The organism is Rhodopseudomonas palustris (assembly GCF_003591005.1).
Lineage (GTDB): Bacteria > Pseudomonadota > Alphaproteobacteria > Rhizobiales > Xanthobacteraceae > Rhodopseudomonas > Rhodopseudomonas palustris_K.
This window is the reverse complement of record NZ_QYYD01000012.1, coordinates 57,672-114,845: the sequence shown is the minus strand read 5'-3', so window position 1 is coordinate 114,845 and position 57,174 is coordinate 57,672. Positions and strand designations below refer to the sequence as shown.

51 protein-coding genes and 2 riboswitches (2 of these 53 running past the window's edge) are annotated in these 57,174 nt (G+C 66.4%); of the genes, 32 read left to right on the top strand and 19 right to left on the bottom strand.

Annotated elements, in window-relative coordinates; all coding sequences use genetic code 11:
* Nucleotides 1-734, bottom strand: the 5' portion of a protein-coding gene (locus D4Q52_RS13405; RefSeq protein ID WP_119857125.1) for an MFS transporter. 589 nt of this gene lie to the left of the window's left edge; only the first 734 of its 1,323 coding nucleotides appear in the window; the start codon lies at nt 732-734; its stop codon lies beyond the left edge, outside the window.
* Nucleotides 735-920: 186 nt separating this feature from the next.
* Here D4Q52_RS13405 and cyoA point away from each other — a divergent pair, with 186 nt between their 5' ends.
* The 13 genes from cyoA (at nt 921) to D4Q52_RS13340 (ending at nt 16,631) form a co-directional block, all read left to right on the top strand.
* Nucleotides 921-2,075 (top strand): ubiquinol oxidase subunit II, encoded by a 1,155-nt coding sequence (gene cyoA / locus D4Q52_RS13400; RefSeq protein WP_119857066.1) that lies wholly within the window; start codon nt 921-923, stop codon nt 2,073-2,075.
* An 8-nt stretch (nt 2,076-2,083) separates the two neighbouring features.
* Nucleotides 2,084-4,090 (top strand): cytochrome o ubiquinol oxidase subunit I, encoded by a 2,007-nt coding sequence (gene cyoB, locus D4Q52_RS13395; protein ID WP_119857065.1) that lies wholly within the window; start codon nt 2,084-2,086, stop codon nt 4,088-4,090.
* On the top strand, nt 4,090-4,719 hold the full coding sequence (gene cyoC / locus D4Q52_RS13390; RefSeq protein WP_119857064.1) for a cytochrome o ubiquinol oxidase subunit III: 630 nt from the start codon (nt 4,090-4,092) through the stop codon (nt 4,717-4,719). Before cyoB ends, cyoC begins: the two co-directional genes overlap by 1 nt.
* Nucleotides 4,716-5,105: a cytochrome o ubiquinol oxidase subunit IV gene (gene cyoD / locus D4Q52_RS13385; RefSeq protein ID WP_119857063.1), complete on the top strand. Its 390-nt coding sequence runs from the start codon at nt 4,716-4,718 to the stop codon at nt 5,103-5,105. Before cyoC ends, cyoD begins: the two co-directional genes overlap by 4 nt.
* Nucleotides 5,102-5,953: an SURF1 family protein gene (locus D4Q52_RS13380; RefSeq protein ID WP_234831190.1), complete on the top strand. Its 852-nt coding sequence runs from the start codon at nt 5,102-5,104 to the stop codon at nt 5,951-5,953. Before cyoD ends, D4Q52_RS13380 begins: the two co-directional genes overlap by 4 nt.
* Nucleotides 5,925-7,319, top strand: a complete 1,395-nt coding sequence (locus D4Q52_RS13375) for an ATP-binding protein (RefSeq protein ID WP_119857062.1) — start codon at nt 5,925-5,927, stop codon at nt 7,317-7,319. The genes D4Q52_RS13380 and D4Q52_RS13375 overlap by 29 nt, the downstream gene beginning before the upstream one ends.
* Nucleotides 7,312-7,881: a response regulator transcription factor gene (locus tag D4Q52_RS13370; RefSeq protein WP_119857061.1), complete on the top strand. Its 570-nt coding sequence runs from the start codon at nt 7,312-7,314 to the stop codon at nt 7,879-7,881. Before D4Q52_RS13375 ends, D4Q52_RS13370 begins: the two co-directional genes overlap by 8 nt.
* Before the next feature lie 320 nt (nt 7,882-8,201).
* The gene (locus D4Q52_RS13365; RefSeq protein ID WP_119857060.1) at nt 8,202-9,563 is read left to right on the top strand and encodes a S41 family peptidase; all 1,362 of its coding nucleotides are present in this window, start codon (nt 8,202-8,204) and stop codon (nt 9,561-9,563) included.
* 320 nt (nt 9,564-9,883) lie between these two features.
* Nucleotides 9,884-10,777, top strand: a complete 894-nt coding sequence (locus D4Q52_RS13360) for an ABC transporter substrate-binding protein (RefSeq protein WP_119857059.1) — start codon at nt 9,884-9,886, stop codon at nt 10,775-10,777.
* Nucleotides 10,778-10,904: 127 nt separating this feature from the next.
* On the top strand, nt 10,905-12,512 hold the full coding sequence (locus D4Q52_RS13355; protein WP_119857058.1) for an amino acid ABC transporter permease/ATP-binding protein: 1,608 nt from the start codon (nt 10,905-10,907) through the stop codon (nt 12,510-12,512).
* A 43-nt stretch (nt 12,513-12,555) separates the two neighbouring features.
* On the top strand, nt 12,556-13,797 hold the full coding sequence (locus D4Q52_RS13350) for an acetamidase/formamidase family protein (RefSeq protein ID WP_119857057.1): 1,242 nt from the start codon (nt 12,556-12,558) through the stop codon (nt 13,795-13,797).
* 92 nt (nt 13,798-13,889) lie between these two features.
* Nucleotides 13,890-16,220: an acetamidase/formamidase family protein gene (locus D4Q52_RS13345; protein ID WP_119857056.1), complete on the top strand. Its 2,331-nt coding sequence runs from the start codon at nt 13,890-13,892 to the stop codon at nt 16,218-16,220.
* A 24-nt stretch (nt 16,221-16,244) separates the two neighbouring features.
* Complete coding sequence (locus D4Q52_RS13340; protein ID WP_119857055.1) at nt 16,245-16,631, top strand: RidA family protein; 387 nt, start codon at nt 16,245-16,247, stop codon at nt 16,629-16,631.
* Nucleotides 16,632-16,634: 3 nt separating this feature from the next.
* Here the strand turns inward: D4Q52_RS13340 and D4Q52_RS13335 are convergent, their stop codons facing one another.
* Entirely contained in the window at nt 16,635-17,423 is a 789-nt protein-coding gene (locus D4Q52_RS13335; RefSeq protein ID WP_119857054.1) for a GntR family transcriptional regulator, read from the bottom strand.
* A 301-nt stretch (nt 17,424-17,724) separates the two neighbouring features.
* Here D4Q52_RS13335 and D4Q52_RS13330 point away from each other — a divergent pair, with 301 nt between their 5' ends.
* The 9 genes from D4Q52_RS13330 to D4Q52_RS13285 all read left to right on the top strand — a co-directional run bounded on the left by D4Q52_RS13330 (nt 17,725) and on the right by D4Q52_RS13285 (nt 30,978).
* Nucleotides 17,725-18,780 carry an ABC transporter ATP-binding protein gene (locus D4Q52_RS13330; protein ID WP_234831189.1) on the top strand — a complete coding sequence of 352 codons (1,056 nt, stop codon included), beginning with the start codon at nt 17,725-17,727 and terminating at the stop codon, nt 18,778-18,780.
* On the top strand, nt 18,780-19,808 hold the full coding sequence (locus D4Q52_RS13325) for an ABC transporter ATP-binding protein (protein WP_119857053.1): 1,029 nt from the start codon (nt 18,780-18,782) through the stop codon (nt 19,806-19,808). The genes D4Q52_RS13330 and D4Q52_RS13325 overlap by 1 nt, the downstream gene beginning before the upstream one ends.
* A gap of 20 nt (nt 19,809-19,828) precedes the next feature.
* Nucleotides 19,829-21,382 carry an ABC transporter substrate-binding protein gene (locus D4Q52_RS13320; RefSeq protein ID WP_119857052.1) on the top strand — a complete coding sequence of 518 codons (1,554 nt, stop codon included), beginning with the start codon at nt 19,829-19,831 and terminating at the stop codon, nt 21,380-21,382.
* Between the two features lie 46 nt (nt 21,383-21,428).
* Nucleotides 21,429-22,385: an ABC transporter permease gene (locus tag D4Q52_RS13315; RefSeq protein WP_119857051.1), complete on the top strand. Its 957-nt coding sequence runs from the start codon at nt 21,429-21,431 to the stop codon at nt 22,383-22,385.
* On the top strand, nt 22,382-23,257 hold the full coding sequence (locus D4Q52_RS13310; protein WP_119857050.1) for an ABC transporter permease: 876 nt from the start codon (nt 22,382-22,384) through the stop codon (nt 23,255-23,257). Before D4Q52_RS13315 ends, D4Q52_RS13310 begins: the two co-directional genes overlap by 4 nt.
* Nucleotides 23,258-23,285: 28 nt before the next feature.
* Complete coding sequence (locus tag D4Q52_RS13305) at nt 23,286-24,998, top strand: AMP-binding protein (RefSeq protein WP_119857049.1); 1,713 nt, start codon at nt 23,286-23,288, stop codon at nt 24,996-24,998.
* Nucleotides 24,999-25,038: 40 nt separating this feature from the next.
* Complete coding sequence (locus tag D4Q52_RS13300; RefSeq protein WP_119857048.1) at nt 25,039-28,347, top strand: acetyl-CoA carboxylase family protein; 3,309 nt, start codon at nt 25,039-25,041, stop codon at nt 28,345-28,347.
* Nucleotides 28,348-28,358: 11 nt separating this feature from the next.
* Nucleotides 28,359-29,306 (top strand): hypothetical protein, encoded by a 948-nt coding sequence (locus D4Q52_RS13295; protein ID WP_119857122.1) that lies wholly within the window; start codon nt 28,359-28,361, stop codon nt 29,304-29,306.
* A 646-nt stretch (nt 29,307-29,952) separates the two neighbouring features.
* On the top strand, nt 29,953-30,978 hold the full coding sequence (locus D4Q52_RS13285) for an acyltransferase family protein (RefSeq protein ID WP_119857046.1): 1,026 nt from the start codon (nt 29,953-29,955) through the stop codon (nt 30,976-30,978).
* Between the two features lie 137 nt (nt 30,979-31,115).
* Here the strand turns inward: D4Q52_RS13285 and D4Q52_RS13280 are convergent, their stop codons facing one another.
* From D4Q52_RS13280 to D4Q52_RS13240, 9 genes are all read right to left on the bottom strand, one after another.
* Nucleotides 31,116-32,159: a 5-methyltetrahydropteroyltriglutamate--homocysteine methyltransferase gene (locus D4Q52_RS13280; RefSeq protein ID WP_210210139.1), complete on the bottom strand. Its 1,044-nt coding sequence runs from the start codon at nt 32,157-32,159 to the stop codon at nt 31,116-31,118.
* 34 nt (nt 32,160-32,193) lie between these two features.
* Nucleotides 32,194-33,063, bottom strand: a complete 870-nt coding sequence (locus D4Q52_RS13275) for a fumarylacetoacetate hydrolase family protein (RefSeq protein ID WP_119857044.1) — start codon at nt 33,061-33,063, stop codon at nt 32,194-32,196.
* Complete coding sequence (locus D4Q52_RS13270) at nt 33,060-33,764, bottom strand: polysaccharide deacetylase family protein (RefSeq protein ID WP_234831188.1); 705 nt, start codon at nt 33,762-33,764, stop codon at nt 33,060-33,062. The genes D4Q52_RS13275 and D4Q52_RS13270 overlap by 4 nt, the downstream gene beginning before the upstream one ends.
* Nucleotides 33,765-33,869: 105 nt before the next feature.
* Entirely contained in the window at nt 33,870-34,673 is an 804-nt protein-coding gene (locus D4Q52_RS13265; RefSeq protein ID WP_119857043.1) for an ABC transporter permease, read from the bottom strand.
* A gap of 3 nt (nt 34,674-34,676) precedes the next feature.
* A complete protein-coding gene (locus D4Q52_RS13260) occupies nt 34,677-35,483 on the bottom strand; it encodes an ABC transporter ATP-binding protein (protein WP_234831187.1) in 807 nt (268 codons plus the stop codon).
* Nucleotides 35,462-36,217, bottom strand: a complete 756-nt coding sequence (locus tag D4Q52_RS13255; RefSeq protein WP_119857041.1) for an ABC transporter permease — start codon at nt 36,215-36,217, stop codon at nt 35,462-35,464. Before D4Q52_RS13255 ends, D4Q52_RS13260 begins: the two co-directional genes overlap by 22 nt.
* 1 nt (nt 36,218) lies before the next feature.
* Nucleotides 36,219-37,184, bottom strand: a complete 966-nt coding sequence (locus D4Q52_RS13250) for an ABC transporter substrate-binding protein (protein WP_119857040.1) — start codon at nt 37,182-37,184, stop codon at nt 36,219-36,221.
* 47 nt (nt 37,185-37,231) lie between these two features.
* Entirely contained in the window at nt 37,232-37,948 is a 717-nt protein-coding gene (locus D4Q52_RS13245) for a GntR family transcriptional regulator (RefSeq protein WP_234831186.1), read from the bottom strand.
* Nucleotides 37,949-38,217: 269 nt separating this feature from the next.
* Complete coding sequence (locus tag D4Q52_RS13240; protein WP_119857038.1) at nt 38,218-39,441, bottom strand: DUF3419 family protein; 1,224 nt, start codon at nt 39,439-39,441, stop codon at nt 38,218-38,220.
* 143 nt (nt 39,442-39,584) lie between these two features.
* Between D4Q52_RS13240 and D4Q52_RS13235 the strand changes: the two genes are divergently transcribed.
* The 7 genes from D4Q52_RS13235 (at nt 39,585) to cbiB (ending at nt 45,628) form a co-directional block, all read left to right on the top strand.
* Nucleotides 39,585-40,286, top strand: a complete 702-nt coding sequence (locus tag D4Q52_RS13235; RefSeq protein ID WP_119857120.1) for a class I SAM-dependent methyltransferase — start codon at nt 39,585-39,587, stop codon at nt 40,284-40,286.
* Entirely contained in the window at nt 40,283-40,606 is a 324-nt protein-coding gene (locus tag D4Q52_RS13230; RefSeq protein WP_119857037.1) for a DMT family transporter, read from the top strand. Before D4Q52_RS13235 ends, D4Q52_RS13230 begins: the two co-directional genes overlap by 4 nt.
* 50 nt (nt 40,607-40,656) lie before the next feature.
* A riboswitch (cobalamin riboswitch) is annotated at nt 40,657-40,862 on the top strand.
* A 74-nt stretch (nt 40,863-40,936) separates the two neighbouring features.
* A complete protein-coding gene (locus D4Q52_RS13225) occupies nt 40,937-42,010 on the top strand; it encodes a HoxN/HupN/NixA family nickel/cobalt transporter (protein ID WP_119857036.1) in 1,074 nt (357 codons plus the stop codon).
* 4 nt (nt 42,011-42,014) lie between these two features.
* A complete protein-coding gene (locus D4Q52_RS13220) occupies nt 42,015-43,043 on the top strand; it encodes a FecCD family ABC transporter permease (RefSeq protein ID WP_119857035.1) in 1,029 nt (342 codons plus the stop codon).
* Nucleotides 43,040-43,816, top strand: a complete 777-nt coding sequence (locus D4Q52_RS13215) for an ABC transporter ATP-binding protein (RefSeq protein WP_119857034.1) — start codon at nt 43,040-43,042, stop codon at nt 43,814-43,816. The genes D4Q52_RS13220 and D4Q52_RS13215 overlap by 4 nt, the downstream gene beginning before the upstream one ends.
* A gap of 2 nt (nt 43,817-43,818) precedes the next feature.
* On the top strand, nt 43,819-44,655 hold the full coding sequence (locus tag D4Q52_RS13210) for an ABC transporter substrate-binding protein (RefSeq protein ID WP_119857033.1): 837 nt from the start codon (nt 43,819-43,821) through the stop codon (nt 44,653-44,655).
* 1 nt (nt 44,656) lies between these two features.
* Nucleotides 44,657-45,628, top strand: a complete 972-nt coding sequence (gene cbiB, locus D4Q52_RS13205) for an adenosylcobinamide-phosphate synthase CbiB (RefSeq protein ID WP_119857032.1) — start codon at nt 44,657-44,659, stop codon at nt 45,626-45,628.
* On the opposite strand, the gene D4Q52_RS13200 is transcribed toward cbiB, so the two are convergent.
* From D4Q52_RS13200 to D4Q52_RS13175, 6 genes are all read right to left on the bottom strand, one after another.
* Nucleotides 45,601-47,088 (bottom strand): cobyric acid synthase, encoded by a 1,488-nt coding sequence (locus tag D4Q52_RS13200; RefSeq protein ID WP_119857031.1) that lies wholly within the window; start codon nt 47,086-47,088, stop codon nt 45,601-45,603. The two genes, cbiB and D4Q52_RS13200, sit on opposite strands and share 28 nt — an antisense overlap.
* Before the next feature lie 316 nt (nt 47,089-47,404).
* A complete protein-coding gene (gene cobO / locus D4Q52_RS13195) occupies nt 47,405-48,028 on the bottom strand; it encodes a cob(I)yrinic acid a,c-diamide adenosyltransferase (RefSeq protein WP_119857030.1) in 624 nt (207 codons plus the stop codon).
* A complete protein-coding gene (gene cobN / locus D4Q52_RS13190) occupies nt 48,025-51,780 on the bottom strand; it encodes a cobaltochelatase subunit CobN (RefSeq protein WP_119857029.1) in 3,756 nt (1,251 codons plus the stop codon). Before cobN ends, cobO begins: the two co-directional genes overlap by 4 nt.
* A gap of 135 nt (nt 51,781-51,915) precedes the next feature.
* The gene (cobW, locus tag D4Q52_RS13185; RefSeq protein ID WP_119857028.1) at nt 51,916-52,920 is read right to left on the bottom strand and encodes a cobalamin biosynthesis protein CobW; all 1,005 of its coding nucleotides are present in this window, start codon (nt 52,918-52,920) and stop codon (nt 51,916-51,918) included.
* A gap of 7 nt (nt 52,921-52,927) precedes the next feature.
* The gene (gene cobU / locus D4Q52_RS13180) at nt 52,928-53,461 is read right to left on the bottom strand and encodes a bifunctional adenosylcobinamide kinase/adenosylcobinamide-phosphate guanylyltransferase (RefSeq protein ID WP_119857027.1); all 534 of its coding nucleotides are present in this window, start codon (nt 53,459-53,461) and stop codon (nt 52,928-52,930) included.
* On the bottom strand, nt 53,458-53,907 hold the full coding sequence (locus D4Q52_RS13175; protein ID WP_119857026.1) for a DUF1636 family protein: 450 nt from the start codon (nt 53,905-53,907) through the stop codon (nt 53,458-53,460). The genes cobU and D4Q52_RS13175 overlap by 4 nt, the downstream gene beginning before the upstream one ends.
* A 123-nt stretch (nt 53,908-54,030) precedes the next feature.
* Nucleotides 54,031-54,242, bottom strand: a riboswitch (cobalamin riboswitch).
* A gap of 96 nt (nt 54,243-54,338) precedes the next feature.
* Here D4Q52_RS13175 and cobT point away from each other — a divergent pair.
* The 3 genes from cobT (at nt 54,339) to D4Q52_RS13160 (ending at nt 56,509) form a co-directional block, all read left to right on the top strand.
* Entirely contained in the window at nt 54,339-55,394 is a 1,056-nt protein-coding gene (gene cobT, locus D4Q52_RS13170; RefSeq protein ID WP_119857119.1) for a nicotinate-nucleotide--dimethylbenzimidazole phosphoribosyltransferase, read from the top strand.
* 18 nt (nt 55,395-55,412) lie between these two features.
* Entirely contained in the window at nt 55,413-56,084 is a 672-nt protein-coding gene (gene bluB / locus D4Q52_RS13165; protein WP_119857025.1) for a 5,6-dimethylbenzimidazole synthase, read from the top strand.
* Between the two features lie 179 nt (nt 56,085-56,263).
* On the top strand, nt 56,264-56,509 hold the full coding sequence (locus D4Q52_RS13160) for a hypothetical protein (protein ID WP_119857024.1): 246 nt from the start codon (nt 56,264-56,266) through the stop codon (nt 56,507-56,509).
* A gap of 79 nt (nt 56,510-56,588) precedes the next feature.
* Here the strand turns inward: D4Q52_RS13160 and D4Q52_RS13155 are convergent, their stop codons facing one another.
* Nucleotides 56,589-57,080: a hypothetical protein gene (locus D4Q52_RS13155; protein WP_119857023.1), complete on the bottom strand. Its 492-nt coding sequence runs from the start codon at nt 57,078-57,080 to the stop codon at nt 56,589-56,591.
* Between the two features lie 92 nt (nt 57,081-57,172).
* Nucleotides 57,173-57,174: a 2-nt sliver of an FmdB family zinc ribbon protein gene (locus tag D4Q52_RS13150; protein WP_119857022.1), read on the bottom strand. The gene runs 208 nt beyond the window's last position; a 2-nt sliver of its 210-nt coding sequence is all that appears in the window; its start codon lies beyond the right edge, outside the window; its stop codon straddles the right edge of the window (only 2 of its three bases are visible, at nt 57,173-57,174).

Genomic DNA, 57,174 nt, shown 5'->3' with positions numbered 1-57,174 from the left:
CTGACGCGGCCGGGCTGCAACTCGCGGCTTTCGAACAGCGAGGAATATTCCGGCGTCACCACCATGCGCAGCCGGGCGAACAGCGCCACCACGTTGATGGCGAAGGCGACGAAGAACGGGTAGCGCCAGCCCCAGCCGAAGAAGTCCTCGGACGACAGGTGCCCGGCGAAATAGGCGAACAGCGCCGAAGCGACGATCAGGCCGAGCGGCGCGCCGAGCTGCGGGATCATGGCGTACCAGCCGCGCTGCTCTTTTGGGGCATTCAGCGCCAGCAGCGAGGCGAGGCCGTCCCAGGCGCCGCCCCAGGCCAGACCCTGCGCGGCGCGGGCCAGCGCCAGCAGCCAGATCGAAGCCGCGCCGATCTCGTAATAGCCGGGCAGGAACGCGATCGCCACGGTGGCGGTGCCGAGCAGCAGCATCGCGCTGATCAGCTTGGCGCTTTTGCCGTAGGTGCGGTCGATTGCCATGAAGATCACCGAGCCGAACGGCCGGGCGATGAAGGCGATCGCGAAGATCGCGAACGAATACAGGGTGCCGTTCAGCTCGCTAGCGAACGGGAATACCAGACGCGGGAACACGATCACCGACGCGATGGCATACACGAAGAAGTCGAAGAACTCGGCCGTCCGGCCGATGATGACGCCGATGGCGATATCGTTCGGGTTGGCATGCTTGTGTGCCGGATCCGAGCCAAGCCCCGCCGTCGTGGTTCCCGCTGTGGTGGTGTCCGTCATCGCCTCTGCCATTGAAATGTCGAAGGAAAATGTTGCTAGCGCTTCTCACTTTTAAAAGCGATCGCAGCCTTGTTTGATTGCTGATCCCGCACCGCAACATTGGACAAATTGTCCAATGTCCGGATTGTTGCGCCGCAGCTAGCTCGTGTCCCTGCGAGATATTCTCATTCTCAAAGGGCGGATCGCGTGTCACGACTAAAGTTCCTGCTGCTTCTACCCCTGGCCGTACTCTTGAGCGGCTGCAACTTTGTGGTGATGGCGCCGGCCGGCGATGTGGCGGCCCAGCAGCGCGATCTGATCATCGTGTCGACCGTCCTGATGCTGCTGATCGTGCTGCCGGTGATGGCGCTGACGGTGTGGTTTGCCTGGCGCTATCGACATAACAACGACGCCGCCAAATACGATCCGGACTGGGATCATTCGACCGGCCTCGAGCTGGTGATCTGGTCGGCACCGCTGCTGATCATCATCTGCCTCGGCGCGATCACCTGGATGGGCACCCATCTGCTCGATCCCTATCGGTCGCTCGACCGGATCGCCGCCAACCGCCCGATCGATCGCGACAAGGCGCCGCTCGAGGTCAACGTCGTGGCGCTCGATTGGAAGTGGCTGTTCATCTATCCGGAATACGGCATCGCCTCGCTCAACGAGATGGCCGCGCCGGTCGATCGGCCGATCAATTTCCGCATCACCTCGTCCTCGGTGATGAACTCGTTCTACGTCCCGGCGCTCGCCGGCATGATCTACGCCATGCCCGGCATGGAGACCAAGCTGCACGCGGTGATCAACCACGCCGGCAACTATCGCGGCCTGTCGGCGAACTACAGCGGCGCCGGCTTCTCCGGCATGCACTTCGCCTTCCATGGCCTCGATGACGCCGGCTTCGACCAGTGGATCGCCCGCGCCAAGGCCAGCCCGGACAAGCTTGGCCGCCCGGAATATCTGCAGCTCGAGCGTCCGAGCAGCAACGAGAAGCCGCGGATGTTCGGCACCGTCGACGGCGACCTGTTCCGCGCCATCCTCAATATGTGCGTCGACACCGGCAAGATGTGCATGAGCGAGATGATGGCGATCGACGCCCGCGGCGGCTCCGGCATGGCCGGCCTCAACAACACCCTGCCGCTGGCTTACGACAAATACGCCCGCCGCGGCACGACGCTCGGGCCGCAGCCGTCCTTCGTGGCCGGCATCTGCACCCCGGAAGAACCGCAAGGCCGCGCCACTGCTCAGGTCCGTGAATCCACGCCGCTGCTCGGCGCCGGACTGAAGCGGCCGTCGCTGGCGCCGCTCGGCTCCTCTACCTCGCTCCTGTTCGGCTCCACGTCGAAGTCCCAATCCTGAGGGATCGCATGTTCTCCAATTTCGATATCGTCAAAGCGATCTTTGGCCGGCTGTCGCTGGATTCGCTGCCTCTCCACGAACCGATCGTCGTGCTCACCTTCGTGGCCGTCGCCTGCGGCGGCGCCGCGCTGGTTGCCGGCCTCACCTATTTCAAGCTGTGGGGCTATCTGTGGCGCGAGTGGTTCACCACCGTGGACCACAAGCGCATCGGCATCATGTACATGATCCTCGGCATCGTCATGCTGCTGCGCGGCTTCGCCGACGCCATCATGATGCGGCTGCAGCAAGCGATGGCGTTCGGCGGCTCCGAGGGCTATCTCAACGCGCATCACTACGATCAGGTGTTCACCGCCCACGGCGTGATCATGATCTTCTTCGTGGCGATGCCGCTGGTCACCGGCCTGATGAACTACGTCGTGCCGCTGCAGATCGGCGCCCGCGACGTGTCGTTCCCGTTCCTCAACAATTTCAGCTTCTGGATGACGGTCGGCGGCGCCGTGCTGGTGATGATCTCGCTGTTTGTCGGCGAGTTCGCCCGCACCGGCTGGCTGGCCTATCCGCCGCTGTCGAATATCGGGTACAGCCCAGATGTCGGGGTCGATTACTACATATGGGCCCTGCAGGTCGCCGGCGTCGGCACGACGTTATCGGGCGTCAACCTGATCTGCACCATCGTCAAGATGCGGGCGCCCGGCATGACGATGATGCGCATGCCGATCTTCACCTGGACATCGCTGTGCACCAACGTGCTGATCGTCGCGTCCTTCCCGGTGCTGACCGTGGTGCTGGCGCTGCTGTCGCTCGACCGCTATGTCGGCACCAACTTCTTCACGAACGACTTCGGCGGCAACCCGATGATGTACGTGAACCTGATCTGGATCTGGGGCCATCCTGAAGTCTACATCCTGATCCTGCCGGCGTTCGGCATCTTCTCGGAAGTCACCGCGACGTTCTCGGGCAAGCGGCTGTTCGGCTACACCTCGATGGTCTACGCCACGGTCGTCATCACCATCCTGTCGTATCTGGTGTGGCTGCACCACTTCTTCACGATGGGCTCGGGCGCCAGCGTCAACTCGTTCTTCGGCATCACCACGATGATCATCTCGATCCCGACGGGCGCGAAGATGTTCAACTGGCTGTTCACGATGTATCGCGGCCGCATCCGGTTCGAACTGCCGATGATGTGGACCATCGCCTTCATGCTGACCTTCGTGATCGGCGGCATGACCGGCGTGCTACTGGCGGTGCCGCCGGCCGACTTCGTGCTGCACAACAGCCTGTTTCTGGTCGCGCACTTCCACAACGTGATCATCGGCGGCGTGGTGTTCGGCGCGTTCGCCGGCATCGTCTACTGGTTCCCCAAGGCGTTCGGCTTCAAGCTCGATCCATTCTGGGGCAAGATCTCGTTCTGGAGCTGGGTGGTCGGCTTCTATCTCGCCTTCATGCCGCTCTACGTGCTCGGCCTGATGGGCGTGACCCGCCGGCTGCGCGTGTTCGACGATCAGAGCCTGCAGATCTGGTTCGTCCTGGCCGCGATCGGCGCCGGCCTGATCGCGATCGGCATCGCGGCCTTCCTGATCCAGATCGCCGTCAGCGTGCTGCGCCGCGAGCAACTGCGGGACGTCACCGGCGATCCGTGGAACGCCCGCACCCTGGAGTGGGCGACGTCGTCGCCGCCGCCGGACTACAACTTCGCCTTCACCCCGATGGTGCACAACACCGACGCGTGGTGGGAGATGAAGCGCGCCGGCTACAAGCGCCCGCTCAGCGGCTTCAAGCCGATCCATATGCCGAGCAACACCGGCACCGGCATCATCCTCGCGGGTCTTGCCACCGTCGTCGGGTTCGGCCTGATCTGGTACATCTGGTGGCTGGCGGCGCTGGCGTTCATCGCGCTGCTGGCGGTCGCGATCGGCCACACCTTCAACTATCACCGCGACTACCACATCCCGGTTGAGGACGTGGTGCGGGTCGAAGAAGAGCGGACCCGTCTGCTCGCTGCGGGAGCCAAGTGATGAGTGTCGCCGTCGCCAATCCAAAGGACGCCGATCTGGTCTTCCACGTCGTCGACGAACACGCCCATCCGGAAGGCTCGAGCACCATGCTCGGGTTCTGGCTGTACCTGATGAGCGACTGCCTGATCTTCGCGATCCTGTTCGCCACCTATGGCGTGCTCGGCAGCAACTACGCGGCCGGCCCGGCGCCGAAGGATCTGTTCGACCTCAAGCTGGTCGCGCTCAACACCGCGATGCTGCTGCTGTCGTCGATCACCTACGGCTTCGCCATGCTGACCATGGAGAAGCGCCAGGTCGGCGCCACCCAGATGTGGCTGGCGATCACCGGCCTGTTCGGCCTCGCCTTCCTCAGCATCGAACTCTACGAGTTCCATCACATGATCCATGAAGGCGCGACGCCGCAGCGCAGCGCCTTCCTGTCGTCATTCTTCACGCTGGTCGGCACCCACGGTCTGCACGTCACCTTCGGCATCATCTGGCTGGTGACGTTGATGACCCAGGTCGCCCGCAAGGGGCTGATCGAGGCCAATCGCCGCCGCCTGATGTGCCTCAGCATGTTCTGGCACTTCCTCGACGTGGTCTGGATCGGCGTCTTCACCTTCGTGTATCTCTTGGGAGTGCTGCGATGAGCATCAACAATCCGCCCGTCGACGCCCACGGCGAGGACCACCACGGCCATCCCGACGCGCATGCGCACGGCTCGCTGAAGAGCTATCTGATCGGCTTCGGCCTGTCGGTGGTGCTGACCGCGATTCCATTTTGGCTGGTGATGAGCGGCGCGATCGCCGACAAGTCGATCACCGGCCTCATCATCATGGCATTCGCGGCGGTGCAGATCGTCGTGCACATGATCTACTTCCTGCACATGAACACCTCGTCCGAGCAGGGCTGGACCATGATGGCGCTGATCTTCACCATCGTCATGGTGGTGATCGCGCTCGCCGGATCGCTGTGGGTGATGCACCACCTCGTCACCAACATGATGCCGGTGCACAACATGGTGCCGCCGAAGTGACGGAGCCGGGGATCGCAAGCCCCGGCGATGCGCCCGCGCGGGGCAATGATCCTGCGCGCCGCCCGTCGCTATGGCTGACGATCCCGGCGCTGCTCGGCGTCGTCCTGCTGATCGCCCTCGGCGTCTGGCAGATCGAGCGGCGGGCCTGGAAGCTGGCGCTGATCGACCGCGTCGACGCCCGCATCCACGCCGCGCCCGCGCCGCTGCCGGCCGAAGCGGCTTGGCCGACGCTCACGGCCGCCAACGACGAATATCGCCGCGTCACCGCGACCGGCCAGTTCCAGCTCGATCGCGAAACGCTGACGACGGCCGTCACTGAAGCCGGCGGCGGCTTCTGGGTCATCACGCCGCTCCTGCTCGCGGATGGCCGCACAGTCTTGGTCAACCGCGGCTTCATCCCGCCCGAGCGGCGCGACCGCGCATCGCGCCGGGCCGGCGAGCCGGATGAGCCGGTGACGGTGACCGGCCTGCTGCGCATCAGCGAACCGCGCGGCGGCTTCCTGCGACACAATGATCCAGCCGAGGATCGCTGGTACTCGCGGGACGTGCAGGCGATTGCGGCTGCGCGCGGCCTCGGTGATGCCGCGCCCTTCTTTGTCGATGCCGATGCCTCGCTCAATGTAGCCGGTCAGCCAATCGGCGGCCTGACGGTGGTGCAGTTCCCCAACAACCATCTGACCTATGCGCTCACGTGGTTTTGCCTGGCCTTTATGCTGGCCGGCTGGCTTGTTGTGGGCTTTGCGGGCGAATATCTGCGAGGGGCACGCGCCAGGCGCCAATCCGGCGTCGGGGCGCGATCCGCCCTTTCGACAGGATCAAATGCTGGACCGATCGCCGAGCATCGCTGACGACAAGACAGGTTGGCGGACCCGGGCCGACGATCCGTCCGCGTCGATCACAGCACGGTCCAGCGACGAAGCCCTGGCCCCGCTCGGCACCTCGACACCCGACGACGAAACCGACCGCAAGAACATGTCGCTGCTGATCCAGCTGCGCTGGACCGCGGTGGTCGGTCAGATCGTCACCATTGCGGCGGTGCATCTGTGGCTGGGTGCGCCGCTGCCGGTGGCGCCGATGGGGCTCGTCATCCTCGGGCTGATCGCGCTCAACATCGCCAGCCTGATGTGGATGCGCTACCGTTTCGCGATCAGCAACCACGACCTGCTGATCGCGCTGATCCTCGACGTGATCGCGCTGACCGCGCAGCTGTATCTCAGCGGCGGCGTCACCAATCCATTTACCTCGCTGTATCTGCTGCAGGTGACGCTCGGCGCCGTGCTGCTCGACAGCCGCTCGAGCTGGTCTCTGGTCGCCGTGGTGTTCACCGCGATCATCTGGCTGACCGAAGCGTCGCGGCCGCTGGCGCTGCCGGAATGGGCCGGCGACCCGGTGAACCTGCGGGTCGGCGGCATGCTGCTCGGATTCGCGCTGAACGCGGTGCTGCTGGTGGTGCTCGTCACCCGCATTCATCGCAACCTACGCGACCGCGACGCGCATCTCGCCTCGCTGCGCCAGCACGCCGCCGAGCAGGACCACATCGTCCGCATGGGCCTCTTGGCGTCAGGCGCCGCGCATGAACTCGGCACGCCGCTGGCGTCGGTCTCGGTGATCCTCAGCGACTGGCGCCGGATGCCGGCGCTGACCAGTAATCGCGAGCTGGCTGAAGATCTCGCCGAGATGGAGACGGCTCTGAAGCGGTGCCAGTCGATCGTGACCGGCATTCTGGTGTCGGCGGGCGAGGCGCGCGGTGAAGGCTCGTCGCCGACCACCGTGGCGGAATTCCTCGAAGCGCTGGCCGAGGAGTGGCGCAACGCCCGCAGTCGCACCACATTGCATGTGGTCAACGCCTTCGGCGAGGATCTGCCGATCGTCTCCGACGTGACGCTGAAGCAGGCGGTGTTCAACGTCCTCGACAACGCGTTCGAAGTGTCGCGCTACTGGATCGAACTGTTGGCCGAGCGCGACGGCGATAATCTCGTGCTGTCGATCAGCGACCGCGGTCCCGGCTTCTCCAAGGAGATGCTGGCACAGCTCGGCAAGCCGTATCAGTCGAGCAAGGGGCGGGCCGGCGGCGGGCTCGGCCTGTTCCTGGTGATGAACGTGGTGCGTAAGCTCGGCGGCTCGATGACCGCCGAGAACCTCCGCAACCGCGGCGCCAAGGTTAAATTGATCCTGCCACTTTCGACTCTCGCGATCGGACAGAATTTTGACTGATACCGAACAGCACGCCGACCAACGCTTCGATGCCGAAGATCGCTCGCTACTGATCGTCGAGGACGATTCCGGCTTCGCCAAAACGCTGAAACGCTCGTTCGAGCGCCGCGGCTATACGGTGGTGCATGCCTTCACCATCGAAGAGGTGCGAGAGGCGCTCGAAGAGCGGTCGTTCGGCTATGCGGTGGTCGATCTCAAGCTCGGCGTTGCGTCGGGTCTGGCCTGCGTCGAGCTGCTGCACGCGCAGGATCCGGAGATGCTGATCGTGGTTCTCACCGGTTTCGCCAGCATCGCCACCGCTGTCGAGGCGATCAAGCTCGGCGCCTGTCATTACCTGGCCAAGCCGTCCAACACCGACGACATCGAGGCCGCGTTCCGCAAGGCCGAAGGCAATGCCGACATCGCGCTGGCGAGTCAGCCGACCTCGATCAAGACGCTGGAGTGGGAACGCATCCACCAGACGCTGATCGACAGCGAGTTCAACATCTCCGAAGCCGCCCGCCGCCTCGGCATGCACCGCCGCACGCTAGCCCGCAAGCTGGAGAAGCGGCAGGTCCGCTGATCGTGCCGGGCGAAGATGACCGGGACTTCGTCACTCACCGGCCGTCCGTCTGCCGCTGCCTTTTCCAAATCGCCATCGACGGCTGCCGCACCGATGAAGCCGGATCGTGATCGCGGCGCGGCCTTGGCACGTTGAGTCGCTATGGTGCATTGCGGTCTGGCTTCCCGTGTAGCCTATCAACCCTTGAGTCGCCGCTTTACCGGCGTATTTATAGGCCACCCGTTCCGGTGGGACCATCGTCCTCCAGACAGGACCGACCGCGATCAGGCGCGGTGGCTCTCAAATGCGCACGCCGCGCCAGCTCATTCCGGTGTCCTTCAATGTTCAAATCCCGCAAGTTTGTTATCAGCGTCGCCGCCGCGGCCGGCATCATCACCATTCCCATGCTGTCGGCGCTGGCGCTGCAGCGAACGTCGACGGCGCAGCCCGATCTCGACCTGATCGGCGGCGTCATTGGCCTCGTCGAGCGGGCCTATGTGCACCCGGTCGGCACCGACGAGCTGACCAAGGATGCGCTCAAGGGCATGCTGAACCGGCTCGACCCGCATTCGGATTACATGGACGAAAAAGAATTCAAGGACATGCAGACCGACATGGCGGGCCAGTTCGGCGGCCTCGGCATGCAGATCTCGGGACAGGGCGGTGTGCCCAAGATCGTCGCCCCGATCGACGGCACGCCGGCGGCCCGCGCCAAGCTCGAGCCCGGCGACGACATCATCAAGGTCGGCGACAGTTCGACCCAAGGCATGGGCCTGCGGGAAGTCGTCGACATGCTGCGTGGCAAGCCTGGCTCCAAGGTGACGATCACCATCCTGCGCGGCAAGGAGCCGCCGTTCGACGTCACGCTGACCCGCGAGATCATCAAGGTCGCGTCGGTGAAGTCGGAGCTCAAGCCCGAGGGCATCGGCTATGTGCGGATCAGTCAGTTCGGTGATGACACCTCGGACGGCTTCAAGAATGCGTTGACCAAGCTCAAGACCGACGCCAAGGACGGGCTGAAGGGTCTGGTCATCGATGTGCGTCAGGATCCAGGCGGCCTGCTCACCGCCGCGGTCGACGTCGCCGGCAATTTGCTCGACGGGGGCACTGTGGTGTCGATTCGCGGTCGCCAGCCGGACGATCAGCGCGTGTTCAGCGCGCCGTCAAAGGGCGACATGCTGCCCGGCGTGCCGGTAGTGGTGCTGATCAATGGCGCCTCGGCTTCGGCGTCCGAAATCGTCGCTGGCGCGCTGCAGGATCGCAAACGCGGCATCGTCATGGGCACGCAGAGTTTCGGCAAGGGCTCGGTGCAGACGGTGATCCCGATCAAGGGGCGCGGAGCGGTCCGCATGACGACGGCGCTGTACTACACACCGTCCGGCCGCTCGATTCAGGACGAAGGCATCACGCCGGACATCGTTCAGGAAGCGCCGAAGGATCAGCAGATCGCCGGCGGCGCGATGCTGCGCGAAGGCGCGCTGCGCGGCGCGATTGCAAATCCGGGTCAGCTCGGCAGCGACGGCAAGCCCGGCGCGGCCAAGCCGAAGGCCTCCGGGGCTGCGGCTGCGACCGACAAGCCGGCGGCGTCGTCGCCGCCGATCAAGGCCGACCTGATCGGCAAGCCCGAGGATGCCCAGCTCAACGCCGCGATCGCCTATCTGGGCAAGCGCGCCGATAACCAGACCGCGCCGAAGGCTCAGTAGTCGCGGCGCTCACTACATCCGTCATGGCCGGGCTTGTCCCGGCCATCCACGCCTTGAGCGTAGCAACGCAGTAAGGCGTGGATGCCCGGAACAAGTCCGGGCATGACGGGGGATGAGGTCGTACTCGCGCCGTCGCTCTCCGATGTGGAGCGTTCTGCGGTCACCGTCCGCCCAAAAATCACGCATCCTCTGCCTAAATAGCAGCAGCCTTCGAACAAGAGGTTGTGCGCCCGGAGACAAGTTTTTCTGCGGCGCACGGTCTTAGCTCCAGTCGGTTCGGAACATGGCCTCCGCCATGGCACCATCGAAGGAGCGATCGAATGGTCAAGTTGCCACTTCCTGAGTTTCGGAGCCTGACGGGCGCCGCGCTGATCGGCGCGCTGGTGCTGGTCGGCTTTGCGGCGGCGAAGCCCGCGCATGCCGCCACGCCCGCCGCCTGTGCGGCGCTGCAGGAGAAGTATCCCGATTGGAAGGGCAAGACCCTCGTCAACGCCATCAACCCGCACACCCCAGGCTACGAGTCGATCGATCCGAAGGATCCGACCAAATATATCGGCTACGACATCGACCTCGGCGAGGCGATCGGTGACTGTCTCGGCTTCAAGCTGACCTACAAGGCGGTGACCTTTGCGGCGCTCTTGACCACGCTGGCGAGCGGCCAGGCCGACATCGTCATCTCCGACATCTACGCCACCGAAGAGCGCGCCAAGGCCGCCGACTTCATCACCTATTCCAAGGTGTTCGACGGCGTGCTGGTCGCCAAGGGCAATCCGAAGAAGATCACCGGCATCGACACCTCGCTGTGCGGCACCGCCGCGGCCGAAAACACCGGCTATGTCGAAGTGCCGCTGATCCAGGCGCTGGCGCCGGAGTGCAAGAAGCTCGGCAAGCCGGAGCCGACCATCCAGCTCTACGACAACAACGCCAACTGCATCCAGGCGATCCTCGCCGGCCGCGCCGACACCTACATCAACGACGTCAACACCGTCGACAACGCCGTGAAGGCCTATCCGGACAAGCTCGAAAAGGCGATCGCGGTGACGATCCCCTATCAGGTCGGCATCGGCGTGCCGAAGGACAAGCCGAAGTTCCGCGACGCCGTGAAGGAAGCCCTCACCGAGATCTACAAATCCGGTGATCAGCTCGCGCTCTTGAAGAAGTGGAAGCTCGACCCCGAAAACCTGATCGAGCCGGGTCTGCTGGTCGTCAAGTAATCGCCCCGACGTAGGGTGGGCAAAGGCGCGTAAGCGCCGTGCCCACCCCTCGGTCTCGCGGAAGGCGGTGGGCACGCTTCGCTTTGCCCACCCTACAGAAGACAACTCACCAAGGACCGCCGCCGCCATGGAGCTGTTTCTCCATTACTTGACCATGCCCTATATGATCCAGGGCATCGAGGTGACCCTGCAGGTCACTGCTCTGGGTCTCGGGGGCGGACTGATCCTCGGAACGATCCTGGCGGGGATGCAACTCAGCCGGTTTCGGCTGCTGTCGTCCGCCGCCCGGATCTACACCGTCATCTTTCGTGGCACACCGCTGATTCTGCAGATGGTGTTCGCCTACGACGCGTTGCCGCATATCGGCATCAAGCTTCCGGCGATCCTCGCCGCCGGTCTCGCGCTGGCCTGTAACGAAGCTCCGTTCATCGCCGAGATGCTGCGCGCCGGCGTGCTCGGCGTCGAGAAGGGCCAGATCCTCGCTGGCCAGGCACTGGGCATGACGCCCGGCGTGCTGATGCGCCGGATCATCGCCCCGCAGGCGATCCGCACCATGATCCCGGCATTCGGCAACGAAGCCGTCAGCGCGCTGAAGAACTCGTCGCTGGCCTCGGTGATCGCCGTGCAGGAGCTGACGCTGCGCTCGACGCAGCTCGCGTCCTCGACATTCGATTTCTTCTCGATCTTCTTCGCCTCCGGCTTGATCTATCTGCTGCTGACCACAGCGATCTCGGCGATCCAGATTTTCCTGGAGTGGCTGTTCGATCTCGACCGCACCTCCAAGCAGGTCAAGCTGATGCGCTTCCTGCCGTGGTACCGGGCCCAGGGGATCGATGATCCGCTGCAGGCTGGGGAAGCGCCGCCGGAAATCCTGCCCGATGGTGGCGTTGCCGAGCTGCCACCGCCGCGCGTGTCGGCCAATCGCGTCGAGCGGGCCGAGCGCGCCAAGACGCTGGTGCATAACGACGTCGCGGTCGCGGTGAAGGCGCTGCGCAAGAATTACGACGCCCATGTCGTGCTCGACGGCGTCGATCTCGCCGTGCGCAATGGTGAGGTGATCGCGCTGCTCGGACCGTCCGGCTCCGGCAAGAGCACGCTGCTGCGCTGTATCAACAATCTCGAATTTTGGAGCGACGGCACCATCGAGGTCGGCGGCCGGCGGCTCGGCTTCAATCATCTGGGCAAGCCGCTGTCGCCGCGGATGGCCGCGCAGGCGCGCGCCGAAGTCGGCGTCGGCATGGTGTTTCAGCAGTTCAATCTGTTCGGTCATCTCACTGCCAAGGAGAATATCGCCGGCCCGCTGCGCTGGGTACACGGCGTGTCGCCTGAAGAAGCCGAGCGCCGGGCGCTCGAACTGCTGGAACGGGTCGGCCTGTCGCATCGCGCCGACGCGCTGCCGCGGCATCTGTCCGGCGGCCAGCAGCAGCGCGTCGCCATCGCCCGCGCTATCGCGCCGAACCCGAGCGTGCTGCTGCTGGATGAGCCGACCTCCGCGCTCGATCCCGAACTCGTCAACGAGGTGCTGGAAGTGATCCGCCGCCTCGCGATCGAGGATGGGCTGACCATGATCATCTCGACGCATCAGCTGCGCTTCGCCAGCGAGGTCGCGGATCGCGTCGTGCTGCTCGCCGGCGGTTCGATCATCGAGGAAGGTCCGGCGGATCAGGTGCTCAATCATCCGAAGAATCCGGTCGCGCAGCGCTTCCTCAACGCGATGGAGGCCGAAGTCTCGTGAATTCGCTCCGCTCTCTCACTTTCTTCCCGTCGAGGATCTCAGCATGAAGCATCATCTGCTCCCGGTGTCGCCCAAGACCGTCCATTGGGGCTATTTCAGCAAAGTGGTGGCGCCGTCGCTGACGCTGAAGTCCGGCGACCGCGCCACCATCGAGACGCTGACGCATCACGCTGGCGATGATTACGAGCGCATGATCGAGGGCGATCCCGGCGCCGAGAGCGTGTTCAAGTGGACCCGCGAGCACAAGGCAGTGGCGCGTCGCGGCGCCGGTCCGACCGAAGGCCCGTTCATTCGCGGCTCCGGCGAAGGCGTCGGCGTGCATCTGCTCACAGGGCCGGTGGCGATCGAAGGCGCCGAGCCCGGCGACGTGCTGGAAGTGCGCATCCTCGACATCAAGCCGCGACCGGCCTGCAAGGCCTGTCATGCCGGCAAGTGCTTCGGCTCCAACGTCGCGGCGAATTGGGGCTTCCACTATCACGACCTGATTGAGGAGCCGAAGCCGCGCGAGGTGATCACCATCTTCGAGCTCGACACCTCGGGCGAGCCGTTCGCCGAAGCGGTCTACAACTACGTCTGGACGCCGCAGACCGATCCCGACGGCATCGTGCATCCGACCATCGACTATCCGGGCGTGCCGGTCGATCACCGCACCATCATCAAGCGCGAAAACATCCTCAGCAACGTCAAGCTGCCGGCGCGGCTGCATTTCGGCACGATGGGGCTGGCGCCGTCCGAGGAGGATTTCGTGTCCTCGATTCCGCCGAGCTACACCGGCGGCAATATCGACGACTGGCGCGTCGGCAAGGGCGCCAAGATGTACTATCCGGTCGCCGTGCCGGGCGCGTTCTTCTCGGTCGGCGACCCGCACGCCGCGCAGGGCGACAGCGAGCTCGGCGGCACCGCGATCGAGACCTCGCTGACCGGCGATTTCGAATTTATCCTGCACAAGAAGAACGACCTCGGCGGCACGCCGCTCGAAGGCCTGACGCATCCGATGTTGGAAACGCCGGACGCCTGGTCGGTCTACGGCTTCACCTATCCCAATTATCTCGCCGAGCTCGGCGCCAACGCGCAGCTTGAGATCGCCAACCACTCCAGCCTCGACCGCGCGATGCGCGACGCCTTCCGCAAGATGCGCCGCTTCCTGATGACGGTGCACAAGCTCAGCGAGGACGAGGCGATCTCGCTGATGTCGGTCGGCGCCGATTTCGGCGTCACCCAGGTGGTCGACGCCAATTGGGGCGTGCACGGCACCATCCGCAAGAACGTGTTCCCCTGCGATTAGCCGTGCCGATGAGCGCTCTGATGCTGGGGCAATGTGCGGTCTGCTTCGGGATGGCACGCGGGTTGCAAGGTTTTGGCCAGGAAGGCCGAGCCATGAGTCTGCGTCCCTATTCCAGCGAGTCCTATTCCGAAAGCGAGCGCCCGGAAGCCTGGCGGGACGTCCTCGCCTCGCTCGGCTTGCAGCCCTCGGCAGCTGCAACCAGCCATGCCGGCCACGCCACCGCAGTCCGCCGCAGTTCCGAGGGCGTGACGCTCGCGACACTTTCGGCCGGGCCGCAGGCGGTGACGGCGCACGCCGACGCGCATGGCAAGCATCCGCTGGTGCTGTTTCCGCTCGAAGACGGCGTGTCGCTGAAGACCGCGGCAGGACATCAGATCATCGCGATCGGACATTTGCTGATGTTGCCACGGGCGAGCGGCTGGAGCCTTTCGTTCGCGCGTGATCTGCGTGCCGTCGTGTTGTCGGTGTCGTGCGAGGCTGCGCGTAGCCGAACGCCGCCGCTGACCGAGGTTCAGCACATCGCGCCGAGCGGCTTTGGCGAGATCTTCATTCGCATGCTCGAAAGCGCCGCACGCAATCTCGAGACGCTGTCCGAGACCGAATGGCCGGTGACGGCGCAAAGCCTCGCCGATCTGCTGCCGGCCTTGATGCGCCAGGCGCCCGCGACGACGGATCTGAGCGCCGGCACCGCCAGCAAGGCGGCGACGCTGCAGCGACTGTGTCAGGCGATCGAGCGCCGGCTCGACGACCCGGATCTGACTCCGGCGAAAGTCGCCGCGGCCGAAGGCATCTCGGAGCGTTATCTGCAGAAGCTGTTCGGCGGGACCGGCTCCAGCTTTACGCACTACTTGCGCGAACGTCGGCTGCAGCGCACCTGCGCAGACCTCTCCAATCCGGCCGAGGCGCATCACTCGATTTCCGAGATCGCGTTCCGCGTCGGCTTCAACGACTCGGCGCATTTCAGCCGCGCCTTCCGCCATCGCTTCGGCGTGTCGCCGCGCGAATATCGCCAGGCCGAGGCCGAGCGTCATGCCGCGACGGCCGCCGCCGCCGCGCAGCGCGGTTGGCCGCAGCAGGCGCTGGTGCAGCTGCGCAATCAACCGGCGGCGACTGCGGCGCGCCGGCCTGCCGTTGATGTCGCTGCAGCAGATGCGTCCGCCGAGACCACGCCGCAGCATCATCACCTCGCCGCCGACGCATCGCGCGTGCATTGGGGGTACTTTAGCCGCTCGCTGCCGCCGCAGATCGAGATCGCGTCGGGCGACACCATCACCATCGAGACGCTGACCCAGCACGCTTCCGACGATCCGGAACGAATGATTTCGGGCGATGCCGGCGCCGAGAGCGTGTTTCACTGGACGCACGATCAGAAGAACGTCGATCGCCGCGGCGCCGGCCCACTCGACGCCTCGATCTACGGCCGCGGCGCCGGCGAAGGCTTTGGCGTGCATATCTGCACCGGGCCGGTGGCGGTGAAGGATGCGCAGCCGGGCGACGTGCTGGAGATCCGCATCCGCGACATCGTCCCGCGCGCCAGCCGCAACCCGGACTTCAAAGGCCGGGTGTTCGGCAGCAGCGTCGCGGCGTGGTGGGGCTATCACTACAAGGAATTTTTGGCCGAGCAGCACGCCCACGAGGCAGTCACGATCTATGAGATCGTCGCCGACGATGCGGCGCCCTATGCGCGCGCCGCGTATTCCTATCGTTGGGCCCCGCAGGTCGATCCGTTCGGCACGGTGCACACCACTTACGATTATCCGGGCGTGCCGGTGCAGCCCGCCTCGGTGCGACGGCGGCACGACGTGCTCGATGGTGTGCGCATTCCGCTGCGGCCGCATTTCGGCGTAATCGCGCTGGCGCCGCGCGAAGCCGACTTCGTCGATTCGGTGCCGCCCGCCTACTTCGGCGGCAATCTCGACAATTGGCGACTCGGCAAGGGCTCGACGATCTATCTGCCGGTGTCGGTGCCAGGCGCGTTGTTATCAGTCGGCGACCCGCACGCCGCGCAAGGCGACGGCGAGCTAGGCGGCACTGCAATCGAATGTTCGATGACCGGCACCTTCGAGGTGATCCTGCACAAGAAGGGCGAGTTCGCCGACAAGCCGTTCGCCGATCTCAGCTATCCGCTGATCGAAACCGCGACCGATTGGGTGCTGATGGGGTTCAGCCATCCGAACTATCTGGCCGAATTCGGCGCCAAGGGCCAGAGCGAGGTCTACGCCACCTCGTCACTCGACCTCGCGATGAAGGACGCGTTCCGCAAAATGCGGCGTTTCCTGATGAGCATCAAGGGACTGACCGAGGACGAGGCGATTGCACTGATGTCGGTCGCGGTCGATTTCGGCGTCACCCAGGTGGTGGACGGCAATTGGGGCGTCCACGCCATCCTCAGCAAACAGGTGTTCGCCGACCCGCGCGCCTGAGCTTCATCTCATGAAAGGCTAGTCTTGCAGTTTCACATGATCCCTGGCGGACCGAAGCCGGTCGCGCCGTTCAGCCACGCGGTCGAAACCGATGGCTTCGTGTTCGTCACCGGTCAGATGCCGGATACGCCGCAGACGCCCGGCGTGCTGCCGGCAGGAATCGTCGCGCAGACCCGCGCCGTGATGGAGAATCTGCGCGTGGTGCTGGCCGGTCTGAACCTCGGCCTCGAGCACATCGTGATGAGCCGGATCTATCTCACCGAGTTCAAGCGCGACTACGCCGAGATGAACGAGACCTATCGCAGTTACTTCCCGGAAGGCCGCCTGCCGGCGCGCACCTGCGTCGGCGTCACCGGGCTCGCTTACGACGCGCTGATCGAGATCGATCTGGTTTGTCGCCGGCCGGAATAAGGGTTATGCGGGCCGGGCGGTGCGCAGCTGCAACGCGCCACCGGCCGCGTCGGCGTGATCCAGCGCGCTGAAGTCGAAGGCTTCGCCCCGAATCTCCGACAGCGTCGCCAGCGCGCGGTCGCGGTCGCCCTCGAGCAGCTGACGGAAATGCGTTTCGGCAGCGTTAGGCTTGCGCTGCCGGATCGCCTTCAAGGTCGACGTCATCAGGTTGGCTGACATCAGCCGGATGTCACGCGTCTGGTAATCGAGCGGTGATTTCCAGATCATCGTCCACACCGTCTGATTGGCGAGGTCGGTGAGCAGTTCGACCAGCAACTCGTTGCCGGAGCCGCGTGCGATCGTCTTGACTGCACGCGTCGTCGTCCGCGCAAATCCCATCGGGTCGTCGAGATCGACCTGTGCTTTCAGCTCGTCACAACGCCGGGCCAGCGTGTCGATGTAGCTCTCCACCGGTGACGTCGCCATGGTGCGGACTGCGAGTGCCGACAGCGCAGTGCGGACGTTGAACAGGTCGGCGACGGATTTCAGCGACACCGGCTTGATGTAGGCGCCGCGCCGCGGCAGCAATTCGACGAGGCGGCGCCGTTCGAGAATCCGGATCGCCTCGCGGATCGGGCCGCGGCTGACGCCGAATTCTTGCGCCAGATCGAGTTCGACCAGTCGCGCGCCGGCTTTGCGACGGCCGGACACGATGTCGGCGCCGAGCTCTTCGGCGACCTGGTCGGGCAGCGTGCGGGGCGCAAATCGGCGCTCGCTATGGCCGTCCCTCGCAGTCGTCGAGCTGCGATCCATCGTTCCCAAAGCGCTCTCCGTCGGCTCCCGTGGCGCGGGACAAACTAGCGCGCCGGTCAATTGTTGACAATCGACAATTCGTGCCGTTTGATTGCGGGTGTCGCGCGGCCAAATCGGCGCCAAGCCGAAAGCGCGACGAACCGTGGTCCGGAGCCGCGGACGGGAGGATGAACATGGCGACCACCGAAGCGCCGGCACGTGTCCGGTCAGGCCGACAGGCCGCTATCGCAAGCTTCGACGCCATGCGTCCGTCGGCGCACATGCTGCGCCGGGCTCACCATCCTGCGCATTGTTGCGGCGAATGACGGGGCTGGTCGAACCCTACACGCCGCGGTCTTCTTCGCCGCCGCACGCCCGCCCGGCAACAGGCGCGCAGCCGCTGCTCGATGTTCGCAATCTGTCGCTGTCGTTCACGACGGCGCAGGGCGCGCTGCCGGTCACCCGCAATGTCAGTTTTTCGATCGCGCCAGGCGAGCGCGTCGGCCTGGTCGGCGAGAGCGGCTGCGGCAAGACCGTCACCGGCCTGTCGCTGCTGCGGCTGCTGCCGACGCACTCGGCCCGCATCCAAGGTGACGTACTGTTCGACGGCACCGATCTGTTGAAGCTGTCGCCGCGCCGAATGCGCGCGGTGCGCGGCCGCGACATCGCGATGATCTTCCAGGAGCCGATGAGCGCGCTCGATCCGGTGTTCACGGTCGGCGATCAGATCAGCGAGGCCTACCGAATTCATTTCCCGGCCAGCAAGGCCGAAGGCCGCGAGCGCGCCATCGCGGCGCTGCGCGAGGTCGGCATCCCGGCGCCGGAGCGGCGCTGTGATGAGTATCCGCATCAGCTCTCGGGCGGCATGCGCCAGCGCGTGATGATCGCGATGGCGCTGATCTGCAAGCCGAAGCTGCTGATCGCCGACGAGCCGACCACCGCGCTCGACGTCACCGTGCAGGCGCAGATCACCGATCTGTTGCGCTCGCTGAGCGAGCGCACCGGCACGGCGCTGATCTTCATCACCCACGATCTGGGCGTTGTCGCCGAGACCTGCACCCGCATGATCACCATGTATGCCGGCGAAGTGGTCGAGGACGCCCCCGTCGACGACGTACTCACCCGGCCGCGCCATCCCTACACCTCGGGGCTGCTGCGCTCGCTGCCCGGCTTGAGCAAGCGACGCGGCGTGCTGTCGTCGATCCCGGGCCGCGTGCCGTCGCCGCAGGCGATGCCGGGCGGCTGCCGCTTCCGCTCGCGCTGTGCACACGCCGCGCCGGGATGCGAGCAGGAGCAGCGCATGATCGCGCTGGCGCAAGATCACGCCGCGCGCTGTTGGCGCGCACCCGAACTGGAGCTGCCGGGAGCGGTGAACTGATGACTTCTCCGCGGCGCGACGGTTCTGAAGCCGGCATTCTGGCGGTGCGCGATCTGCGCATCCTGTTTCCGTCGCGCGACGGCCGCGACACCGTCAAGGCGATCGACGGCATGGATTTCGCCGTACAGGCCGGCGAGACTTTCGGGGTGATCGGCGAATCCGGCTCGGGCAAGACGACGCTCGGCCGTGCGCTGGTGTCGCTGCTGCGGCCGACCGAAGGTCAGATCCTGCACGACGGCGCCGATCCGGAACAGCTCGGCACGCGCGCGTTCCGCCAGCATCGCCGGGACTATCAGATCATTTTCCAGGACCCCAACGCCGCGCTCAATCCGCGGATGACGATCATCGACAGCGTGGTCGAGCCGCTCGAGATTCTGCGCGAGGGCGACGCGAACTCGCGACGCCGCCGCGGCATCGCGATGCTGGAGCGTGTCGGGCTGTCCGCCGAGGCGGCGGACCGCTATCCGCATCAATTGTCCGGCGGACAGAAGCAGCGCGTCAACATCGCGCGGGTGCTGATGCTGCGGCCCAAGGTGATCGTCTGCGACGAGGTGGTGGCGGCGCTCGACGTCTCGATCCGCGGCGACGTGCTCAATCTGTTCGCCGATCTGCAGCGCGAGTTCGGCCTGACCTACGTGTTCATCACCCACGACATCTCGGTGGTGTCGCATATCTCCGACCGCATTGCGGTGACCTATCTGGGCAAGCTGATGGAGCTCGGCCCCGCCGAAGACGTCATCGAGCGGCCGCTGCATCCCTATACGCGCGCGCTGCTGTCGGCCGAGCCGATCCCGCTGCCGTCGCATCTGCGGGTCGATCGCCGCATCATTCTCGAAGGCGAGATTCCGAGCCCGGTGGCGCCGCCGTCGGGCTGCCGCTTCCGCACCCGCTGCCCGTCGGTGCAGCCGCGCTGCGCCAAGGAGATGCCGGCCTGGCGCGAAGTCCGCCCCTGCCATCGCGTCGCCTGTCATTTCGCCACGGCCGACGGGCCGCAGCCGAACAATCAGCCGGCGCAAGCCGCGTCATAACCATCATCGGGAGGACAATTATGCGCGTGTACGATCTGGGCGGACGAACCCTGCGGCGTCGTGACATTCTGGCGCTGATCGGCGGCAGTGTTGCGGCCAGCGCGCTCGGCCTGCCGGCGCTGGCGCAGGAGCCCAAGAAAGGCGGCGTGCTCAAGGTCGCGGCGCCCGCCAACCCGTCGTCGCTCGATCCCGCGACCGGCGGTGCCGGCTCCGACCACAGCATCCTGTGGACGATGTACGACACGCTGGTGGAGTGGGACTACGACACGCTGAAGCCGAAGCCCGGCATGGCCAAGTGGTCGTATCCCGACCCCAACACGATGGTGCTCGACATCACCCCGGGTATCCAGTTTCACGACGGCACCGCAATGGACGCCGAGGCCGTCAAGTTCAACCTCGACCGCAATCGCAGCGATCAGCGCTCCAACATCAAGCCGGATCTCGCCAGCATCGATCAGGTCGAGGTCACCGGACCGCTGCAGGTGACGCTGAAGCTGAAGAATCCCGACACCGCGCTGCCGGCGATCCTGTCGGACCGCGCCGGCATGATGGTGTCGCCGACCAACCTCAAGGCGCTCGGTAACGAGACCGATCGCAAGGCGGTCGGCGCCGGGCCGTGGAAGCTGGTGCGCTGGAACGACAACGAGATCATCGTGGTGACGCGCCACGACAACTACTGGCGCAAGGGCCGGCCGTATCTCGACGGCATCGAGTTCAACATCATCACCGAGAACGCCACCGCGCTGCGCTCGGTGGTGGCCGGCCAGAACGACATGGCGTTCCAGCTCCCGGCGCGCCTCAAGCCGGTGATCGAGCGCGCCAAGGATCTGACCCTGGTGTCGTCACCGACGCTGTATTGCATCCAAGTGTATTTCAACTACGCGCGCGCACCGCTCGACAACGTCAAGGTCCGGCAGGCGATCAACTTCGCATTCGACCGCGACACCTTCGTCAAGGCGGCGCTCAGCGGCCTCGGCGAGCCGGCCCGGATGACGCTGCCAAGCTCGCACTGGGCCTACAACAAGGATGTGGCCAACACCTATCCGCACGACATCGCCAAGGCCAAGCAGCTGCTGGCCGAGGCCGGCTACAAGGATGGCATCGATCTGACGATCGGCGGCTACACCGATCAGGATTCGGTGCGCCGCGGCGAGGTCATTCAGGACCAGCTCGGCAAAGCCGGCATCCGGGTGAAGTTCACCCGCGGCACCATCGCGGAAATCAGCGCGCAGTTCTTTGCGCAGGAGAAGAAGTTCGACCTGTTGGTGTCTGCCTGGACCGGGCGTCCTGATCCGAGCATGACCTATGGGCTCGGCTTCGACAAAGGCGCCTACTACAACGCTGGCCGCACGGCCGATCCGGAGCTGTCGAGGCTCATTCAGGAGAGCCGCGCCAGTGAGGATCTCGCCAAGCGCGCCGAAGTGTTCGCCAAGATCCAGCGCATCACCGTCGAGCAGGCGCTGTCGGCGCCGCTGGCATTCCAGTTCGAGCTCGACGCGCTGTCCTCGAAGGTAAAGGGCTTCACGCCCAATCTGCTCGGCAAGCCGAAATTCGAAAACATCTCCCTCGCATGAGACGGCGCCGCCGCGACCGTCGCGGCGCTCGTTCCGGATCCAGCCCATGTTGAATGCCGCACGACTTCACATCATCGGGCGCCGGCTGCTGCAGGCGATCCCGGTGGTGGTGCTGTCTACCTTCATCGTGTTCGGCCTGCTCAAGCTGGTGCCGGGCGACGTCGCCGTGACGCTCGCCGGCGACAATGCCTCGGAGCAGCGCATCGCCGAGATCCGCGAACTCTACGGGCTGAACCAGCCGTTCCTGATGCAATACGGGTCGTGGCTGGCCAAGGCCGTGCAGGGCGATCTGTCGAACTCGCTGGTGTCGAACGAATCGGTGCTGGCCTCGATCCAGCGCTGCCTGCCGCATACGCTGCTGATCGTGGTGCTGGCGCTGCTCACCGCGCTGATCATCGGCGTGCCGCTCGGCATCGCGGCGGCGACCAAGCCGGGCTCGTGGATCGACAGCATCGTGATGGCGATCGCGTCGCTCGGCGTCGCTGTGCCGAACTTCTGGCTCGGCATGCTGCTGGTCGCGTTCTTCTCGCTGCAGCTGAACTGGCTGCCGGCGACCGGCGCGGTGTCGTTCTTCAAGGATCCCTGGGCGTCGCTCAGTCACGCACTCCTGCCGGCGCTGGCGCTCGCCTCGGGCGGCATCGCCGAAGTGGCGCGGCAGCTGCGTTCGTCGCTGGTCGAAATCCTGTCGTCGCAGGCGGTGCGCACCCTGCACGCCAAGGGGCTGCCGCCGTCGTCGATCCTGTGGCGCCATGGCCTGAAGAACGTCAGCGTCAATCTGCTGACGGTGATCAGCCTGCTGGCCAACCGGATGCTGGCCGCGACCGTGGTGGTCGAGGCGGTGTTCGCCATTCCCGGCATGGGCGGGCTGATCGTCAACGCCGCGATGCACCGCGACTTCCCGGTGGTGCAGGGCGTGGTGTTCACCATGGTGCTGATCGTGGTGTCGCTCAATCTGCTCACCGACATCCTGTACAGCGTGCTCGATCCGAGGATCGCCTCATGACCGATCTGGCGATGACGGCGCCGCACCGGCCGCGGCGGCTGCGCAAATTCGTGCGCTGGTTCGTGTCCGACATTCGCGGCGCGATCAGCCTGGGCTTTTTGATCATGCTGTTCGTGGTGTCGGTGCTGGCGCCGTGGCTCGCGCCGTATGACCCGCTGGCGCAGGACGTCAACGCGTCGCTGGCGCCGATGTCGGCCGAGCATTGGCTCGGCGCCGACGATCTCGGCCGCGATACACTGAGCCGGCTGATCTATGGCGGCATGGCGTCGCTGTATGCGAGCTTCCTGGCGGTGGCGATCGCGGTGCTGATCGGCGTGCCGGTCGGCGTGCTCGCCGGCTATCTCGGCGGCTGGGTCGACACCGTGATCAGCCGCGTCATCGACAGCTTCCTGTCGTTTCCGGCCATCGTGTTGGCGATCGCCGTCACCGGCGCGCTCGGCATCGGGCTCACCAACGGCATGATCTCGGTCGGCATCGTGTTCTCGCCGCAGCTCGCGCGGCTGGTCCGCGCGCGGACGCTGGTGGTGCGGCACGAACTCTATGTCGACGCGGCGCGCTGCTTCGGCGGCTCGACCACGCGCATCCTGTGGCGCCACGTGCTGCCGAATGCGATCCAGCCGGTGATCGTGCAGGTGACGCTGCTGCTCGCGGCCGCGCTGCTCGCCGAAGCCAGCCTCAGCTTCCTCGGGCTTGGCATTCAGCCGCCGGATCCGAGCTGGGGCGCGATGCTGGCGCGCGCGTATCAGAACATGGAGATCGCCCCGGAGCAGATGTATCCGCCTGGGCTGGCGATCCTGTTCACCGCGCTCGCCTACAACACGCTCGGTGAATCGCTGCGCGTTGCGCTCGACCCGACGATGAAGCGCAACTGAGACAAGCAAGAACAACAAGGACGACATCATGAGCGCCAGCGCCACCGAAGCCGATTATCTCGCGAAACTGCACGATCTCTGGGCCAAGGCCTGGCCGAAGGGCCTGCCGACCCAGCCGCGCTATCCGCACGGCGAGATCGCGCTCAGCGAATATCTGCGCGCCTGGGCGAAGCGGGCGCCGGAGCGGCCGGCCGTGATCTTCTACGGCCACGTCACCACCTACGGTGAACTCGATCAGCTCAGCGATCGCTTCGCCGCACTGCTGATGCAGAAGGGCGTGCGCAAGGGCGACCGCGTCGCGGTGTTCCTGCCGAACTGCCCGCAATTCCACATCGTGTTCTTCGGCATCCTCAAGCTCGGCGCGATCCACGTGCCGGTCAGCCCGCTGTCGCGCGCGTTCGAACTGTCCTACGAACTCAACGACACCGACGCCGAAGTGATCGTGGCGCTCGACCAGCTTGCCTCGGTGGTCAATCAGGTACGCGGCGAAACCAAGCTGCGCGAGGTGATCGTCACCAGTTTTGCCGACGTGATCCCCGCTTCGCCGACAATTCCGGTGCCGGATTCGGTGAGTGGGCCGCGCGTGGCGGTGGCCGGCGCGACCGATCTGCTGCCGGCGCTGGCGGCAATGCCGGCGCCGGAGCCGCTGCCGCCGGCCTCGCTCGACGACGTCGCGGCGCTGAACTACACCGGCGGCACCACCGGCATGCCGAAGGGCTGCGTCCACACCCAGCGCGACATGGTGTACACCGCCGCCGCCAATCACGGCATCTCGGTGGTCGCCGACGAGCGCAGCGTGTTTCTGTCGTTCTTTCCCGAGTTCTGGATCGCCGGCGAGAATTTCGGCCTGATCTTCCCGCTGTTCGCCGGCGCCACGCTGGTGCTGCTGGCGCGCTGGGACGCACTCGGCGTGCTGTCGGCGATCGATCGCTACAAGGTCGGCGTCACCGCGATGCCGGTCGACGGCGCTGTCGAGCTGATGGATCACCCGCGCTTCAAGGATTTCGATCTGTCGTCGCTGAAGCAGGTCCGCGTGGTCTCGTTCGTCAAGAAGCTCAATCCCAGTTATCGCAAGCGCTGGAAGGATCTCACCGGCACCATCCTCACCGAAGCGTCGTGGGGCATGACCGAGACGCACACGTCGAACACCTTCACGGTCGGCTTCCAGGGCGATGACTTCGATCTGAATTCGCAGCCGATCTTCGTCGGTCTGCCAGTGCCGGGCGCCGAGTTCAAGATCACCGATTTCGAGACCGGCGAGCTGGTGCCACTCGGCGGCGAGGGCGAAATCCGGGTGCGGACGCCGTCGCTCTTGAAGAGCTACTGGAACAAGCCGGAGGCGACCGCGCAGTCACTGGTCGATGGCTGGTTGCGCACCGGCGACATCGGCACCATCGATCCGCAAGGCTTTCTGCACTTCCTCGGCCGGCGCAAGGAGATGCTCAAGGTCAAGGGCATGAGCGTGTTTCCGCCAGAGATCGAGGCGCTGCTCGGCCAGCATCCCGCAGTGCTCGGCTCGGGCGTGGTCGGCCGTGACGATCCCGGCAAGGGGCAGGTGCCGGTCGCCTTCATTCAGCTCAAGCCGGAGGCGGAAGGCAGTATCACGCCGGCCGAGTTGCAGGCCTGGTGCGCCGAGCGGATGGCGGTCTACAAGGTGCCGGAGATCCGCATCATCGACGCCTTGCCGATGACCGCGACCGGCAAAGTGAAGAAGCAAGAACTCGACGCCAACGCGCGCTGATCGCGCGGCGCGGCTGATATTTGTGAATGAGGATGTTTGGATGTCGTTTCGTAAATTGCTGATCGCCAACCGCGGCGAGATTGCGATCCGTATCGCGCGGGCCGCGGCTGATGCCGGCATCGCCAGCGTGGCGATCTATCCGTCCGATGATGCGGCGTCGCTGCATCTGCGCATCGCCGACGAGGCGCGGGAAATTCCGGGACGCGGCGCACGGGCGTATCTCGACATCGAGGCGGTGATCGAAGCTGCCAAGTCGGCGCATTGCGACGCGCTGCATCCCGGCTACGGCTTCCTCAGCGAGAACGCCGACCTGGCGCGGCGCTGCGCCGAGGAAGGTATTCGGTTCATTGGTCCGTCGCCCGAAGCCTTGAGGCTATTCGGTGACAAAGTTGCGGCACGGCAGCTCGCAAAGAAGTCGGGAGTGCCAATCATTGCCGGCACGCAGGGGCCGTCGACGCTGGAGGACATTCAGGCCTTTTTCGCCTCGCTCGGTGCGAACGCCGCGGTGATGATCAAGGCGATGGCGGGTGGCGGCGGCCGTGGCATGCGCGTGGTCGAGCGCGCCGAGGATCTCGGCGAAGCTTACGCGCGCTGTCAGTCCGAAGCCAAGGCGGCGTTCGGTTTCGAGGGCGTCTATGCCGAGCGGCTGATCCGCAATGCGCGGCATATCGAGGTGCAGATCATCGGCGATCAGCACGGCGCGATCAGCCACCTATGGGAGCGCGAATGCACCATCCAGCGTCGCAACCAGAAACTGATCGAGATCGCGCCGAGCCCGTCGCTGAGTGATGAGCTACGCAGCCGTATCCTCGAGTCGGCGGTGAAGCTCGCCAAGGCAGCGAATTACGACAGTCTCGGCACATTCGAATTTCTGGTCGATGGCGACGGCGGCGACGGTGAGGGCGCGTTCGCGTTCATCGAGGCCAATCCGCGGCTGCAGGTCGAACACACCGTCACCGAGGAAGTGCTCGGCGTTGACCTGGTGCGCTCGCAGATCGCGGTGGCGGGCAGTGCGACGCTTCATTCGCTTGGGCTCGATCAGCCGAACGTGCCGCGGCCGCGCGGCTTCGCGATCCAGCTCCGCGTCAACATGGAGACGATGGACGCGAGCGGCGCGACGCATCCGAGCGGCGGCGTCCTCGGCGTGTTCGAACCGCCGGCGGGGCCGGGCGTGCGTGTCGATACGTTCGGCTACGCGGGCTACAAAACCAGCGCGGCGTTCGACTCGCTACTCGCCAAGGTGATCGTGCACGCGCCCGGGCAGTGGCCCGACGCCGTCGCCAAGGCGGCGCGGACGCTGCGCGAATTCCGCATTGCCGGCGTCGAAACGAATAGCGCCCTGCTGCAGGCGATCCTGGCGCATCCGGACTTCAAGGCCAACCGCGTCAGCACCGCGTTCATCGATCGCAACGTCGCCGATTTGGTCGCCGCCGCGGACAAGCTCGGCGCGCCGCTGGTCGCGTTGCCGGGCGGCGAGGCGCAGCAGAAACACGCCAAGGCAGCGACCGAAGCCGTGCCGGAAGGCGCAGTGTCGATCGTCGCGCCGCTGCAGGGCACGGTGGTGGCGATCACCGTCGCGGAAGGCGACGTCGTCAGCCCGGGGCAGCAGCTCGCGGTGCTCGAATCGATGAAGATGGAGCATCTGGTCACGGCCGAGCAGGGCGGCCGCATCCGCTGCATCGCCACCGCCGACGGCGTGACGCTGATGCAGGGCGAGGCGATCCTGTATCTCGAGCCGCTCGACGTCGAGGGCGATCAGGCCGCCGAGGAAACCGAGATCGATCTCGACGTGATCCGCCCCGACCTTGCCGAGGTGCTGGCGCGGCAGGGCAACACGCTCGATGAGAACAGGCCGGACTCGGTCGCGCGGCGGCGCAAGACCAATCAGCGCACCGCGCGCGAGAATATCGCGCAGCTGGTCGACGAAGGTTCGTTCATGGAATACGGCAGCCTGGCGATCGCCGGCCAGCGCCGCCGCCGGGCGCTCGACGATCTGATCAAGAACACGCCCGCCGACGGCCTTGTTGCCGGCGTCGCTACGGTGAACGCCAAGCAATTCGGCGAGCACGACGCGCGCTGCATGGTGATCTCCTATGACTACACGGTTCTGGCCGGCACCCAGGGCCACATGAACCACAAGAAGATCGACCGCATGCTGACGCTAGTCGAGCAATGGAAGATGCCGCTGGTGTTCTACGCCGAAGGCGGCGGCGGCCGCCCGGGCGACACCGACCGGCTCGGCCTCACCGGCCTCGACGGGCCGTCCTTCGTGCAGTTCGCCAAGCTGTCGGGTCTGGTCCCGGTGATCGGCGTCGTCTCCGGCTATTGCTTCGCCGGCAATGCCGCGATGCTCGGCTGCTGCGACGTGATCATCGCGACGCAAAATGCCTCGATCGGCATGGGCGGCCCGGCGATGATCGAGGGCGGCGGCCTCGGCGTGTATCATCCGGCCGAAGTCGGCCCGGTGTCGTTCCAGTCGCCGAACGGCGTGGTCGATATCCTGGTCGAGGACGAGGAAGAGGCGACGCGGGTCGCGCAGAAATATCTGTCCTACTTCCAGGGACCGGTCGCCGAGTGGCGCGCGGCGGATCAGCGGCTGCTGCGCCGCGCGATCCCGGAAAACCGTCTGCGGGTCTACGACATCCGCCATGTCATCGAGCTGATCGCCGACGAGGATTCGGTGCTGGAGCTGCGCCGTGATTTCGGCATCGGCATCATCACCGCGTTCATCCGGATCGAGGGCAAGCCGTTCGGGCTGATCGCCAACAATCCAAAACATCTCGGCGGCGCCATCGATGCGCCGGCCGGCGACAAGGCGGCGCGCTTCCTGCAGCTGTGCGACGCATTCGACATTCCGATCGTGTCGCTGTGCGATACGCCCGGCTTCATGGTCGGGCCGGAAGCGGAGAAGACCGCGATCGTGCGCCACGTCGCCCGCATGTTCGTCACTGGCGCCAGCCTCACGGTGCCGCTGTTCGGCATCGTGCTGCGGAAGGGCTACGGCCTCGGCGCGCAGTCGATGATCGGCGGCGGTTTCCACGCCTCGTTCTTCACGGCGGCGTGGCCGACCGGGGAATTCGGCGGCATGGGGCTGGAAGGCTACGTCCGCCTCGGTTTCCGCAAGGAGATGGAGGCGATCGCCGATCCGGTCGAGCGCGAGACCTACTACAAGAACAAGGTCGCCGAGATGTACGCCAACGGCAAGGCGACCTCGATCGCCTCGGTGTTCGAGATCGACAACGTCATCGATCCGGCCGAGACGCGGCGATGGATCATGGCCGGGCTGCGTTCGGTGCCGACGCCGCCGCAGCGCACCGAGCGCAAGCGGCCCTGCGTCGATACCTGGTAATGGAGCAAACGATGAGCACAGCCGCTTTCGACACGCCGATCGACGACACCGGCACCGCGCTGGCCGGCCCGTGGCGGCAGCCGCGTCAGATGCTGCACGCGCAGGTCTACGATTCGCACGCCTCGATCCACGACGACGCCACCGCGCAGAAGCTCGGCTTCAAGGGCGGCACCATTGAGGGCCCGACGCATTTCAGCCAGTTCGCGCCGCTGTGCGAACGGCTGTGGGGCCAGCAGTGGTTCGAGACCGGCTGCCTTTCGGCGCATTATCGCAGCGCCGCGTATGAAGGCGAGGAGGTGCAGGCGATCGTCGACAAGCCGGCCGACGGCGTGCGTCACATCTCGATCCGCATGGTCAAGCGCGACGGCACCGAAGTGCTGCGCGGCAGCGCCTCGGTCGGCACCGACGCGCCGCCATCGGCGCTCGATCAGCGGCTCACCGAGCTGAAGCCGCTCACCGATGCGGTGATCCTGCGCGACATCACGGTCGGCATGGCCACCGCGCCGCAGACCGTGAAGATGGATGCCGATCAGCACATGGGCGAGCTGTATCCGTTTTCGCTGGCCGACAAGCTCAAGGTGATCACCGAGCCATCGCCGTATTATCACGCTTCGTCGCCATGGGGTCGGCCGATCATTCCGATGGAGATGCTGAGCGTGCTGTTCCAGCACGTCAGCAAGCAGGACGGCCTGCCGGTGCGCGGCCCGGCCGTCGGCCTGTTTGCCGATCAGGAGATCCGGCTGATCACCGGTCCGCTGTTCGTCGGCGAAAGCTACCGGATTCAACGTAAGGTCGTGGCGCTGTCGGGCAGCAAGCGCACCGAAAGCCTGTGGGCGCGCACCGAAGCGTTCGACAGCAGCGGCCGCCTCGTCGCCACCATGCTGCTGAACTCGGCAACGCTGAAGGATTCCTACGCCGCCTATGAGCAGGAATACGCGGAACTGAAGCGGGGCGCGTAGTCCGCTTTGGCTTGTAGTGAATCGGTGCGAGCAAGCCGTTGCTCGCTACACGCACAGCCTCATGGTGAGGAGGCGCGAAGCGCCGTCTCGAATCATGAGCCGCGAATTTCCGGTGTTGTCCCATCCTTCGAGACGCCCGGCTTCGCCGGACTCCTCAGAGCCTGGCGCGAAAATGCGGCCTTTAAAGCTAGGCACTTTCCTATCCACGCGTCATGCCCGGCCTTGTGCCGGGCATCCACGCCTTGCTGAAGCAAATGCAACAAAGGCGTGGATGGCCGGGACAAGCCCGGCCATGACGGCGTTTGTGGGCAAATTGGGCGACCGCAAAATTTGGCTGAAAAGTCAGCTTTAGTGTTGATTCCGACTCTCCGGATGAGGGCTCAGTGCAATCAAGAGCTGAAGTTCCCATCGCCTGTCTTCGGCGAGATCGTTCACCGCGCTGCCGTAGAGGCATTGGGTAGGACGTGAGTTCCGATTGTGGGAATCGGCGGAGTTTTGCCGAGGATGGAACCGACTTTGTAGCTCGCAAGCCGACGCTCGCGTCTTCAGTCGTGCGCTTCCCCGTCAAAAGGCCCGTCCAAGCTAGACATCCTTCGGATGCGAAGGTATCGGTGCCGCACATATAGCGGAAGGCTCGCAAAGTTTGATGGGGTCGGAACATCCTGCACGTTTAGATCGCAAAACCTCAACCGGCCTTCAGGCGATTCGGTTTTTGGCGGCGTTCGGCGTCTTCGTGCATCACGCGCTGGCCAACGCTGGCTTCGCGAAAATCATTCCCGGCACTTACCTGGAATCGTCAAGGTGGACGTCATCAGGCGTGATCATGTTCTTCGTCTTGTCGGGTTACCTGATGGCGAAGATCTCGGATCAAGCGAGATCGCCGCTCCGTTTCCTGGCTGACCGGGCGCTGCGCGTTTATCCAGGGCTTTGGGTGGCAACAGGCATCGTTGTCCTCATCCACTATTCGATCTGGCGAACAGCCTTCCCGCCGAGTCTGCTGATCGACCTGACGCTGTTCCCGACCAGCTCAAGAATCGCCCCGCTGGGAGTCGAATGGACCCTGTTCTTCGAGGCGTTCTTCTACTGCGTTGTTGCGGCGCTGATCTTGATCCCGAGGTTATTGGTTCGCAAGCTTCTGGTGCTGGCATGGGCGGTCATCGTCCTGCTTTTCGGAGGTGGATTCTCCACCGATCTCACCATTGCCGGGATCGCGCTTTCATTTCTGAATCTCGCTTTCATCGCTGGGATGTTCACGTGGTGGCTCGCGCCGCGTCTGCCTTTTCGTGGTGTGGCCGGAGTGGCCGCGTCGGTCGGTCTATTCTGCGCAGGTCGCTATCTGGTCTCTGACCACTGGCTCGCGGCCTATCTGATACAGAGCGTCGCATTCGCCGTCCTGATCACCACCGCCGCCCGGTCGAGTTACTTCGACGATCGTCCGCTATTTCCGTTGCTCGGAGATGCGTCGTATGGGCTCTACCTGATCCACTCGCCACTCCTCGCGGTCTGTTTTCTCTTCGTCGCGCCTGGCTGGGTCTCGTTCTTTGCGGTCTCTGCGCTTGTTTTTGCCGTGTCGGTCGGGTTCGGGCTCGCGGAATATGGGTTCCATCAACGCCTGCGATCACTTCGGCAACGGCTGCCAATGGGTGTTCGGGCCACCACCGTTTCGTCGTGAGTGTCCCGTCTCCGGGGCATGCGACATCGGTTGCCTGACAAGCCCGGCCATGACGGAGTTAGTTAGCAACCCGGTTCCGCGGCTGCTCACGTTGACGGCAAGGAGTCCGCCGGACGGTCTTGCCTACCGCGTCGGCGTCAGCCGAGTTCGTCGCGCACCAGCCGGGCCGCGTCGCTCATCGCCTTCAGTTTGCCGAAGGCGGTCGCGCGCGGCATGTACTTCATGCCGCAATCCGGGGCGGGGACGAGCCGGTCGGCGGCGACGTATTTGAGGCCGTTGCGGATGCGGGCCGCGACGGTGTCGACGCTTTCCACTTCCGGGTCGGAGAGGTCGAGCACGCCGAGCATGATCTTTTTCGACGACAGATCCTTGAGCACGCCGAGATCGAGTTTCGGCTGCGCCGCTTCGATCGAGATCTGATCCGCGATGGTGTCGTCGAGTTCCGCCAGAAACGAATAGCCGGCCGGCTTGTTCGAGCCCGGCACCACCGCCGCGTAGCCGAAGCACAGATGCACCACGGTCGGCACCGTAATGCCCTGCAGCGCGCGGTTGATGGCCTTGACGGCGTAGCGCTTGGCGATCTCCGGATTGTTGCGCACCCAGGGCTCGTCGAGCTGGATCACGTCGGCGCCGGCCGCCTGCAGCTCGAGCGCTTCGGCATTGACCGCCTCGGCGAACGCCATCGCCAGCTCTTCCTCGTCGTTGTAGTATTCATTCTTGGCCTGCTGGCTCATCGTGAACGGGCCCGGCAGCGTGATCTTGGCGGCGCGGTCGGTGTTGGCGCGCAGGAACTGCATGTCGTGCAGTTCGACCGGCCGCGTCCGCTTCACCGGCCCGACCACGCGCGGCACCGGCGTCTTGGTGTTGCCGGTGCGGGCCACGATGATCGCCGGGTTGTCGCCGTCGACGCCGTCGAGCGCGGTGGCGAAGCGATTGGAGTAACTCTCGCGGCGGATCTCGCCGTCAGTGACGATGTCGATGCCGGCCCTCTCCATGTCGCGGATCGCCACCACCGTGGCGTCGTCCTGCGCCTCCGGCAGATGCTCGGCCGGCAGCCGCCACAGTTCGTGCAGCCGGGTGCGCGGCACCGATCCGGTCAAGAGCGCACGATTGGCGAGCCAGTCCGGCTGCGGATAGCTGCCGACCACGGTGGTGGGGAGCAGATGCGACGGCATGGGCATGCGGTGGTCCTTGTTGTTGTTATTATATTGAAGGTCAGGCCGCGCGGCTGGCGGCCACCGCGGTCTCGTCGATCACCGGGTTGCGCAGCGTGCCGATGCCGGTGATTTCGACTTCGACGACATCGCCGCCCTTCATCCACAGCGGCGGATTGCGATAGGCGCCGACGCCGCCGGTGGTGCCGGTGACGATGACGTCGCCGGGGGCGAGCTCGGTGAAGGTCGAGCAATAGGCGATCAGCGCCGGCACGTCGAACACGAGGTCCGAGATCGGCGCCTTCTGCACCTCCTGGCCGTTGAGCCGCGTGATCAGCGTCTGGCTGCTGATATCGGGCAGCTCGTCGGTCGTGACCATCCACGGACCGAAGCCGCCGGTGCCGGCGAAATTCTTGCCGGGCGCGAATTGCGAGGTGTGGCGCTGCCAGTCGCGGATGCTGCCGTCGTTGTAGCAGGCATAGCCGGCGACGTGGCCGAGCGCAGCCTCGCGGGCGATGCGGCGGCCGCCGCGGCCGATCACCACCGCCATCTCGCCCTCGTAGTCGAAGCGCTCGGACTCGAGCGGCCGGATCATCGGCTGACCGGCGCCGACCTGGCTGTTGGCGAAGCGGGTGAAGATCATCGGATGCGGCGGCGTCGGATGGCCGCTTTCGGCGAGGTGGCTGGCGTAGTTGACGCCGATGCAGAAAATCTTGTCCGGGTCCGGGATCGTCGGCAGCAGCTCGACATCGGCCAGCGCGTAGGCGGCGCGCTCGCCCGCCAGCTTGCGCAGCCGGTCGAGCGCGCCGGCCGCCAGCAACGCCTTCAGCGTCGGAGTGTCCATCAGCCGCTTGCCGGCGTCGACGATGCCGGCCTCGGTGACGATGCCGTAGCCGGCGCGGCCGGCGGCCTTGAAACTCGCGATCTTCATGAGGAACTGCCTTGTTCGATTGAGGAGACGTAAGCGTCAATGGGAAGCGCAATCGCGCCGCTGCGAATCGGCACGCAAGCGGGCGGAAACGCCTGATGGAAGCGCGCGCCCTCGGCCTCTGCTGCGTCGAGAAAACGCGGCAATTGAGCCATCGCGCCGGTCGGCAGATCGTGCAGCACGATCAGCGTCCATGGCTGCGCGCGGCATTGCGCGAGCGCGCGCTCGACCCAGCCATCCGGGTCCTCCCAATCGCGCGGGATCGCATTCCACAGCACGCAGCTGTGCTGATGCTGCGTCAGATAATCGACCACCGAGGGCTTCAGCAGCCGGTCATCGAGATTGCCGCCGCCGCCGAACGGCCGAAACCAACGCTGCGGATGCGCCAGCGCGCCGATCGCCGCCTGGGTCCGGCCGACTTCCGCTTGCGCGGTCTGCGGATCGGTCTGCTGGCCGAGCGGGACGCCATGCGTGTAGGTGTGGTTGCCGATCCAATGCCCCTCATGGTGCGCGCGCTCGGCGAGCTCCCGCCGCGCCGGATCGGCGAGCTTTTCGCCAATCACGAAGAAGGTGGTCTTCAGCCCGCGCTCGCGCAGGATGTCGAGGACGCGTGGCGTGACGTCGGGCTCGGGGCCGTTGTCGAAGCTGAGAGTCAGGTCGAACATGTTGAGAGACGTGCCTTCGAGTTCGTCATTGCGAGCCAAGCGAAGCAATCCAGGAGCTCAGTGCGCGGGTCTGGATTGCTTCGCTACGCTCGCAATGACGGGGCTGAGGGATGAGGATTTCGCTGCATGGCGGGATTTGCTCCCCTACGTTGTCGCCGGCTGCAGGCCGCGGCTGCCAAGGTCATCCTCGGCGGCCTGGCCGGCGCGGGTGCCGGTTTGCCAGATTGCGGCCTTGCGCTCGATCCAGCGCACGCCGGCGCTGAACGCGATGGTGATAGCCAGCACCAGCAGCACGCCGGCGAAGACATGTGGGCTGTCGAGCACGGTGCGATAGCGCGAGATCAGGAAGCCGATGCCGGCGGACGAGATCAGCATTTCGGACACCACGACGCCGACGATCACCAGCGCGCCGCCGACGCGAAGGCCGGACAGCACGGTCGGGATCGCCGCCGGGATGATGACGCGCAGCAGCCGCTGGCTCGGCGTCGCGCCCATGCTGCGCGCTGCCACGATCAGTTGCGGGTCGATGGTCTGGATGCCGGCCGCGGTCGACAGCATGGTCGGCAGCAGGCCGTAGATCGCCGCGAATGCGATCTTGGATTCCGAGCCGATGCCGAGCCACACGGTGAACACCGGATACAGGATCACCAGCGGCACGGCGTAGAGGCTGGAGACCATCGGCATCAGCAGGATGCGCGGCGTGCGCAGGCTGCCGATGATGGCGCCGAGCAGGATGCCGCCGCCGCAGGCGATGATCATCGCGATCGCCACCTCGTACAGCGTCACCGCCAGCGCGTGGCCATATTCGGCCGCGTCGGTCCAGCCCGCCACCAGCGTCTTTGACAGCGGCGGCAAAAACAGCTCGGCGACCAGGCCGCTGCGCGGCAGCAGCTCCCACATCACGATCAGCGCGAGTACGATCAAACGGCGAAGCGTGGCGGCGCGCATGGCTCAGGCCGACTTGCGGATGTGGCGCCAAATCTGGTCGCGCAGTTTGCCGAACGCATCGCCGCTCAGCATCTCGTAAGTCCGCGGCCGCGGCAGCTGCACCTGCAGGTGATCGACGATGCGGCCGGGGCGCGCCGACATCACGATAACTTCGTCGGCGAGATACACCGCCTCGGTCAGGCTGTGGGTGACGAACACCACGGTCTTGCCGGTCGCGGCCCAGATCCGCAGCAATTCGTCGCCCATGGTCATGCGTGTCTGCTCGTCGAGCGCCGCGAATGGCTCGTCCATCAGCAGCACCGGCGGATCCTGCACCAGGCCGCGCGCGATCGAGACGCGCTGCTTCATGCCGCCGGACAGCTCGTGCGGGTGGCGCTTGCCGAAATTCTCCAGCCCGACCAGCTTCAACGCGTCCTGCGCCTTGACGCGGCGCTCGGCCTTGGCGACGCCGCGCAGGCTGAGCGGGAATTCGACGTTTTCTTCCGCAGTCAGCCAGGGAAACAGGCTGGCCTCCTGAAACACGACACCGACGCGGTTGGGGTCCGGTTGGGTGATCGGCGCGCCGTTGATATTGATCGTGCCGGTGGTCGGCCGGCGCAGCCCGGCCATCATCATCAGCAGAGTGGATTTGCCGCAGCCGCTCGGCCCGACCAGCACGACGAAGCGCCCCGGCTTGATGTCGAGCGAGACGTCGTCGAGCGCGACGATGTCCTGCGACCTCGTCTTGAACACCTGCCCGACATTGCGGACGGCAATGGCGCCGGCGCGTGGCGCCGGTCGCAGCGGGGTCACGTTCGCCAATGGCTGCATCGTGTTTCCACCCATCTGATCAGTTCGTTGAACGTCATGGCGATCGCCGCGACCATCACCACGCCGGCGAGCAGCTGCTTCATCTGGAAGTTTTCGCCCCAGATCGCGATCTGATGGCCGATGCCGTCCGGTGAGGCGTACATCTCGGCGAGGATCACGCCGGTGAGGTTGAAGATCATCGCGATCCGCAGCGCCTCGAGCAGCACCGGCAGCATGCTGGGCAGATACACGCGGAGCGCGGTCTGCACCGGCGTCGCCCCATAGGAGCGCGCCACGGTGAGGTGCTCGACCTTGACCGACTCTACCGCCGTGGCGGTCGACATGATGACGATGAAGATCGTCGAGAAAAATCCGAACCCGACCTTCTGGGCGAAGCCGACGCCGAACACCAGAATGAACATCGGCAGGAAGATCGACTTCGGAATGCTGAAGGCAAAGAACAGCAGCGGCCGCGTCACTTCGCCGAAGTAACGGTTCTCCGCCATCAACAGGCCGATCAGCGCGCCGGCCGGCACGGCCAGCGCAAACGCAGTGATGACTTCGCTGCCGGTGACCAGCAGGTCCTTCTGCACGCTGGCGCGTTGCAACAGATCGAGCAGCGTCGCGAACGTCTCGGACGCCGGCGGCAGCAGCCGCGGGTTGACGAGGCCGGTGCGCGACAGCGTCTCCCACAGCCCCAGGATCGCGACGACGATCGCGATCCGCGTCAGCTGAATGGCGAGGGTGCCTGCCATGTCACGGCTTGGTCGGGACCGGCTTGAACTTGGTCGAGATCACGTCCTCGACCGGCACCAGATCCTTCAGCCCGCCGCTTCGCGCCATATCCAGCGACAGTTGCACCGCGGCCGGCACGTTGGCGGCGCTCATGCTGCCGTCGGTCTCGAGTTTCATGATGGTCTGCTCGTATTCGAGCGCGGCGATCTCGGCCGGCATCTCGTACAGTTCGGAGATCAGCTTGATGGTGACGTCACGGTTGCCGCGCATGAAATGCACCGCGCCGTACAGCGCGTTGAGGGCCTTCTGCACGACCTCCGGCTTGGCCTCCGCGAAGCGGTCGAGCACGATCCACCCGGCGGTGAGGTTCGGCGGCACAGCGGTGGCGTAGTCGAGGATGGTCTTGGCCTCGCCGGCCTTCGCGATCTGGAAGCTGAGTGGCGAGTACACTACGGCGGCGTCGACATTGCCGGCGAGCAGGTTGGGTACCAGGCCGCCGCCACCGACCGGCACGCGGTTGAACTCGACCTTCTTGTCCTGGATCGTCCACAGCGCCAGCAGGTCGGAGCCCGATCCGGCTGCGGTGATGCCGACCTTCTTGCCCTGCAGATCCTTGACGGTCAGCGTCGACTTGGCCGGCACCATCAGCTGCCAGCCGTAATTGCCCATCGTAGCGTTGCCGACGACGCGCGACATCACGCCCTTCTTGCGGCCGGCCGAGACCAGCGACGGAGGGTCAAGGATGATATCGGCAGCTCCGGCCGCCATGCCCTCGAAGGTTTCGGCGCCGCTGCGATAGATCGTCAGCTCGGCCTTGAGGCCTTCCTTCTCGAACAGCTTCTGCCGCACGGCGGTTTCGGCCACCGTGGTGGGCCAGAACGTCTTTGTGGGAAGGCCAACCCGGATGGTTTCGGCAGCCGTCGCAGGTCCGGCGAACAGAACCGCAGCGGCGAGTGACGACAGCGCCAGCCGGCGAGACATCTTCATGGTGTTTCCTCCCAATGTTGTTGGACGCCGGAGTTTTCTCCGGTCGATCAGTGCGCCGCGCTCACCTCCGCGATGCGAAAAGCCGCAAGCTCGACGAATTCCTTGGTGACGCTGAAATGCAGCGCCAGCGCCCGCACCGCCGCCTCGGCGTCGCGATCCAGCACCGCAGCCACGATGGTAGCGTGCTCGGCCTCGACATCGCGGATCTTGCCGAGCTCGCGCCGGATCGACAGCCGTCGGTAGCGTTCGCTCTGCTCGTGCAGCACGTCGCGAAAGCCGAGCAGCCATGGCGAGTCGCAGGCGCTCACCAGCGTGCGATGGAAGACGCGGTGACGGCTCATCCACTCGTCATGATGCTCGGAGCCGTCGTCCGGGTCGCGATACTCGACGGCCTTGAGCGCTTCCCACGACTGCTGCACTGCGATCAGCCAGCGCGCGTCGCCGAACTCGATCGAGCGCCGCAACGCAAGGCCTTCAATGTCGATACGCGTGCGCGTGATATCGGCGAGGTCGCCAAGTGAGACCGGCGCGACCCGGAAGCCGCGCTGATCCGAGGCTTGTACCAGGCCGTCGGCGGTCAGCCGTGACAGGGCCTCGCGTACGGCGGCGAGGCTGACTCCGAACTGCTTGGCAAGGCTGGCGATATTGAGCTTCTGCCCCGGCAGCAGCCGGGTCGCGAGAATGTCACCGCGGAGCCGCTCGTGCAACGCCGACGTCAGGCTCCGTGGCCCGCCGCCGACGGTCTCTGAAACGCGCAGTCCCATCCCGTTCATGCACGAAGAATGAACATCATACCGCTAAGCGTCAACCGAAATCGAAAATCGATTTTCGGCCGGCCGCCCGCGAAGGTCTCATCAACTAACTGCTAGTGATCTTGTGCAGCGCCGTAGTTGCGCTGCACGCGCTCACCAGGCTGCTGTTCGCTATGACGTCGATTCTCTTGCGGCGCGCATCCCGCGTGCTTCTAAAAAAAGTCCGGCCGTTAAGAGGTTTGGGAAGGACGACTGTCCGATGACGCGGCAAGCGTCGCCGGTCACACCGCACCAACGGATCGGCGTGCGTAGCAATGGAAACCGCCGTAGATGCCGGAGCGGTCGCGGTCGAAGCCGATCGCGCTGCGATCGGCGTCGCGCTGCCAGGCTTGTTGCAGCGGCGCCAGCGCTTCGGTCTCGAGCGGCGACTCGGCGCCGGCGGTGCGGAAGATCACCCGCACGGAGTCCTTGCCGGAGCGGTCGATCGCGTCCCACAGCGCGCGGATTTCATCCGGCGCCATCCAGTCCTGCGAGTCGAGCAAAACCACGGCATCGATTTGCCGGGCCGGCAGGCTTCCGAGAAACACCCGCAGATTTTCATGCACCGGAATGATCAGTCCGGCGCCCGATCGCATCTGCGCGTAGCGGCTCTTCTGCAGATACAGCGGCAGGCAAGTGTCGCCGGGTCCCGGATAGCGCCGGCTCAGCGCCTGCCAGGCGAAGTAGTTCGTCTCGTTCGGGTAGGCATCGATCAACCGCATCAAGCGCTGATGTAGCACCTCGTTGAGCGGCTGATCGCCGCCGAGCAGGTCGCGCTGCTGCGGCGGAATGCCGAGGCTGAACAACAATGCCGGCGTCCGGGTCAGCAGACGCGCAAACCCCGAATGGAACAGCCGGTCCACCCGGCGCAGCGCATTCTGCCGCTCCGGTGAGTCCGGGGTCGCTTCGAGCAGCGCCTTCAGATCGATCTTGGCGAATTTTGCCAACAGATGCGCGAAGCCGATGAAGCTGCCAAGTGCGCCGTGCCGATAGAAGCCGTCGGTGAAATAGCGATAGCGCGCCCGGCCACGGAAATCGCGTTCGTCCCAATAGTTGCGGGCGTCGCGATCGAGCTGCGGGCGCAAGCGCTGGCGATAAAGATCAGCATTGTCGTCCGCTTCGCCCTCGCCGAAGAAGCGCCAGAACTGCTTGTAGTCCGGCAGTGCCCGCAGCCCGGCAAGTTTCAACTTCAGCAGCGCCAGATGCGCTTCGTTGAGGTCGACCGCAAAGACTTGCGCCGGCTTGGCGGAGAGGTAGGACAGCGCGTTGCAGCCGCCGGACGAAATGGTGACGATGGTCGAGCCGATCGGGAGTTGCAGTGCAGCAAGATCCGCCTCAGGATCTTCCCAGATCTGGGTATAGACCAGACGGCGGAACCAGATCGAAAACAGTCGGTCCCAGATCGTCGACTCGCTGCGATCCTTGCTGTTGCGGACCGCGTCCGCGATCAGTTGCTGCGTGTTCATGCCGTCCTCGACTCGCTCATCGGTCGAGAATAGCCATGTAGCAATGCAGTTTTGCGACAGCCTGCAGCTCGATCTGTCATCACTGTGTCGTGGCAAAATCGGATGGAAGGCGGACGATTCTCCCTGCGCGAAGGGTGCATTTCATGACGATGATCCGCTCCGAATTCACGGTTGATCCGTCCTGGCCGGTCGATGCGACGACCCGCATGAACCGGATGTATCGCTATCAGCGACACATCTACGATATCACCCGTCGGTACTATCTTCTTGGTCGCAACGAACTGATTGCGGGCCTGGCGCCGCCGGCCGGCGGCCATGTCCTCGAGATCGGCTGCGGCACCGGGCGCAATCTGGTGACCGCGGCGCTGCGCTATCCGCAGGCCCGGTTCTATGGCTTCGACGTCTCGACCGAGATGCTGACCTCGGCGATCGGCGCGATCGCTCGCGCCGGCCTCGGCGGCCGGACCAAGGTGGCGCATGGCGACGCGACCAATTTCACCGCGCAAAGCGTGTTCGGTCAGGCGGTGGCGTTCGACCGGGTGATGATCTCCTACAGCCTGTCGATGATTCCGGACTGGACCGCAGTGATCGAGCACGCGATCGCCAGCCTGAAGCCGGGCGGGCAGCTCCACATCGTCGATTTCGGCGATCAGTCCGGGCTGCCGGGTTTCGCCCGTCGGGCGCTCCGCCGCTGGCTGGCGCTGTTCGGCGTCACGCCGCGCGATCAGCTGGAAACGACGCTGAGCCAGATCGCGGTGCGCATCGGTGCTGGGCTGACCTTCGACCGGCCGTATCGCGGCTACGCCCAGGCCGCGGTGCTGACCCTGCCGTCCCGCGCCACATGACCGGCTGGCTCGCGCTATTTGCCGCGGGCCTGATGGAGATCGTCTGGGCGCTCGGGCTGAAGCACTCGGACGGCTTCACCAAGCTCTGGCCCGCGCTCGGCACGCTGGTGGCGATCGCTGCCAGCTTCGGCCTGATGAGCATTGCGTTGAAGTCGCTGCCATTCGGCACCGCCTATGCGGTGTGGACCGGGATTGGCGCCGCCGGCAGCATCGTGGTCGGCATGGCGCTGTATGGCGAGCCCGCCAATGCGTTGCGCGTGCTGTGCCTGTCGATGATCGTCGCCGGCATGGTCGGGCTCAAGCTCAGCACGCCGGCGTGACGGCGCTGCGCTCCGACCAAGGCGGCGATTGACAAAACAGCCTCCGCCGCCTTTGATCGCGACGTTCAGGTGTGCCGGAGCGATCCGGTACAGGGAAGCCGGTGCGGGCGCTTCGATGGCGCCCTAAGCCGGCGCTGCGCCCGCAACTGTAGGCGGCGAGCGATCCTTCATCATGCCACTGACCCAACCGGGCCGGGAAGGCGAGGGAGCGCGACGACCCGCAAGCCAGGAGACCGGCCTGAGCCACGTCATCTTCCAGCGTGCGGTGCGCGCGGCTGGGGCGGTCCGCCGCATGGGTGACAGGAAGCTGCTCACCGTTCGGGGACTCTCATGTCAGACACACTCGCTCCTGCCGCCATCGCCGTCGCTCGCCCGGATGGCTTCCGGCTCCGGCTGTTTGCCGTGCTCGGCGGCCTGGTGGTCGCCAATATCGCCGCCTGGGCCTGGGCGCTCACCGCCTTCGCCGGCCAGCCGGTGCTGATCGGCACCGCTGTGCTGGCCTATAGCCTCGGCCTGCGCCACGCGCTCGACGCCGATCACATCGCGGCGATCGACAATGTCACCCGCAAGCTGATGCAGGACGGCAAGCGCCCGGTCGCGGTCGGCTTGTTCTTCGCGCTCGGCCATTCCACCGTCGTGCTGGTGGCATCGCTGGCGATCGCGGTGGCGGCCAATTCGCTCACCGAGCGGTTCGCCGGCTATCGCGAGATCGGCGGCATCATCGGCACCTCGGCGTCGGCGCTGTTTCTGTTCGCCATCGCGCTGGCCAATTTGTCGGTGCTGAGCGGCGTCTATCGCGCATTCAAGAAGGTGCGGGCCGGCGAGGCGGTGCACGACGACGATATCGACCATCTGCTGCAGCAGCGCGGCTGGCTGGCGCGGCTGTTCCGGCCGCTGTTTCGATTCGTTTCCAAGAGTTGGCAGCTCTATCCGATCGGGCTGTTGTTCGCGCTCGGCTTCGAGACCGCCAGCGAGATCAGCCTGTTCGGCCTCGCCGCCAACAATGCCGGCTCGATCTCGCATTGGTCGATCCTGATCTTCCCGGCGCTGTTCGCCGCCGGCATGACGCTGGTCGATACGCTCGACGGCGTGCTGATGCTCGGCGCCTATGGCTGGGCCTATCGCAACCCGGTGCGCAAGCTGTACTACAACATGACCATCACCTCGGTGTCGGTGCTGGTCGCCATCGTGATCGGCGGCATCGAGACGCTCGGTCTCGTAGCCGGCCGGCTGCATCTCGAAGGCGCGTTCTGGGAATGGATCACCGAGCTCAACGAAAATTTCGGCGCGCTCGGCTACGGCATCGTCGCGCTGTTTGTCTTGAGCTGGATCGTCTCGACCATCATCTATCGGCTCAACGGCTATCACCGTCTCGACGTCCGCCCGTCGGGCGCACAGGACTGAGCGGTTGAGCGCAGCCGGGTCTCATCACGTCTCGCGCGCGGCGGTCGTCACCGCCGCGCTGCTGCTGGCCGTCGCGCTGCTGGCGATCGGCTCGCTTGGCGTCGGCCCGGTGAAACTTTCGCCGCTCGCGGTGGTCGATGGTTTGATCGGCCGCGGCGGCGACGTGCAGCAGATCATCGTGCAGCAGATCCGGCTGCCGCGCGCGATCCTGGCGCTGGCGATCGGCGCGATCCTGGGGCTGTCCGGCGCCGCGCTGCAGGGGCTGCTGCGCAATCCGCTGGCGTCGCCGTCGCTGTTCGGCGCGCCGCAATCGGCGGCATTCGGCGCGGTTCTGATCATCGCACTTGGCTGGGCGGACGTACGTTCCTACGCACTGCCGGTCGCCGCGATCAGCATGGCGTTCGTCTCGGTGTTCGCGCTGCTGGCGGTCGCTGGGCGCGGCGCCAGCCTGCTGTTGCTGATCCTGGCGGGCCTTGCGATCTCCAGCCTCGCCGGCGCCGCCACCGCGCTGGTGATGAACTTGTCGCGCAATCCGTTTGCCAGCCTCGAGATCGCATTCTGGCTGCTCGGCTCGCTGGAAGATCGCAGCTTCCGCCACGTCATGCTGGCACTGCCGTTTATCGTGGTCGGTGGGGCTTTGTTACTCAGCCAGCGCGCCGCGTTCCGCGCGCTCAGCCTCGGCGAAGAAACCGCGCAGAGTCTCGGCGTCGATGTCGCGCGGCTGCGACTGATCGTGATCATCGGCGTCGCGCTCGGCGTCGGCGGCGCGGTCTCTGTGTCGGGCACCATCGGCTTCATCGGCCTGGTCGCGCCGCATCTGGTGCGGCCGCTGATCGGGCATGATCCGGCGCGGCTGCTGATCCCGAGCGCGCTCGCCGGCGCGGCGCTGCTGCTCGCCGCCGATATCGCGGTGCGGATCATTCCGGCCACTACTGATATCAAGGTCGGCGTGCTGACCTCGATCATCGGCGTGCCGTTCTTCCTGTATCTGATCGTGCGCGAGCGCCGCTCGCTGGGCGGAGGGCTCGGATGACCGGCTTTCTCACCGCACGCGATCTTCACGTCGCGCTGTCTGGCCGCGCCGTGCTGCACGGCGTCTCAGTGAACCTGACCAAGGGCCATTTGGTCGCGCTGGTCGGCCCCAATGGCGCCGGCAAGACGACGCTGCTACGCGCGCTGGCCGGGCTGATCGAGGCACGCGGCGATGTCAGCATCGCCGGTGATCTTCTCTCCACGCTGCCGTTGCGTGAGCGCGCGCGGCGGTTCGGCTATCTGCCGCAGGGCCATCTGGTGCACTGGCCGCTGCCGGTGCGCGACGTCGTTGCGCTCGGCCGCTTCCCGCACGGCGCCACCGATCCGGCGCGGCTGTCGCCCGTGGATGCCGGCGCGGTCGCGCGCGCGATGGCGGCGACCGATGTCGAGCCGTTCGCGGATCGCGTCGTCACCGAACTCTCCGGCGGCGAGCGTAGCCGCGTTGCCTTGGCACGCGTGCTCGCGGTCGAGGCGCCGGTGGTGCTGGCCGACGAGCCGACCGCCTCGCTCGATCCGCGCTATCAGCTCGACGTCATGCAGACGCTGCGCAAGGCCGCCGATGCCGGCACGCTGGTGATCGTGGTGACGCATGATCTCGGCCTTGCGGCGCGCTTTGCCGATACGGTGCTGGTGATGGCGGCGGGGCGGCTGGCGGCGCAGGGTACGCCGCATGACGCGCTGTCGGACGAGGTGCTGCAGCAGGTGTTCCGCGTCAGCGCCTATCGGGCGGACTATCAGGACAGCGGCGTGATCCTGCCGTGGGCCGGGGTCTGACGATGCGGGCGCGCCGCTGGTTCGTTTTCGCGGCGCTCGCCGCGTGCCTGCCATTGGCCGCGCAGGCGGCGCCGCTGCCCCGCATTGCGTCGATCAATGTCTGTACCGATCAGCTGCTGATGACGCTCGCCGATCCGGAGCAGATCCTCGGTCTCAGTCCCTACGCGCGCGACGAGGCGCGGTCGTTCTTGGCGGGCAAGGCGGCGCAGTTTCCGAAGCTATCCGGCGAGGCCGAAGACGTCCTGATACTGAAGCCGGATATCATCGTGATGGGCCGCTTCACCAAGCGCGCGACCCGCGAGATGCTGCAGCAACAAGGCCAGCGCGTCGTCGCGTTCGACGCGGCGCGCACACTCGACGAGGTCAAGGCGCAGATCCGCAAGATGGGTGAGCTGGTCGGCCATCCGGATCGCGCCGACGCGGCGAATGCGCGGATTGATGCGGCGGTGGCGCGGGCGCGGAAAGCCGCGTCCGACAGGCCGTTTCGCGTGCTGCCGCTGGAGCGGCGGGGTTGGGTGTCGGGAAGCGACAGCCTGATCAACTCGCTGCTGACCACGGTCGGCCTCGTCAACGCCGCCGGTGCGCTCGGCATCAAGCATGGCGGCTTCGCCACGCTCGAAGCGGTGGTGGCGCTGCAGCCGGACTATCTGCTGATCTCCGAGGACAGCGACTTCGCCGAGGACGAAGGCCGCGCCTTCGTGCTGCATCCCGCGCTCGAAAAGGTCTATCCTGCATCGAAGCGGATCGCGATTCCCGAGAAATTGACGGTGTGCGGCGGCCCGATGCTGGCCGACGCGCTCGACCGGCTCACCGACGAACTCGCACGCGTGGAGCGCTGAGATGCTGATCGATGCTGACGCCTTGCTGATCGTGCTCGTCGCGCTCTTGATCGATGCGCTGATCGGCGATCCTGACTGGCTGTGGAAGCGGATGGCGCATCCCGTGGTGCTGATGGGCGCGCTGATCGGCCGGCTCGATCGCGCCCTCAATCGCGACGCCTGGTCCGAAGGGCGGCGGAAGCTGGCTGGTATTCTGGTGGTGGTTTTGCTTGTCGTGCTGTCGGGCGCGATCGGTTTCTTACTTCAGGCACCCTTGAGGCAAACCTGGGGCGGCTGGATTGCGCTCGGCTTGCTGGCCTCCACGCTGATCGCACAGCGGAGTCTGTATCAACATGTCGCCCGGGTCCGCGATGCATTCGCCGAGGGCGGGCTCACGGCGGCGCGCGAGAAGGTGTCGCTGATCGTCGGGCGTGATCCCGAGGTGCTGGACGAAGTCGGGGTGTGCCGCGCGGCGATCGAATCCTGCGCGGAGAATTTTTCCGACGGCGTGGTGGCGCCGGTGTTCTGGCTGGCGCTGTTCGGGCTGCCGGGGCTCTTGATCTACAAGATCGTCAACACCGCTGATTCGATGATCGGGCATCTGACGCCGACGCATCGTTCGTTCGGCTGGGCGGCGGCGCGGCTCGATGATGTGCTGAACCTGATCCCGGCGCGATTAGCAGGGCTACTGATTGCCGCGGTGGCGCCGGTGGTCGGCGGCTCGGCCAAGCAGGCGTTCGCGGTGATGCGCCGCGACGCAAGCAAGCATCGCTCGCCGAATGCCGGCTGGCCGGAATCGGCGATGGCAGGCGCGCTTGGCGTCGCGCTGGCGGGGCCGCGGGTCTATGGCGGTCAAGTGGTGGACGATCCGCCGCTCAATGCCGAAGGCCGCGTCGCCGCGACGCCGGCCGATATCGGCCGCGCGCTGCGGCTGCTCCTTGCCGCCTGCGCGCTGCAGGGGCTGATCTATGCGGCGCTGGCGTTGGTGCTGTGACGCGTCCGCGCGATCGCCAGCATCGCATCGACATCGAGATGCGCCTCGAGGTGATCGGCGAGCGCGTCGAGTGCGTTTTCAACTTGTGAGTCATAAGCGAGTTGCGACGCGATGCCGAGGCCGGCGAGCCAGGCCTTGCGAAACGCGTCGTTGGTGAACAGGCCGTGCAGATACGTGCCCTGCACGCGGCCGTCGCGCGAGATCGCGCCGTCGGGACGGCCGGCGATGGTGACGACCGGGCGGGCGCAATCGGGGCCGGAGCTGCGGCCGAGATGGATCTCATAGCCCTCGACCGGCGCGCCGGTGGCGCTGTGGGTGCCGCTGACCAGCGTGGTCGATTTGTCGCCCTGCATGATCGTGGTGATATCGAGCAGGCCAAGGCCATCGACCGTGCCGGGCGTACCGTCGACGCCGTCGGGATCGGCGATGCGGCGCCCGAGCATCTGATAGCCGCCGCAAAGCCCGAGCAGATGGCCGCCGCGGCGGACATGCGCGGCGATATCGATGTCCCAGCCCTGCGCGCGCAGGAAGGCGAGGTCGCCGAGCGTCGATTTGCTGCCCGGAATGATCACCACGTCGGCCTCGGCCGGGATCGGCGAGCCGGGCGGCACGAAGATCAACTTTACGCCCGACTCGAGGCCTAGCGGGTCGAGGTCGTCGAAGTTTGCGATCCGCGCCAGCATCGGCACGGCGATGACGCGCTTGGCGTCGGACGCGCGGGCGCGATCGAGATCGACGGCGTCTTCGGCCGGCAGCAGCGCCGCGCTCGGTAGCCACGGCACCACGCCGAGCGACGGCCAGCCGGTGAGGTCCGTGATGGCGACGAGGCCATTGTCGAACAGGCTGACGTCGCCGCGGAATTTGTTGATCAGATAGCCTTTGACCAGCGCGCGTTCGTCGTCGTTCAGCACCAGATGCGTGCCGGCGAGGCTCGCGATCACGCCGCCGCGCTCGATGTCGCCGGCAATGACAACGGGAACATTTGCGGCCTGCGCGAAGCCCATATTGGCGATGTCGCCGGCGCGCAGATTGATCTCGGCCGGCGAGCCGGCGCCTTCGATCAGCACGATGTCGGCGTCCTGCGCCAGCCGCGCGAAACTATCCAGCACATGCGGCAGCAGCGCCGCCTTTTTGTCCAGAAAGTTGCGCGCGCCGAGCCGGCCGAAGCGCTGGCCCTGCACGATCACCTGCGCGCCGGTGTCGGTCTCGGGCTTCAGCAGCACCGGGTTCATGTGCACGGTCGGCGGCAGCCGCGCGGCGCGCGCCTGCACCGCCTGCGCCCGCCCGATCTCGCCGCCGTCCACGGTGACGGCCGCGTTGTTCGACATGTTCTGCGGCTTGAACGGCGCAACGCGTAGTCCCCGCCGCACCAGCGCTCGGCACAGCCCCGCCACCAGCGTCGATTTGCCGGCGTTGGAGCAGGTGCCTTGGATCATGAGCGCGGGGGTGACCGTCTTCATGCGGAGCACCGCCGCAGCGAGATGCTCGGAGCGCTCCCTCTCCCCGCGTGCGGGGAGAGGGCTGGGGTGAGGGGGCTCGTCCGCGAGACCGAGCGCAGCGATTCGTGGAGAAGCCCCCTCACCCGGATCGCTTCGCCATCCGACCTCTCCCCGCCAGCGGGGAGAGGTGAGGAGGCCGCGCCCTGCTGCGTACGCCGTGCCTGGGGCTCACCCCACCCCGGCGTGTACCGCGCTTCGCGCGCTACGCGCCGACCCTGCCCCTCCAGGGGAGGGTGAAGAGGGCGCCCCGGAATGACGAACGATAGGTTGGCGGGACTCAAAACTCCACGCCCTTCTGCGCCTTCACGCCGCTGCGGAACGGGTGTTTTACCAAGGTCATCTCGGTCACAAGATCGGCGATCTCGATCAGCGCCGGGTTGGCGTTGCGGCCGGTGATGACGACGTGTTTGCCCGGCGGCTTCTCGTCGAGCAGGAAGGCGATCACTTCGGGCATCGGCAAGTAATCGTAGCGCAGCACGATGTTGAGTTCGTCGAGCAGCACCATGCGGTGGTGGTCGTCGCGGATCAGCTCCTTCGCGCGCTCCCAGCCGGCGCGGGCGGTGGCGATGTCGCGTTCGCGGTCCTGGGTTTCCCAGGTGAAGCCTTCGCCCATGATGTGCAGCGTCACCAGTTCGGGAAATTTCGCCAGCAGCTTGGCCTCGCCGGTGTTCCACTTTTCCGACTTGGTGAACTGCACCACCGCGACCGGCATCTCATGGCCGATATGGCGGAACACCATGCCGAGCGCGGCCGAGGTCTTGCCCTTGCCGGTGCCGGTGTGGACGATCAAGAGGCCCTTGTCGTCCGACATGCCCTCGAGCTTCTTGTCGTGCGCGGCCTTGCGCTTCTTCGCCTTCTCGGCGTGGCGGGCGTTGTCGTCGCGCTCGGGGGCGGCGGTCATGCGATTTCCTTGGTGGTGAGTTCGGCGAGCAGATCGGGCGCGCGGTTGGAACGCGGCATCCACAACCCGCGGCGGATGGCTTCGGCGAAGCGCTCGGCGATGTCGCGCAGCGCCGCCGGATTGGCGCCCTGCAAGAAGTCGCGCACCGTCTCGTCTTCGAGATAGGCGGCGAACAACTGATCGAAATGATGCGGCGCGACCGCGTCGGTCGAGGCGGCGAAGCCGAACAGATAGTCGACCGTGGCGGCGATCTCGGACGCGCCCTTGTAGCCATGGCGCATCACGCCGGCGATCCATTTCGGATTGGCGGCGCGGCCGCGCACCACGCGGCTGATCTCGTGCGCCAGCGTCCGCGGCTGCGGCGCTTCGGGGCGCGAGGTGTCGACATGGGCGATCTTCGGCGCCGCGCCGCTTAGCGTCTCGACCGTCGCGGCGAGGCCGCCGATGAACTGATAGTAATCGTCGGAGTCGAGAATATCGTGCTCGCGGTTGTCCTGCGCCTGCGCGACAAGCTGGGTGGTCTGCAGCCGCGCCGCAAAGCCGTCACGCGCCTCGTCGCCATCGCGGCCGGAGCCGTAGGCATAGCCGCCCCAGGCGAGATACGCGTCGGCGAGTTCGCCGCGTGTCTGCCAGCCGCCGTCGTCGATCAGCGCCTGCAGCCCCGCGCCGTAAGCGCCGGGCTTGGCGCCGAACACGCGGTCGGCTGCCTGCTGCCGCGCGCGCTCCGGGGCGTGCCCGGCCTTGATCAACTCGTCGACGCGGGCGCGGACATGCGCGGCGATCGGATTGGCGTCGTCCGGCTCGTCGAGCGCCGCAATCGCCGCTGTCGCGCTGGCGATCAGGTCCATCTGGGTCGGGAAGGCATCGCGGAACAGGCCGGAGACCCGGAAGGTCACGTCGACGCGCGGCCGCTTCAGTTCGGACAGCGGCACGATACTGAAGCCGGTGACGCGGCCGGTGGCGTCCTCCCAGCTCGGCCGCGCGCCGATCAGCGCCAAGGCCTGCGCGACATCGTCGCCGCCGGTGCGCATGTTGGCGGTGCCCCACGCCGACAGCGCGATCGAGCGCGGCCACTCGCCTTCGCTCTGCCAATAGGATTCGACCAGTCGCTCGGCCGCCAGCGCGCCGATCCGCCAGGCCGACGGCGTCGGCACCGCGCGGGTATCGACCGCGAAGAAATTGCGTCCGGTCGGCAGCACGTCCGGCCGCCCGCGCGTCGGCGCGCCGGACGGGCCGGGGCGGATGAAGCGGCCGCTGAGGCCTCGGAGCAGGGCGGATCGTTCGGCATCGCCGGAGGCATCGATCGCGGGGAGGAGCGAGGCGCCGATCCAGTCGAGCACGGGCTGGGCGTGCGGCCAGCGCTCTTCACCCTCTCCTCTCTCCAACAAGGGGAGAGGGGTGGGCTGTGCTCGGGGAAGGGCTGAGACCAATCGAGATGCAAGGAGCTCGACGCGTTCGACGGTGTCGCCATTGGTGCGCCAAGGACGATCGCTGAGGGCGGCGAGCATCTCAGGGCGCGGGCCGCTATAATCCGCAGCCAGATCGCGCGTCAGCGGGTCGAACGGGCCTCCTTGCGCATCGGTGAGCCCAAGATCCAGCGCCAGCGCGCGGTGCAGCGAGGCGTCTTGTGGCTTCAGGTCGGAGCGCGGCAGCCTCGCGATCGAGACTAACAGCTCGTCGCGCTGTGCCGACTTCGGCGTGCGGCCGAAGATGTGCAGGCCGTCGCGGATCTGCATCTCTTTCAGGTCGCACAGATGCGCGTCGATGGCGCGCAGCGCATCGAGCGTCGGCGTGTCACGGCCGATCGCCACATCCGCGTCGAGCCGCGTCGCGCGCGCCAGCGACAGGATGTCGTCGGCGATCGCGTCGGCGCGCGTCGGGTCGAGGTCGGCGGCGAGGGCGTATTCGTCGACCAGGCCTTCCAGCCGGGCCATCTCGTCGTGCAGTTCGGCGCGGGTCAGCGGCGGCGTCAGATGATCGACGATCACCGCGGCGGTGCGGCGCTTGGCCTGGATGCCTTCGCCGGGGTCGTTGACGATGAACGGATAGAGATGCGGCAGCGGGCCGAGCAGCGCACTCGGAAAACAGTCGCGCGACAGCCCGGCGCTCTTGCCCGGCAGCCATTCGAGATTGCCGTGCTTGCCGAGATGGATCACCGCATGGGTGTCGAAGGCGCCGCGCAGCCACAGATAGAAGGCCAGATAATGATGCGGCGGCGGCAGGTCCGGATCGTGGAAGCTCGATTTCGGATCGATGGCGTAGCCGCGCGCCGGCTGCACGCCGACCAGGATGTTGCCGAAGCGATGTAGTGCGAGCCGGAAGTTGCCGTCCGCGACGTGCGGATCAGCTTCGGGCCGGCCCCAGCGCGTTTCGACCGCGCGGCGCACCGCGTCCGGCAACATCGCGAATGCGGCCTTGTAGTCGGCGACCGGCCAGCTCACGCCGCCGGGCCGCTGCTCGCGTGCTGAAAGCTCATTGGTCGGGCCGCGCTGCAGGATCTGCATCAGCTCGGCCGCATCGGCCGGCAGCGCGCCGGTGTCGTAGCCGTCTTCGCGCAGCGCGTAGAGCAGGTCGTGCAGCGATTGCGGCGCGTCGAGACCGACGCCATTGCCGAGGCGACCGTCACGGTTCGGATAGTTGGCGAGTACGATGCCGACGCGCCGTTTGCGCTGCGGCAGCCGGCGCAGCCGCACCCAGGCCTTGGCGAGATCGGTCGCGGCGTCGATGCGATCGCCGAGCGGCTGATACACGGTCGGCGCGTAGTCGCCCTCGTCGCCGCCGCGCTGCTTGAACGCGACCGCGCCGGCGAAGATGCGGCCGTCGACTTCCGGCAGCACGACATGCATCGCCAGGTCGCGCGGGTTAAGGCCGCGGCTGGATTGCTCCCAGCTGTCGCGGCTGACGCCGGCCTGCGCGATCTGCAGGATCGGGCAATCCGCCGTGGCGAGGATGCCGGAGTCGTCAGAAGCGGTCGCCGTGGCGAAGGCGGTGGCGTTGAGGATCACGTCGGGCGGATCGGCGGCGAGCGCGCTGCGCAGGAACGCGATCGAGCGCGCGTCCTTCAGGCTGGTGACGTGGAGACACGCCGCATCGAGCCCTCGCGCCTCCAGCGCCGCGCGCAGCGCTGCGATCGCCGCGGTGTCGCCGCTGGCCACCAGCGCCCGGTAGAAGATGATCAGCGCCCGGCTGCGCCGCGCCGGTTGCGGCTCCGCGGGCCAGTAACCGGCGGCCGGCATCGGTCGCGGCGGCGGCGGCGCGTCGTCGCGCAGGATCATCCAGGCGGCGTAGCGCAGCGCCAGCCGCAGATTCTCGACACCGCCTTCGGTGCAGTAGCGCCACAGCGCATGCGCGTCATCGAGATCGGCATTGCTGCGCGCCGCAAGATCGGCGTTCCAGGTGAGTTCGCCCGGGATGCAGACGAACAGCGCGCCGCGCGCGAACGCGTCGCGGCGCAGGCTCTCGACGCCGTGCGGCCAATACGCCTCGCCGCCGAGCATGCGCAGAATGACGATCTTGGCTTTGGCGAGCGTGCGCTCGACATAGAGATCGACCGACGCCGGATGGCCGAGCGCCAGCAGATTGGTCAGGCGCAGGCTGGGGAAGTCAACGGGAAGTTCGGCGCGGGCGGCGGCGAACGCCGCGAGGTCGGTGTCGGCGGCGGATAGCACGACGATCTCGGCTGGCTCCTGCCCCAGATCGCGCGCGACGTCGCCGTCGTCGATACTGGCGCTGGCGTCGAGCTTCAGGTGCATAGGATGCACCTCAGTTGCTGACGCCCCGCGCTCTCCCCGTCATTGCGAGGAGCGAAGCGACGAAGCAATCCAGCTCCGGATGCGGAGCCTCTGGATTGCTTCGCTTCGCTCGCAATGACGCGGAGAGGCATCGGACTAACCAGTAAGCGCCCGGCGGGCGGCGTCGGTGTCAAAACCCTTCAGGCCGATCACCACGAGATGGTCGGCACGGGCGGCGTCGGGGCGGGCGAAGGCGAGGTCGACGCGGGTGCCGACGGCCTGTACCACCACCGGCGCCGGCTTGCCGGCGATGCGGCCGTGGCCTTTGACGCGCAGCACGCCGTCGAGCCCGAGCGCCGCATCGATCCGGCTACGCATCGCATCCAGCGTGTCGGCCGGCTGCGGCGTCACCACGATCGAATCGAAATCGTCGTGATCGTGCTCTTCGCCTTCGGGGTGATGACCCGTGCGGGACGCGAGGTCGTCCTCCGCAGCAGAGTCGAGGCCGATCAGCACCGATGGCGCCAGTTCGCCGTGCGAGCGGATGATGCGGACGTTGGGGCGCAGGCGCGTGGCGAGCTTTGCTTCGAGCGTGTCCAGCTGATCAGGCGCAACCAGATCGCTCTTCGACAGCACGACGAGGTCGGCGCAGGCGAGCTGATCCTCGAACACTTCCTCGATCGGATCATCATGGGTCGCATCGCGCTTCGCCTTGGCGGCGTCGTCATCGAGCGGGATGCGGCCTTCGCTCAGCGCCAGCGCGTCGACCACGGTGACGACGCCGTCGGCGGTGGCGCGGGTCTTCACCGCCGGCCACGCGAACGCCTTCAGCAACGGCTGCGGCAGCGCCAGCCCTGAGGTTTCGATCACGATCGCGTCGAGCGGGCGGTCGCGGTTCAGCAGCTTCTCCATGGTCGGAATGAAATCGTCCGCCACCGTGCAGCAGATGCAGCCATTGGTGAGCTCGACGATATCGTCCGGCGTGCAGGCGGCGTCGCCGCAATCCTCGATCAGTCCGCCGTCGAAGCCGGCGTCGCCGAATTCATTGACGATCACCGCGATGCGGCGGCCGTTCGATTGAGTGAGGAGCGAACGCAGCAGCGTGGTCTTGCCGGCGCCGAGAAAGCCGGTCAGCACGGTGACGGGAATGCGGGTCGACATCGATGACTTACTCCGGCTGCGGACGCTTCAGCCACAGCGGCAGGCCCGCGGCGACGAACACGACTTGGGGGACGGTGGCGGCGACGATCTGGTTGAGGCGGCCCTGCGCGTCGCGGAAGGCGCGCCCGAGCGGCGTCTCCGGCACCAGGCCGAGGCCGACTTCGTTGGACACCAGCACGATCGGCGCGGTAGCGACGCCGAGATAGCGCGTCAGCCGCTTGGCCTCGACCTCGGGATCACGGCCGGCTTCCATCAGGTTGAACAGCCAGAGCGTCAGGCAGTCGACCAGCACGGCACGGCCGCGGCCGGCCTCGCGGGTCAGCGCGTCGACCAGCGCCAGCGGCTCCTCGACGGTGGTCCAGCCGGAAAAGCCGCGGCGATTGCGGTGCTGCGCGATGCGGTCGGTCATCTCGCCGTCGCTGCGTGTCGCGGTGGCGAGATAGATCTTGGTGAGGCCGCTGCCGGCGACCAGCTTTTCGCCGAACACCGATTTGCCGGAACGGGCGCCGCCGAGCACCAGCGTGGAGACGAGGGCGGTCATGTCGGGGCGCGTCCGTCGTCGGGCGACCAGCCGAGCGGCGGCAGCCGCGTGACCATGCCCTTGCGCAACACCTCGGCGCGCTGCCGCCACGGCACCAGTCCGTAGGGACTTTGGCGATAAGCCTCGGCGAACGCCGCCACCGCCGCAACGGCGGTTTCCGGGAGCAGATCGCCGAACACAAAACTGTAACCGTCCGCGCTCGACACCGCGACGGTGGTGGGCCGCTTGCAGACGCTGAGGCACTGCACCGGCCGCACCCCAACGTCGGCGGTGTCGCCGAGCGCGGCGCGTATCGCCTCCAGCATCGGCGCGCCGGCATTGAGGCCGTCGGCGGATTTGCAACTGACGCAGACGCTGATCACCACCGGCCCGGTCGGCCGCGGCGTCTCGTCGGCGTCGCCGCCGACGGGCGTGCTATTCGATTGATCGTTGGCGCTGCGATCCATGCCCTTGCTCTCGGCTGCGCCGTTGGCGCCTAACAGCTTCGAGCTTTGTCGGATTGCGCGAGGTGACAAGCAGGGCGTCACCGGGCTGCTTTCCGTCCGGTGCACCCCGCCCCGACGCCGTCCAAAGCACTGTTGCCGATGGCAGGTCTCCTGGCTCGCGAGTCGCTGCCCTGTCGCCGCCTTCCCAGAGTCCTGTTGTCAGGATTGTCCCAGTGGCAGAGGCGCGGGCTCGTCGCTTACAGTTGCGGGGGCAGCACCGGGATAGGGCATCGATCGCCCGCACCGGATTCCCTTTTCACCTTCCTGGCGGAAGGACCATCATCCGGCACGGTATCTGCGGCCATCGGCCGGGTCAACCGCACGGAAGGTGGAGTTGACGGCATCGCCGACTTCCGTCACTTGCGCAGGTTCACAGCCGATAGAGACCGATGATGCCGACAGACACGCTGGTTGCCTGGCAGCCACCGACGATTGCCCCGGTCGACCGCACACGCGAGGCTGAGCTGCGTGCCCGGATCGATGGCAAGGCCAAGCCGCCGGGCTCGCTCGGCCGCATCGAGGAACTGGCGATCGCGCTCGGCGCCATGAGCCATCCGGCGCAGACGCGCTGCGACAACGCCGTGCTGATGGTGTTCGCCGGCGATCATGGCCTGACCGCTGAAGGCGTGTCGCAATATCCCTCCGCCGTCACGGTAGCGATGGTGATGACCTACCTGGCCGGCAAGGCCTGCGCCAACGCGTTTGCGGCGGCCAGTCATGTCGACGTCCGGGTGATCGACGCCGGCGTCGCCGCCGAGCTGCCCAAGCATCCCGATCTGATCGACGCCAAGGTGCGGCGCGGCACCGGCAACGCCGCGCGCGAGCCGGCGATGACGGCGGACGAGGCGGCGCTGGCGCTGAACCGCGGTGCCGAGCTCGCGATCGCCGAGATTACGGCTGGGGCTGACGTGATCGCGCTCGGCGAAATGGGGATCGGCAACACCGCGTCGTCGTCGCTGCTGCTGCATCGGCTGGCGCCGGCGCCGCTCGACGCCTGCATCGGCGTCGGCGCCGGGCAGGACGCGCCCGGCATGGCGAAGAAGCGCGCCGCGCTCGAAAGGGCGGCAGCGCGCAGCAACGCCGCCGAGCCATTCGAGGTGCTGTGCGAATTCGGCGGGCTCGAGATCGCCATGATGGCCGGCGCCATCCTCGGCGCGGCATCGCAGCGGCGGCCGGTGATCATCGACGGCTTCATCGCCACCGCCGCGGCGCTGCTGGCGATGCGGCTGGCTCCCGCGGCGCGCGATTATTGCGTGTTCGCGCACCGCTCCGCCGAGCGCGGCCACGACCTTGCGCTGGCGGCGCTGCAGGCGCGGCCGCTGCTCGACCTCGATCTGCGGCTCGGCGAGGGCACCGGCGCAATCCTGGCGGTGCCGCTGCTGCGCGCCGCGGCGCGGCTGATCACCGACGTTGCCGATCTGTCCGACGTGCTGGCCGGCAAGCTGTAGGTCGTTCGGGAGAATGCGATGACCGAGCCCCGCAATAACGCGCCCCTCAACGCCGAGCCGCCGGTGTTCGACGCGGCGTTTCAGCAAAAATTCGCCGAGCTGATCGCGTGGCGGCGCGACGTCCGCCGCTTTCGGCCCGATGCCGTCGACCCGGCGCTGATCGAGCATCTGCTCGATCTCGCGCAGCTCGCGCCGTCGGTCGGCAACAGCCAGCCGTGGCGCTGGGTCAGCGTCGACAGCGCGGCGATGCGGGTGAAGATCCGCGAAAATTTTATCCGCTGCAACGAGAGCGCGGCGAGCGCCTATCAGGGCGAGCGCGCCGCGCAATACGCGCAGCTCAAGCTCGAAGGCATGGACGTCGCGCCGCGGCAATTCGCGCTGTTCTGCGATCGGGCCACGCCGCAGGGCCTTGGCGTTGGCCGCCAGACTATGCCGGAGGCGCTGGATTATTCAGTGGTCGCGATGATCGAAACGTTCTGGCTGGCCGCGCGGGCGCTCGGTCTCGGTGTCGGCTGGGTGTCGATCCTCGATCCAGAGGCGGCGACCGCCGCGCTCGAGGTGCCGGCGGAGTGGAAGTTCATCGCCTACCTGTGCGTCGGCTGGCCGGTCGAGGAGCATGTCGACCCTGAGCTGGTGCGGTTCAACTGGCAGAATCGGACGTCGGTCGGCCGTGGCGTATTGTACCGCTGAGCACCATCCCGCCAGGACCTGATAGTACGCGGACGTACCCCGCCCTGGGACGCTTTTAGCAGTTGTTAAGCAAGGCGCCGCCCTCGCGGCGCATCTGCGACACTGCGCGCTCCTTTTTGCAAGAAGTTGTCACAATTTGTCGGAATAGTCCGCCCCGTTCCGTCAACGGAGGACCGGACATGACCCTTTCCCGCATCCAGATCTTCAGCATCGCCACCCTCGCCGCAACGGCACTGTTGTCCGCGCCCGCACTGGCAAACAATCAAGGTCAGCAGCGCAATGCCAGCGAAGCCACGTCGACCGGTTGCACTTCGTACATGAAGGCGCCCGACGGGAGCTGGACCCCGATTCCCTGTAGCGAAGCCGGCAGCAGCGCCTCAGCCGCCCGCCGCAGCAATACACGGACGACAGAGAAGGCCGAGTAGCGCGCCGAGCCCACAACGCGCCCCCCCCTCCCGCTTGCGGGAGAGGGCTGGGGTGAGGGCGCCCCGAGCAATGCCCTCGCTAATCGCGGAGGCGAGTGCTCTCACCCGTCAGCTTCGGCGTCGGCCGGATCAGCAGCGGGAAGCCGGAGAAGAATGTATCCGAATCGATCAGCTCTGGAATACCGAGCCATTGCGACAGCGTGCGGGGTCCGCTGCGCACGCCGTCGTGCGAACCGTTGCGAGCCGGCGTAGCGGATTTGGCCGGAGCCGAGCGGGCCGTCGCGGTCTGAATTCGCGCCGCGGCTTGCGGTTCGGCCGCAGGAGGCGCCGCAGCGCCTGAGGCGGCGGTCGCACGCTGGGGCGCGGCCGGCGCGCTGCCCTCGGCGTGGCGGTTCAAAATAGCCTCAACCTTGAGGCCGGTGCCAAACGGCGCCTCGACGCGCAGCACAGTCCGGCCTTTCTGGTCCGCCGCCGGCGTCAGCTCGGCGTCTGCAAAGCCCTTGGCCTTCAGCTCGTCGAGGGCGGCCTGTGCGCGGCCAGAACTGTCGAATACGCGGGTGATCTGCGCCATGCGTCGCTGCCTTTGAAGAATGAGAGGTCAGCGGACCAAACGGCGACGGGCGCGGGTTCGTTCCTTGTGGCAACGCGCCACCGCGTCGCGGATC

Bases quoted from the DNA above. Each gene is read 5' to 3' on its own strand.
- cyoB (WP_119857065.1), top strand. From the start codon at position 2,084: ATGTTCTCCAATTTCGATATCGTCAAAGCGATCTTTGGCCGGCTGTCG.
- cobT (WP_119857119.1), top strand. From the start codon at position 54,339: ATGCCGACAGACACGCTGGTTGCCTGGCAGCCACCGACGATTGCCCCG.
- cobU (WP_119857027.1), bottom strand. From the start codon at position 53,461: ATGACCGCCCTCGTCTCCACGCTGGTGCTCGGCGGCGCCCGTTCCGGC.
- D4Q52_RS13300 (WP_119857048.1), top strand. From the start codon at position 25,039: ATGTCGTTTCGTAAATTGCTGATCGCCAACCGCGGCGAGATTGCGATC.
- D4Q52_RS13305 (WP_119857049.1), top strand. From the start codon at position 23,286: ATGAGCGCCAGCGCCACCGAAGCCGATTATCTCGCGAAACTGCACGAT.
- bluB (WP_119857025.1), top strand. From the start codon at position 55,413: ATGACCGAGCCCCGCAATAACGCGCCCCTCAACGCCGAGCCGCCGGTG.
- cobN (WP_119857029.1), bottom strand. From the start codon at position 51,780: ATGCACCTGAAGCTCGACGCCAGCGCCAGTATCGACGACGGCGACGTC.
- D4Q52_RS13315 (WP_119857051.1), top strand. From the start codon at position 21,429: ATGTTGAATGCCGCACGACTTCACATCATCGGGCGCCGGCTGCTGCAG.
- D4Q52_RS13360 (WP_119857059.1), top strand. From the start codon at position 9,884: ATGGTCAAGTTGCCACTTCCTGAGTTTCGGAGCCTGACGGGCGCCGCG.
- D4Q52_RS13280 (WP_210210139.1), bottom strand. From the start codon at position 32,159: ATGCCCATGCCGTCGCATCTGCTCCCCACCACCGTGGTCGGCAGCTAT.
- D4Q52_RS13230 (WP_119857037.1), top strand. From the start codon at position 40,283: ATGACCGGCTGGCTCGCGCTATTTGCCGCGGGCCTGATGGAGATCGTC.
- D4Q52_RS13160 (WP_119857024.1), top strand. From the start codon at position 56,264: ATGACCCTTTCCCGCATCCAGATCTTCAGCATCGCCACCCTCGCCGCA.
- D4Q52_RS13320 (WP_119857052.1), top strand. From the start codon at position 19,829: ATGCGCGTGTACGATCTGGGCGGACGAACCCTGCGGCGTCGTGACATT.
- cobO (WP_119857030.1), bottom strand. From the start codon at position 48,028: ATGACCGCCGCCCCCGAGCGCGACGACAACGCCCGCCACGCCGAGAAG.
- D4Q52_RS13250 (WP_119857040.1), bottom strand. From the start codon at position 37,184: ATGAAGATGTCTCGCCGGCTGGCGCTGTCGTCACTCGCCGCTGCGGTT.
- D4Q52_RS13275 (WP_119857044.1), bottom strand. From the start codon at position 33,063: ATGAAGATCGCGAGTTTCAAGGCCGCCGGCCGCGCCGGCTACGGCATC.
- D4Q52_RS13350 (WP_119857057.1), top strand. From the start codon at position 12,556: ATGAAGCATCATCTGCTCCCGGTGTCGCCCAAGACCGTCCATTGGGGC.
- D4Q52_RS13345 (WP_119857056.1), top strand. From the start codon at position 13,890: ATGAGTCTGCGTCCCTATTCCAGCGAGTCCTATTCCGAAAGCGAGCGC.
- D4Q52_RS13255 (WP_119857041.1), bottom strand. From the start codon at position 36,217: ATGGCAGGCACCCTCGCCATTCAGCTGACGCGGATCGCGATCGTCGTC.
- D4Q52_RS13245 (WP_234831186.1), bottom strand. From the start codon at position 37,948: ATGGGACTGCGCGTTTCAGAGACCGTCGGCGGCGGGCCACGGAGCCTG.
- cobW (WP_119857028.1), bottom strand. From the start codon at position 52,920: ATGTCGACCCGCATTCCCGTCACCGTGCTGACCGGCTTTCTCGGCGCC.
- cyoC (WP_119857064.1), top strand. From the start codon at position 4,090: ATGAGTGTCGCCGTCGCCAATCCAAAGGACGCCGATCTGGTCTTCCAC.
- D4Q52_RS13265 (WP_119857043.1), bottom strand. From the start codon at position 34,673: ATGCGCGCCGCCACGCTTCGCCGTTTGATCGTACTCGCGCTGATCGTG.
- cyoD (WP_119857063.1), top strand. From the start codon at position 4,716: ATGAGCATCAACAATCCGCCCGTCGACGCCCACGGCGAGGACCACCAC.
- cbiB (WP_119857032.1), top strand. From the start codon at position 44,657: ATGCTGATCGATGCTGACGCCTTGCTGATCGTGCTCGTCGCGCTCTTG.
- D4Q52_RS13155 (WP_119857023.1), bottom strand. From the start codon at position 57,080: ATGGCGCAGATCACCCGCGTATTCGACAGTTCTGGCCGCGCACAGGCC.
- D4Q52_RS13310 (WP_119857050.1), top strand. From the start codon at position 22,382: ATGACCGATCTGGCGATGACGGCGCCGCACCGGCCGCGGCGGCTGCGC.
- D4Q52_RS13235 (WP_119857120.1), top strand. From the start codon at position 39,585: ATGACGATGATCCGCTCCGAATTCACGGTTGATCCGTCCTGGCCGGTC.
- D4Q52_RS13375 (WP_119857062.1), top strand. From the start codon at position 5,925: ATGCTGGACCGATCGCCGAGCATCGCTGACGACAAGACAGGTTGGCGG.
- D4Q52_RS13260 (WP_234831187.1), bottom strand. From the start codon at position 35,483: ATGCAGCCATTGGCGAACGTGACCCCGCTGCGACCGGCGCCACGCGCC.
- D4Q52_RS13335 (WP_119857054.1), bottom strand. From the start codon at position 17,423: ATGGATCGCAGCTCGACGACTGCGAGGGACGGCCATAGCGAGCGCCGA.
- D4Q52_RS13225 (WP_119857036.1), top strand. From the start codon at position 40,937: ATGTCAGACACACTCGCTCCTGCCGCCATCGCCGTCGCTCGCCCGGAT.
- D4Q52_RS13365 (WP_119857060.1), top strand. From the start codon at position 8,202: ATGTTCAAATCCCGCAAGTTTGTTATCAGCGTCGCCGCCGCGGCCGGC.
- D4Q52_RS13200 (WP_119857031.1), bottom strand. From the start codon at position 47,088: ATGAAGACGGTCACCCCCGCGCTCATGATCCAAGGCACCTGCTCCAAC.
- D4Q52_RS13330 (WP_234831189.1), top strand. From the start codon at position 17,725: ATGACGGGGCTGGTCGAACCCTACACGCCGCGGTCTTCTTCGCCGCCG.
- D4Q52_RS13175 (WP_119857026.1), bottom strand. From the start codon at position 53,907: ATGGATCGCAGCGCCAACGATCAATCGAATAGCACGCCCGTCGGCGGC.
- D4Q52_RS13215 (WP_119857034.1), top strand. From the start codon at position 43,040: ATGACCGGCTTTCTCACCGCACGCGATCTTCACGTCGCGCTGTCTGGC.
- D4Q52_RS13325 (WP_119857053.1), top strand. From the start codon at position 18,780: ATGACTTCTCCGCGGCGCGACGGTTCTGAAGCCGGCATTCTGGCGGTG.
- D4Q52_RS13285 (WP_119857046.1), top strand. From the start codon at position 29,953: ATGGGGTCGGAACATCCTGCACGTTTAGATCGCAAAACCTCAACCGGC.
- D4Q52_RS13210 (WP_119857033.1), top strand. From the start codon at position 43,819: ATGCGGGCGCGCCGCTGGTTCGTTTTCGCGGCGCTCGCCGCGTGCCTG.
- D4Q52_RS13240 (WP_119857038.1), bottom strand. From the start codon at position 39,441: ATGAACACGCAGCAACTGATCGCGGACGCGGTCCGCAACAGCAAGGAT.
- D4Q52_RS13295 (WP_119857122.1), top strand. From the start codon at position 28,359: ATGAGCACAGCCGCTTTCGACACGCCGATCGACGACACCGGCACCGCG.
- D4Q52_RS13355 (WP_119857058.1), top strand. From the start codon at position 10,905: ATGGAGCTGTTTCTCCATTACTTGACCATGCCCTATATGATCCAGGGC.